The following is a 57,671-nucleotide window of genomic DNA, read 5'->3' as shown; positions in this document are numbered from 1 at the left end:
GGCCGGGTCGCCGGCAACCCGAGTGGCGGCGCCACCTGGTTGGGCAGCCTGACAGCGACCGCGTCGATCCGGTGGGCCAACTCGGCGTACATCGACTCGGCCTGGCCCTCGCGTGTGGGGGCCCGGTCGCCCGCATCGGGTGACCGGTGCCACGGCACATAACGGATCCTCAAGTACCCACCTCACCGAGCCCACGCTGACCGCCGGACGGGCTTGGGCACGCGGCAGGACCCGGCACTACTCACCGTCAGCCGGCCCCGCCCGCATCGCATGCATGCCCCTTGCCTGGTCAGAAGGTAGAAGGGGGTGGAGGCCCGGTACATGTGGCGGCAGGCCGAACAGTTACTGGATTCGGCCAACGGCACCGTTCATGGCGCCGGAGGTGAAGGCGCCGCGCCGCCTTCGGCTGTTGGAGTGACGAGGGCTCGGAGCACGTCATGCAGCGTGGGACCCGCGGCCATGACGCCGCTGTCGAGCCGCGACACGGTGGCACCGGCCTCGCACACGATGAGCGCGCCGGCGACCCAGTCCCAGAGCGCCAGTTCGTCTTCGAAATACGCGTCACACCGGCCGGCCGCGACTCAGCACAGATCAAGGGCGGCGCTTCCACTGCTTCGGATGTCGCGCACCGCGGGTAGCAGCGCGGGCAGGACGGATGCCTGGCGGGCTCGAGCCGAGGCACGGTAGGAGAAGACGGTGGCGACGAGCGCCGAGGGCAGACCGACGGGGTCGCTGACCGACAACGGTTCGCCGTTCAGCCGGGCGCCGGCGCCGCGGACCGCTGTGAACATCTCGTCCCGGGCCGCGTCGTACACGGCACCGGCGATCGTCTCCATGCCGTCCTGGCGGACTACGGCTGTGACCACTCCGGCAGCTACTTCACCACTCCGGGACAGGTCTGGCTCGGCGGTTTGGACCTTGTAGGTGCCAAGAACTACGTCCGTGCTGGTCACGCCACGTGTTGGTACTCGTGGAGGATGCCGCCGAGGCGGTCGCGTCGGTGGACGTCGAGGTGGGTGAGCCGGTCGGGTTCGGTGATCGGTTCGGGCAGGGGACATAGCGGTGCTGCGCTTGCGAGAGTGCGGTGGGGCCTGGGCTGGTTGTAGAACTGCTCGTATTCGCGCAGGGCGTGGAGTAGATGGGCCTGGTTCCAGATAAGGGTGCGGTCGAGGAGTTCGGTTCGGCAGGAGCGGATCCATCGCTCCATGACCGCGTTCATGCGCGGCATCCGGACGCCGGTCTGGACGACCTCGAAACTCTCAGCTTGCAGGACGGCGTCGAAGGCGGCCGGGTAGCGCGCGTCGCGGTCGCGGATCAGGAACCTCACCTCTGCGCTGGCGTCGTGGAGGTCCATGACCAGGTTTCGGGCCAGTTGAGTGACCCAGCCCGCGGTGGGGTGCGCGGTCGCGCCGAGGATCTGCACGCGCCGGGTGGCGTGCTCGATGACAGCGAGGACGTACAGGGTCGCCCCGGTCAGCGTCTTGGTCTCGAAGAAGTCGGCAGCGAGGATGGTGTGAGCTTGGGAGCGCAGGAACGCTGGCCAGGTGGTGTGGTTCCGCTCGGGGGCGGGGGCGATGCCGTGTTCCTTGAGGATGTTCCACACGGTGGAGGCAGCGACGTTGATGCCGAGAGCGGCGAGCTCGGCGTGGATCCGCCTGTACCCCCAGCTCGGGTTCTCTCGTGCAGCCGGAGCACCAAGGCACGGACGGAGCGTACGGTGCGCGGTCGACCGGGACTCTTGGGGCGTGAGGCCGTGGCATGACGGCGGCGGAGCAGATCGCGGTGCCAGCGCAGCAGCGTGTCGGGAGAGACGATCAATTGGAGTCGGCGAAGGTGTACCCGGGGGAGGGGTTGCAGGAGCGCCGCGAGCAGTGCGCGGTCGGGCCAGGTGAGCTGCGGTTTGTCGATCTGCCGCTGCAGCACGGCTAGTTGGTGGCGCAGCGTCACCGGCCACGACGTGCGTGCCGCGGTCTCCATGAGCCAGGTCCACAACATGCTCCGCGGCGTCGCCTGCGGCCGACAGGAACGCCCAACGTCATCCTGCGCCGCTTTGGTCTGGCCCACCACCCCCTGTGCGCCGATAGCCTCGGCATCCCCTCGCTGCGAGGTGGTGTCGAAGGGGCCGAAGTCCAAGGCCGAGCTGTACGGGGCGATCCGTCGGGACTGCCGTGCCGTGCCGGGCCGGCCGTCGAGCCGTGATGCGCAAGCGCGGCGTGGTCCAGGCCGAAGTGCAGAACGCCTTGTCGACGGCCTATGACACGGCGGGCGTGCTCGGGCGGCTCCGACTGTCGGGCGGGCGCCGGGTGCGTGGACGGGGGAGCCGGCCCAGCGGAGCCGGCGGACAGCCAACTCCTTTTGGACACGCAGCGTTTACATGCGTTCGACCCGTCGACCGGCGGGACTTGTTATGGTGTTACTCATTGGTAGCAAGCTGAGTGGGGGGACGCGGGGAGACCTGCGGCCATCTCGCCGCCGGGCGAGTGGCGAGACGGATGACCTGGCAAGGGGGCCCGGTCAACGGCTTCTGCGCGTGCGCATCACGCGGCCGTCGAACTCCAGTTCCCTCACCCGCTGACCCGGACAGGTGGGACTCGTCACATGGCTCGTTCCCTGGTCGAATTACTGACCGTACACGCCCAGCAACAGCCCGACCGTACCGCCTACCGGTACCTCCTCACCGGCGACTGCGACGGGGACATCCAGGACATCTCCTACGGACAACTGGCCCACCGCTCCCGGGCCGTGGCCGCCTGGCTCCAGGACCGCGGCCTGGCCGGCTCGCGCGCCCTGCTGCTCCATCCGCCCGGCCTGGAGTTCGTCTCCGCCTTTCTGGGCTGCCTCGCTGCCGGCGTGGTCGCCGTGCCGGGCGTGCCCCCGCAGGGACGGGCGCAGAACCACCGCGCTCTCATCCGGATGAAGCGTCTGATGACCGACTCCGACGCCAAGGTGATCCTCGGCGGCCGCGAAGTCATCCGCGCCTTGCGCACATGGACCGAGTACCTGCCCGAACCCGACACGGTCCCCCGCGTCGCCACCGAGGACATTCCCGACGACGCGGCCGGCTCCTGGCACGCCCCCGACCTCACGGCCGACTCGGTGGCCTTCCTCCAGTACACCTCCGGCTCCACCTCCGCCCCGCGCGGTGTGGCCGTCACCCACGGCAACCTGCTGGACAACGAGCGGATCATCACCGAGCGGATGGGCCACACCCCGGACGCCCTCGCGGAGCACGGCCGGGAACTGATCCTCAGCTGGCTCCCCGTCTACCACGACATGGGTCTCATGGGCCCGGTGCTGAACACGCTGTACCTGGGCGCCACGGCCACGCTCTTCTCGCCGCTGCACTTCCTGCAGAGCCCCGATCGCTGGCTGACCGCGATCAGCCGTTACCGGCCGCACACCAGCGGCGGCCCCAACTTCGCCTACGAGCTGTGCCTGAAGCACGCCACCGCCGACCTGGTCGACAGCCTCGACCTGAGCGCGTGGAAGGTCGCCTTCAACGGCGCCGAACCGGTGCGCGCGGCCACGCTGCGACGGTTCACCGAGACCTTCCGCGCGGCCGGCTTCCGCCATGAGGCGTTCTACCCCTGCTACGGCCTGGCCGAAGCCACCTTGATGGTCACCGGCGGTGCGGTGGACGCCCCGCCCACCCTGCTGGAGGCCGCCGAGACCGGCCCGCACGCCGGCGAGGCGGACGCGGCCGCCGTGGGCTGCGGCCGGCCCGGGACCGGGATCACCGTGGTGATCGCCGACCCTGACCGGCAGGAGGAACTGCCCGAGGGCGAGGTCGGCGAGATATGGGTCACCGGCGCGAGCGTGGCCAAGGGCTACTGGCGCAACACCCTTGCCACCCGCGAGACCTTCCGCGCCACCCTGATCGGCCGCGAAGGCCGCTTCCTGCGCACGGGCGACCTCGGCTTCCTGCGGGACGGCGAACTGTTCGTCACCGGCCGCCTGAAGGACCTCGTCGTCATCGACGGGCGCAACCACTACCCGCAGGACCTGGAGCTGTCCGCGGAGTTGTCCCACCCGGCACTGCGGCCCGGCTGCACCGCGGCGTTCTCCGTGGACGCCGGCGGTGCGGAGGGCGAACAGGTCGTCGTGGTGGCCGAGGTGGCGCCCGAGGCGGCCGGCGAGGCCGAGAAGATCACCGACCTGGTGCGCAGCGCGATCGGCCAGGCCCATGGCCTGTCGGTGCGGGACGTGGTGCTGGTCCGCCCCGGCACCATCCCGAAGACGTCCAGCGGGAAGATCCAGCGCCGCGCCTCGCGGGCGGCCTACCTCGACGGCACCCTCGCCTTGGTGGACGTGCGCGTCACGGGATGACCCCACCGCCGCCGGCGCGCCCGCCCGCGCCGGCCGCACGTCCGCCCTCCGCGGCCGCAGGTCCGTCGACTTCGGCCGTACGTCACCCGATGTCAGCCGTACGCCGCTGCCGCATGCGGTCGTGCGGAATCCGCCCGCATCACCGTTGCTTGAGGACACCTGCCCAGATGCCTGCGAACGAGCCCCGGAAGCAGTCCACCATCACGCCCCTCACCACTGCCGAGGACGTACGGGCCTGGCTGGGGTCGGCCGTCGCCGAGGCCGCCGGGCTCGACCCGCTGGCCGTCGACCCGGACCGGCCGATCGCGGAATTCGGGCTGGGGTCACGCCAGTTGGTGACGCTGGCCGCGGAACTCTCCGCACGGACCGGCCGACCACTGGAGCCATCGCTCGTCTTCGACCACCCCACGATCGCCGCGCTGGCCGACGCGGTCCTCGGCGAGCCGCCCGCTCCGAGGGCCGGCCCGGTCTCCGCCGAGGCTCCGCCGCGGGCGGTAGACGACGACATCGCCATCGTCTCCATGGCCTGCCGCTTCCCTGGCGGCGCCGACGACCCCGAAGGGCTGTGGCGGCTGCTCGCCGCCGGCGAGGACGCCATCTCCGAGGTGCCGGCGGGCCGTTGGGACACCCAGAACCTCTACGACCCCGACCCCGAGGCCACCGGCAAGGCGTACACGCTGCGTGGCGGCTTCCTCGACGGCATCGACCGCTTCGACGCCGCCTTCTTCGGGATCTCGCCACGAGAGGCCGACGCCATGGACCCGCAGCAGCGGCTGCTGCTGCAGACCAGCTGGGAGGCGATCGAGCGGGCCGGGATCGTCCCCGAGACGCTGCACGGCAGCCTCACGGGCGTCTACATCGGCCTGTACGACAGCGGATACCTCGCCTCCGCCTCGCTGACCCAGCTCGACGGGCACGTCGGCACGGGCTCGGCACCCAGCGTGGCCTCCGGGCGCATCGCCTACACCCTCGGTCTGCAGGGCCCGGCGGTCACCGTCGACACCGCCTGCTCCTCCTCCCTCGTCGCCCTGCACCTGGCGGCCCGCGCGCTGGCGGCAGGTGAGTGCGACCTCGCCCTGGCGGGCGGCGCGAGCCTGCTGGTGACCCCGCGGGGACACGTGGAGTTCAGCAGGCTGCGCGGGCTGTCGCCGTCCGGGCGGTGCAGCCCCTTCTCGGCCGACGCGGACGGCGTGGTGTGGGCCGAGGGCTGCGGTGTGGTGCTGCTCAAGCGGCTCGCCGACGCCCGCCGCGACGGCGACCGGGTGCTCGCCGTGGTCAAGGGCTCGGCCGTCAACCAGGACGGCCGCAGCCAGGGGCTGAGCGCCCCCAACGGCCCGGCGCAGGAACGGGTGCTGCGCGCCACCCTCGACGCCGCCGGACTCGCGCCGGACGACGTGGACCACGTCGAGGCGCACGGCACCGGCACCCGGCTCGGCGACCCCATCGAGGGCCGTGCACTGGCCGCCGTCTTCGGACCGGGTCGCCCCGCCGACCGGCCCCTCGGCCTCGGCTCGCTGAAGTCCAACATCGGTCACACCCAGGCCGCCGCGGGCATCGGCGGCGTGATCAAGACGGTGCTCGCCCTCGGGCACGAGCTCATGCCGCCGTCCCTGCACGCCGAGACCCTCACGGAGCACGTCGACTGGGCGGGCAGCGGCCTGGTCGTGCACGGCAGCGCCCGGGCGTGGCCGCGCGGCGGCGACCGCGTGCGGCGGGCCGGGGTGAGCGCGTTCGGCATCAGCGGCACCAACGCGCACGTCGTGCTGGAGGAGGCACCGCAGGACGCCGTCGCACCGGCCGGGGCGGAGGCGGAGCTGCCCGGCCCGACGCTCTTCCCGCTCTCCGCCCGCACGCTCCCCGCGCTCCAGGCGCAAGCCGACCGACTTCACGCACGTCTCGTCGCGCGGCCGGAGTTGCCCCTGCCCGCCGTGGCCGCGACGCTGGCCCACCACCGCACCCACTTCGAGCACCGTGCCGTCGTCCAGGCGGCCGGCCGGGACGAACTGCTGACCGCGCTGCGGGCCCTCGCGGAGGGCCGGCTCGACCCCGGGCCGACCGCCGGCCCCCGGCGGACGCTGCCCGCGGACAAGGTGGCCTTCGTCTTCCCCGGTCAGGGCGCCCAGTGGGCCGGCATGGCCCGTGACCTGCTCGAACGCGATCCCGTGTTCGCCGACGAGCTCGACCGCTGCGACGCCGCCCTGCGACCGTTCACCGTCTGGTCCGCGGCGGCGGTTCTGCGCGGCGAGGCGGGAGCCCCGTCCCTGGACCGCGTGGATGTCGTCCAGCCGGTGCTCTTCGCGGTGATGGTGTCCCTGGCCGCGGTGTGGCGGGCCCGTGGCGTCCGGCCGGACGCCGTGATCGGGCACAGCCAGGGCGAAGTGGCGGCGGCCTGCGTCGCCGGTGCGCTCAGCCTCAATGACGCGGCCGCGGTGGTCGCCCTGCGCAGCCGGGCCCTGACCGAGCTGTCCGGCACCGGCGCCATGGCCGTCGTCGGCCTGCCGCACACCGAGGTCGTCACCCGCCTCGAGGGTCTCGGCGACCGGGTCTCGGTCGCTGCTGTGAACAGCGGCCGGGCGACCGTGATCGCCGGTGACGTGGAGCCGCTGGAGGGCCTGCTCGCCGACCTCGACCGGGAACAGGTCTTCGTCCGTCGCCTCGACGTCGACTACGCCTCCCACAGCGCCCGGGTCGAGCAGGTGCGCGCGACGATCCTCGACGAGCTCGACGGCGTGACCACGTACCCCACGTCGGTCGTCTGGTACTCCACCGTCACCGGTGAGCCGGTCACCGAGGAGCTGGAGGCCGGCTACTGGTACACCAACCTGCGCGAACCCGTCCGCTTCGCGCCCGCGGTGGAGCGCATGGCGGCCGACGGCTACCGGCACTTCGTCGAACTCAGCTCGCATCCGTCCCTGCTCACCGCCCTGCACACGATCGGCGAGGACTCCGGCCACGAGCTGGTCGCCGTCGGCTCCCTCCGCCGCGACGAGGACGGACCCGCCTGCCTGGACCGCGCAGCCGCCGAACTGCACGTCTGCGGACGGCGGTTGGACTGGCGGCGCCTGGTCGCCGACACCGTCCGGGCGGACCTGCCGACCTACGCCTGGGACACCCGGCGCCACTGGATCGCACCCGAGCCGGCTTCGGGCGGTCCGGGCCTGTTCGACCGCGCCGCGCACCCGTTGCTCGGCGTCCAGTTGCAGTCGGCCGACGAGACCCGCTGGACCTTCCGCAACGAGTGGTCCCCGGCCACCGCCGACTGGCTGTCCGACCACACCGTGTTCGGCCGGACCGTGGTGTCCGGCACGACCCTGCTGGAGCTGTGCCGGGCCGCCCTCGCCGTGGCCCGCCCGGACGATCCGGCCGACGTGACCGACCTGCTGTTGCTCGCACCCCTCGTGCTGCCCGCCTCCGGCACGGTGGAGGTGTCCGTCGAGGTGGTCACCGCCGGCCCGGCACCGGAGATCACCGTGCACAGCCGCCCGCGCGGCCAGGAGGCCACCGGCTGGACCCTGCACGCCACCGCCTCGGCGGCCGCGGCGACCGAGGCGGCGGAGCGGCCGCCGGTGTGGCCTCAGGCGGCGGAGCCCGCCTGGAGCCCGGACACCTACGAGCGGCTGACCGGGCTCGGTCTCGGCTACGGTCCGGCCTTCCAGGGCGTACGGGAGGCGGTGGTGCCCGGCGCCGGCGAGCTGCTGGCCCGGCTGTCGCTGCCGTCCGCGGCCCACGACTTGGCCGACCCCTACCCGGTCCACCCGGCGCTGCTGGACGCCGCGCTGCACGTGGCCGCGGCCCTCGAAGGAGGCGCCGCCCCCGACGGCCCGGTGCTCCTTCCGATCGCGGTGGGCCGCGCCGCGCTGTCGCACGGCGGCGCCGACGACCTCATCGCGCTCGTGCGGCGCACCGGCGCCACCGAAACGGATCTCACGCTGGACGTGATGCTGTGGGACGCCGACGGCTTCCCCGCGGGCCGGCTGGAGGGCGTACGGCTGCGGGCCGCGAGCCCGGCGGATCTCGCCGGCGGTTCGGGCAACGGGCGGCACCTGTACGAGGTGGCCTGGACGGCCGCGCCCGAACCGAGCGTCCAGGCACCGGCCGGTGACTGGACCGTCGTCGGCGACCCGTCCGACCCCGACGTCGCCGCGGCCCTGCGCAGCCTCGAAGCCGCGGGGATCCAATGTCGCGACACGGGTGGCGACGTGCTCGTACGGTTGTGGCCACGGCCGGACGAGGACGCCGAAACGGACGCCGCCGCACGGGAGGTGACGGAAGCCGCGCTGGCCGAGCTGCAGACACTCGCCGCACAGGAGCAGGCACCCGCCCGGACCATCTGGGTGACCCGCGGCGCGGTCGCGGCCGACGACCGGGACACCGTGCCGGGCCTCGCCCAGTCGGCGCTGTGGGGCCTGGCCCGCAGCGCCCGTGCCGAGCATCCGGACCTCGGGCTGACGCTGCTCGACCTCGAGGACACCGATCCCGCGGCTGCCCTGCTCGCCGTCGTCGCGCACCGGGACGAGCCCGAACTCGCCGGGCGCGCGGGCACTTTGCTCGTGCCCCGGCTCGTGCGCGCCCGCGCCGCCGACACGGACCGTGCACGGACACCCGTCGACGGCACCGTACTAATCACCGGAGGCCTCGGCGCCGTCGGACGCCACATCGCCCGGCTCCTCGCCGAACGGGGCGTACCTCGCCTGCTGCTGACGTCCCGGCGCGGAGCCGACGACCCGCGCACGGCCGAGGTCACCGCGGAACTGACAGCGCTCGGCGCCGCGGTCGAGGTGGCGGCATGCGACGTCGCCGATGCTGCGGCCCTGGCCGACATTGTCGGTTCCGTCGCCCGCGAACTCCGCGGCGTCGTGCACTGCGCCGGCGTCCTGGACGACGGGGTGGTCGCCGAGCTGACCCCCGAACGCCTCGCGCGGGTGCTCAGCCCCAAGGTGGACGGCGCCGCCCACCTGCACCGGCTCACCGCGGACGCGCAGCTCGACCTGTTCCTGCTGGTCTCCTCCGCCGCCGGTGTCGTCGGCAACGCGGGCCAGGCCAACTACGCCGCCGCCAACGCCTTCCTCGACCAACTCGCCCACCACCGGCGCGCCTCGGGGCTGCCCGCAGTGTCGGTCTCCTTCGGCGCCTGGGCGGGCGAGGGCCTCGCCGCCGAACACGCCGACCTGGAGCGGATGGCCCGCCTCGGCCACCGCGCCCTGACTCCGGAACAGGGCCGCGACCTCGTCGAACTCGCGCTGCGCCGGGACGCCCCGCACCTGGTCGCCTGTGCGCTTGACCTGCCCCGCCTGCGCGAGACCACGGCCGGCGCGGGCGGCGGTGCGGCCGCGCTGTGGCGCTCCCTGCTGCCCGCGCCCCGCACCGGGCAGGACGGCACGGACGGCCTGGCGGACCGGCTGGCCCGGCTGCCGGAGGCGGAGCGCGCCGACCGCGTCCTGGCCCTGGTCCGCGAGGAGGCCTCCCGCGCCCTCGGTCTGCGCTCGGCGGAGTCCGTCCGTCACGACCAGCCGCTGCGCGACCTCGGCATGGACTCGGTGACGGCGGTGGAGCTCCGTAACCGCATCGGCGCGCGCCTCGGCTCCCGCCTCCCGGCCACCCTGCTGTTCGACCACCCCACCCCGGCCCGCCTCGCCGAGCACCTGCTGGCCACCGTGATCGCGACGAGCGGCCCCACCGCCCGCCGTCCCGCGCCCGCCGCGCCGCACACCCGCACCGCGGCGCACGACGAGCCGGTCGCCCTGGTGGCCATGGCCTGCCGCCTGCCGGGCGGCGTGGGCGACCCGGAGGAGCTGTGGCAGCTGGTCGCCGAGGGCCGTGACGCGGTCGGCCCGTTCCCGGCCGGGCGCTGGGACGTCGAGTCGCTGTACGACCCCGACCCGGAGACGCCGGGCAAGTCGTACGCCCGGGAGGGCGGCTTCCTGGACGACATAGAGTCCTTCGACGCGGGTTTCTTCGGCATCACCCCGAAGGAGGCCGCCGCCATGGACCCGCAGCAGCGGCTGCTGCTGGAGACCGCGTGGGAGGCGCTGGAGCGCGCCGGGATCGTCCCCGCCGAACTGGCGGGCAGCACCGCCGGCGTGTACGTCGGCATGTTCGGCAGCGACTACCTGTCGGGCTCCCGGCTCGACCAGCTGGACGGGTACGTCGGCACCGGGTCGGCGCTCAGCGTGGCCTCGGGCCGGCTGGCGTACGCGCTCGGGCTGCACGGCCCGGCGCTGACGGTGGACACGGCGTGCTCGTCGTCGCTCGTCGCGGTGCACCTGGCGGCGCAGGCGCTGCGGTCGGGCGAGTGCGACCTGGCGCTGGCCGGCGGTGTGACGCTCATGGTGACCCCGCAGACCTTCGTGGAGTTCAGCCGGCTGCGGGGTCTGTCCCCGACGGGCCGCTGCCGCTCCTTCTCCGACGACGCCGACGGCGCCGTCTGGGCCGAGGGCGCCGGGATGCTCGTACTGAAGCGGCTGAGCGACGCGCGGCGGGACGGCGACGAGGTGCTCGCGGTGCTGCGCGGCACGGCCGTCAACCAGGACGGCCGCAGCCAGGGCCTGTCCGCGCCCAACGGCCCGGCGCAGGAACACGTGGTCCGGCGGGCCCTGGAGCTGTCCGGCCTCGAACCCGCCGACATCGACTACGTGGAGGCGCACGGCACCGGCACGACGCTGGGCGACCCGATCGAGGCGAACGCCCTGGCGCAGGTCTTCGGTGCCTCCCGCCCCCGGCACCGCCCGCTGTACCTGGGCTCGCTCAAGTCCAACCTCGGGCACACGCAGGCCGCCTCGGGCATCGCCGGGCTGATCAAGGTGGTGCAGTCGCTGCGCCACGGGATGCTGCCGGCCACCCTGCACGCCGGCACACCCAGCCGGTACGTCGAGTGGGACGGCAGCGGTCTGCACCTGCTGCAGGAGGCCCTGCCGTGGCCGGCGGCGAAGGAGCGCGTCCGGCGGGCCGGGGTCAGCGCCTTCGGGATCAACGGGACCAACGCGCATGTGATCGTGGAGGAGGCCCCACCGTCCGCGGCGGAGCCCGGCCTCGCAGGTGAACCTCCGTCCGGCAAGCGGCTGTTCATCCTATCCGGGCGGAGCGAGGCCGCGCTGCGCGGGCAGGCCGCACGGCTGGCCCGACACCTGACCGGGGACACGCCGCTGCCGGACGTCGCCTACACCCTGGCCCGGCACCGCAGCCACTTCCCCTGGCGGGCGGCGGTCACGGCGGGCGACGCGGACGAACTGCGCGCCGCACTCGATGCGTTGGGCAGCGGACGGGCGCAGCCGGCCACGCCGCGCGAGGGGGAGACGGGCAGGGTGGCCTTCGTCTTCTCCGGGCACGGCAGCCAATGGCCCGGTATGGGCCTGGAGTTGCTGGCCGGTTCCCAGGCCTTCCGCGAGGAGCTGACCCGGATCGACGAGGCGGTGCAGCGGCACGTCGGCTGGTCGGTGCTCAACGCGCTGCGGGCACCGGAGGAGTTCTCCCCGCTGCACCGGACCGAGTGCCTGCAACCGGTGCTCTTCGCGGTCAACGCGGCGCTGGCCGCCGCGTGGCGGGCCCTCGGCGTGGTCCCGGACGCCGTGGTCGGACACAGCCTGGGCGAGATCGCCGCCGCCTACAGCGTGGGCGCCCTCGGCCTGGACGACGCCGTGGCCGTGGTGACCGGTCGGGCCGAGGCCGTCGTCCCGCTGGTCGGGCAGGGCGGCATGGTCGCGGTGGAACTGCCGCGGGCGCAGGTCGAGGAACTGCTCGCCCCCTACGCGGACCGGCTCTTCGTCGCCGCGGTCAACAGCGCGGGCTCCACGGCCGTCTCCGGCGCCGCCGACGCACTGGCCGAGCTGCGCCGCCACCTCGAAGAGGGGGGGATCACCGTACGACGGCTGTCGACACCGTTCGCCTCGCACACCCCGCTGATGGAACCTCTGCGCACGGAGTTGCTCGACCGCTTTTCCGGTATCCGGGGCGCACAGGCGTCGACCCCGCTGTACTCGACGGTGCTGGCCGAACCCGTCTCCGGCGACCGGCTGGACGCCGACTACTGGTACGCCAACCTCAGGCAGCCCGTCCGTTTCGCCGACACCGTCCGGCGGATGCTGGACGACGGCTACCGCTACTTCGTCGAGCTCAGCCCGCATCCCTCGCTGCTGTCCTCCATCGAGGCGGTGGCGGCGGAGGCCGGGATCGACGTGGCCGGCGTCGGCTCGCTGCGCCGTCAGCAGGACGGGCCCGATGTCCTGCTGCGCGGCGTCGGCGAGTTGTACCTTGCCGGGCACGCGCCGGACTGGCCGGCGCTGTTCCCGCAAGGCCGCCGCGTCGATCTGCCGACGTACGCCTTCGCCCGCGAACGCCACTGGCTCACGCCCGCCCCGGCCACAGCCACGGGCTCCTCACCGCTCCTCGGCACCCACGTCGAGTCCAGCGACGAGCCGGACCGGCACCTCTTCCAGAGCGACATCGACCTGCGGGACAGCCGCTTCGCCTATCTGAGCGACCACCGGGTGGACGGCGAGGTCTGGCTGCCCGGCGCCGCCTTCCTCGACATGGTGCTGGAGGCCGCCTCCGCGGTGCAGGACGGGCGCCAAGTCCACCTGAGCGAGATCGAGTTCGTGCAGCCGTTGCGGATGGATCCCGAACGGCCCGTACGGGTGCAGCTGGTGCTGCGGCCCGCCCGGGACGGCTTCCGGTCCTTCACCGTCGTCTCCGCGGGCGCCGGTGAGCGGCGCCCGCGGTGGGTGCGGCACGTCGGCGGACGCGTCGCGGTGACCGGCGAGCAGCCCTCGCCCGACGTACGGCTCGACGACGTGCGGCTCACCGCCGTGCGTGAGCAGTGCACGCAGGACGCGGACCTGCCGGCGGTGTACGCCGGGCTGAGCGCCCTCGGCATCGACTACGGCCCCGCCTTCCGGGGCCTGGAACAGGGCCGCCGCGGCCACTCGGCGGCCCTGGGCCGGCTGGCCGCCAGGCCCGCCGCGGGCTATCTGCTGCATCCCGCGGTCCTCGACGCCGCGTTCCACACGGTCGCCCTGCCCCAGGATGCCCCCGAGGGCCGGGCGTTCGTGCCCGCCGGGGCGGGACGGCTGCGGTTCACCGGCCTGCGCACCACGCCTGCCTGGGCCGGCTGCGAACTGCGCTCCGTGTCCGGCGACACCGCCACCCTGGACCTCAGGATCTGGGACGAGGACGGGCAACTCGTCCTGGAGATGGAGGGGTTCCGGCTGGCCGCGCTCTCGCCGCTGGACGGCGCCCTCTTCGAGACCCGCTGGCACCCGCGCCCGGTGGCGCAGGAACCGCCGGTGAAGGGCAGCTGGCTGATCCTGGCCGACGACACCGGGGTGGCGGACGCGCTCGGCGAGCGGTTCGGCTCCTCGGTGCCGCATGTCGTCGCCCGCAGCGGCAACGCCTTCGCCGTCGAGGGACCGGGACGCTACGTCCTCGATCCGGCCGACCCGCACCACCTGGCCCGGCTGCTGGAGGAGGCCTTCGCGGGCGGACAGCCCGAGCAGGTGGTGCAGCTGACCGCCCTCGACGCCCCGGCGATCGGCGACGCCGGATCGGCCGAGCAGGCGGCGCGGCTGTGCTGCCTGAGCACCCTGCACCTGGTGCGCGCCCTCGCCGGCCGTCCGCAGGGCCGGGCTCCGCGCCTGTTCGTGGTCGTACGCGGCAGCCAGGCAGCCGGCCACAGCACCGGGGTGACCAACCCGCAGCAGGCGCTCGCCTGGGGCTTCGGGCTCGCGGTGGCGCAGGAGTACCCGGAGCTGTCGACCACGCTGATCGACCTGCCGCCCACCGACGGCGTCGACGCCCTGTGGACCCAGCTCAGGCACGCCGACGACGAACGGCTCGTCGCGCTGCGCGGCACCGGCCGCCTGGTGCCGCGCCTGGCCCACACCCGCCCGGACGACGGCGGTCACGGCGAGACCTCCGTGGACGGTGTGCACCTGATCACCGGCGGTCTGGGCGGCCTCGGCCGCGTCGTCGCCGAGCGGCTGGTCCGCCGCGGGGCCCGCCGACTGGCTCTCATGAGCCGGGGCACGCCCGACGCGGAGGCCGGCAACTGGATCACGGGTCTGGAAGAGCGAGGCGTCACCGTGCACCTGGCCCGCGCCGACGTCGCCGACCGGGAGAGCCTCACGGCCGCCCTGGACGCCGTACGGCACGCCTGCGGCCCGGTCGCCACGGTCGTGCACACCGCCGGAGTGCTCGACGACGCCACGGTGGCGAACCTGACCGACGAACGCGTCCTGCGCGTCCTCGCCCCCAAGGTCCTGGGCACCGCCCTCCTCACCGAGCTGATCCCGGAGACCCGGAACCTGGTCCTGTTCGCCTCCGCGGCAGGACTCCTCGGGTCGGCCGGGCAGAGCCCGTACTCGGCGGCGAACGCCTTCCTCGACGCCTGGGCACACCACCTTTCCCGCACCGACCGCCCTGCGCTGAGCCTGGACTGGGGTGCCTGGGCCGGTGTCGGCATGGTCGCCGGGTCCGGCACCCGGGCCGCCGAGACCAGCCGCTCGGGCCTGGTCGCCTTCTCGCCGCAGGAGGGAGGCGAGCTGTTCGAGCGGGTCCTGGCCACCGCCCGCCGCCAGCTCGCGCCGATCGCCCTGGACCGGGAGATGCTGACGCTCGTCCCCGACGCCGTGCGCACCCGCCCGATCCTGGGCGACCTGGTCACCGTCCAGACCGGCACGGCCACCTCGGACGACCTCGTCAAGAAGGTGTTCGCGGCGACGACCGACCAGGACCGCGCCACCTGGCTCGAGGCGTACGTCCGGGCCCGGGTCGGCGAGGTCTCCGGAGGAGCGGTCGACGTGTCGGCGACCACGGCCCTGAAGGAACTGGGCCTGGACTCCCTGATGCTGGTGCGGTTGCGCAACGCCTTCGTCCGCGAACTGGGCGTGGAGCTGCCGGCCGCGGACGTGTTCGCGGCGTCCGACATCCGCGGCCTCGCCCAGGCCCTGGCCGAGGGCCTTCCGGAGCGGGGCGCCGTGGCGCGGCAGGACTCCGGCGACCTCGCCGGGGAGGTCCCGGAGACCGAACTGCGGCCCGCGACACGGGACGTCGTACGACTGCTGCGCAGCGCCCGGCCGGGCATGCCGGACGCGGCGCACGGCATCGGCCTCGCCGTACGGCTGATCGCGCCGACCACACCGGAGACGCTCACCGGCATCCTCACCCGGCTCGTCGCGCGGCACGCGGCCCTGCGCACCGCGATCATCACCGGGGAGGAAGGCGTACGGCAGCTGCGCGTGGACCGGGAACCGGCGGAGCCGGTGCTGCGCTGCACGGCCGTCGAAGGCCCACTCGACGCCGCCGAGCGCCTGCGCACCCTGCTGGAGCCGCCGTTCGACCTGGCGACGACACCACTGTGGCGGTTCGAGCTGGTGGACGGCGGTGCACACGGCCAGATTCTGGTGTTCGGCGCCCACCACGCGGTCAGCGACCTGCAGTCGCTGCTGCTCGTGGCCGGCGAGATCGACGCGGAACTGTCCGGCACCCCCCTCGACGCCGCCGTCACCAACCGCGACATCGCCCTGCTCATCGAGGCCCAGCAGGGCGGTGAGGGGGCGGGCGCCGAGTGGCGCGAGCACTTCCACGGCAGCGAACGGCTCGACCTGGAGCTGGACCGGCCGCGCCCGGCGACCCGGTCGTACCGGGCCGGCAGCGTGACCGTGACGATTCCCGACGGGCTGATGGAACGGGTTGCGGCGGCCGCGAGCAGGCTGGCCGTCACTCCCGCCGCCTTCTGCCTCGGCACCCTGACGGTGCTGCTGGCCGGAAAGCGGGAACGGGAGCGGTTCGTGCTCGCCGTTCCCGTGGACACCCGCATCCACGCCGACGCGTACGACGCGGTGGGCTTCTTCGGCGTGCCGGTGCCGTTCCCGGCCGAGGCCCGCGCGGGCGAACAGGTGGCCGAGGTGCTGCGCCGCACCGACGCGCGCCTGCAGCGCCTCCTGGCCAAGGGCGCCATGTTCTCCGACGTCCTGGCCACCCTGGCCCGGCAGGGCCTGCACCGGGAGAACGCGCCGCTCGTCGAGGTCTACTTCAACTACGTACGGTCCTCGCGCCACCTCACCCGGCTGGAGGTGCTGCCGGCCGGCACCGGCTACTCCGACCTCGACCTGATGATCACCATGACCCCGGATGCGGCACGCGTCCGGCTCGACCACAACCTGGACATCCTGGACGCCGCGACCACCGCCGAGCTGGGGGAGGAGTTCCTGCGGTTGCTGGGGGAGGCGGCTGAGGACCCTGCGGCACCGGCGCGCGCCGGCACCCGGACTCCCGCGGGTACGGCGCCCGCACCTCGCCGGTCCCTGGCCCTCGCCGCCACCTTCGCCCTCGGCAACCTCCCGCTGATGTGCGAGGCAGCCGTCGAGAACGGGGCCGGGGACGGCGGACCGGCGATCACCGAGGCGCCGTACCACCACGTGCTCGCGAGTCTCCAGGACCCCTCGGGTGTCTTCGCCGACCCCGCGACCGCGGTGGGCGTGGTGCTGCTGCGGGCGGTGGACCTGGAGCGCTTCGGCCCGGTCGACGACGCGCTGCTCGCCGAGCTGCGCACCGCCTACCCGGCCGCGCTCAAGGCGCTGTCGGAACGCACCCGCAAGCCGCTGATCGTCGGCTTCCTGCCCGCCGCCCGTCAGGAGGACCGACTGACGCAGTGGGAGCGCGAGGTCGCCGCCGACCTGGCCGGCCTGCCCGGCATCGCGGTGCTCGGCACCGACGACTGGACCCGGCACCACCCCGGCGGGGAACGCTTCGACGAGCGGACCGAGCGGCTGGCCCACCTGCCCTTCACGCCGCCCTTCCAGGCGGCCGTGGCGCTGCGCCTCGCCGACGTCGTACGGGCGGTGCTGCGCCCCACGCCCAAGGTGATCGCGGTGGACGGCGACGAGACCCTGTGGGGCGGGGTCGCCGGCGAGATCGGCCCCGAGGCCGTCGACCTGGCCGGTCCGCGCGCCCTGCTCGCGCGCAGGCTGCTGCAGTGGCGCGAGGCGGGCGCGCTGCTGGCGCTCGTCAGCAACAACGACGAGGCCACGGTCCGCGCCGTCCTGGACCGCCCGGACAGCCTGCTGAGGGCGGAGCACTTCAGCGTGCTGTCGGCCGCCTGGGGACCGAAGCCGGGCCGCCTGGCCGAGGCCGCACGCACGCTCGACCTCGGCCTGGACAGCTTCCTGTTCCTGGACGACAACCCCGCCGAGATCGCCAAGGTGCGCTCCGCGCTGCCGCAGGTGCTGTCGGTGACCTGCCCGTCCGCGGACGAACTTGAGGAGTTCCTGGGCCGGTTGTGGCCGCTGGTCCCCGCGGCGGTGACCGCCGAGGACGCGCTGCGGGCCCGGTTCTACGCGCAGGAAAGGGAACGGGAGACTGTCCGCGCAGCCGCCGGGTTCGAGGAGTTCCTTGCGCAGCTGCAGCTGGAGGTCGACATCCGGGCGCTGTCCGAGGCCGACGTGCAGCGGGCCGAGCAACTCGTCCGCCGCACCAACCAGTTCACGCTCCACCCCCGGTCGGCCGACGGCGGCGACGTCGCCCGCTGGCGGCAGCGGGGCGAGGTGTGGACGGCGGCGGCCCGGGACCGGTTCGGTGACTACGGGCAGATCGCCCTGCTCGCTCTGTGCGCGGACCGCGACCAACTCGAGGTCACGGGCTGGCTGATGAGCTGCCGGGCGCTCGGCCGAGGGGTCGAGGAACGCCTGTTGCAGTGGCTGGCCGACCGTGCCGAGGAACTGGGCTGCACGAAAGTCCGGCTGACGGCGGAGCGCACGGAGCGCAACGTACCGGCACGGCGACTGGTGGCCGCGCTCGGTGGCGGTGACCAGGACGACGAGCGCCTGGAGGCCGTGGTCACACCGGACCGCCTGAGGGCGTTCCGGTCCTGGGAGCAGCAGTGAGGACGTGCCGCAGCAAGCAGGCGAGGACTTCCTCGGATGTCGGAAGCAAGGGAAAGGACGCGCACATCGTGAAGGGCTCTCATGCGTGACATGACCGAGGAATCCGGGCAGCGGGCGACCGCCGAGGCGATCGAGCGCGGTGGCGGCGGGCTCGGCGTGGACGACCTGCTGGCCAGGGTGATGCAGGCCGCCACCGGTACGGACTCCGGTGCCGCCCCCGCCCCGCCCCGGGACGTGGACGGCGTGGCCGCCGCCATCGCCGCCGCGGCGGGCCGCCATCTGCCCGCGGGACACCTGTCGCCCGACGCCGACTTCTTCGACGCGGGGGGCACGTCCGTGCATGCCGTGGAACTCGTCGCGGAGCTGGAGGGCGAGCTGGGCATCGAGTTCGACCTGGACGAGGTGTTCGCCGACGCCCGTCCGATCAGTCTCGCCCGGCGCTGGCTGCAGGCGACCGGGGCCGAAGCGTCGAGCGAGGCCACCCCGCCGGCCGTGCACGCAGGCACCCCGGCGCCCACCGCCCAGGGCACTCTGCCGGTTCCGGCCGCCGGTGTGCGGGCGGCCTCCGGCGCGGGTGCTGTTGCGGCTCCGGCCCCTGGCACACTGCCGCTCTCCCCGGCGGGCGCTCTTCCGGCCCTCGCCCCGCGCACCCTTCCGATCCCGACTCCGCGCAGCTCACCGGCGTTTCGCCCCCGTGTCGGCAGTGGCGACGAACGGTATACCAGGGCCCGCCGCGAGGACCTCGAGCAGATCCTCGCCGATCTGAGCCTCGCCGACCGCCTGCCGTTCGCCGACGTGCCTGAGCCGCTGCCGCCCCGCCGGATCCTGCTGACCGGCGCCACCGGCTTTCTCGGCAGTCACATGCTGCTCGACCTGCTCCGGCACAGCGACGCGCATGTCCATTGCCTGGTCCGCGCGGTCGACGAGGAGGCGGCCGTCGCCCGGCTCGGCGAGGCGCTGAAGAGTCACCGACTGCCCTGGTCGTCGGAGGTGCGGCGCCGGGTGACCGTGCTGCCCGGCGACATCCGGCGGCCGCGGCTCGGCCTCTCCGACGAACTGTGGCACACGCTCGCCCACGAACTGGACAGCGTCGTGAGCGTGGCCGCGGCCGTGGATTTCCTGCGCGGCTACCAGTCGCTGCGGGCGAGCAACGTCCTCGGCGCGCTCACCCTCGCCGAACTCGCGGCCACCGGGCGGCCCAAGCCGCTGCACCACATATCCTCGATCGCCGTCTTCAACGAGGTCGGCATCACCTCCATGGGCGAGGACGACCCACTCGCCCACGTCGACCGGCTCGTCTCGGGCTACGACCAGTCGAAGTGGGCCGCCGAGGTCGCCCTGCGCCGTGCCCGCGACCACGGCCTGGTCGTCACCGCGCTGCGCCCCGGCGGCATCGGCGGCCACACGAAGACCGGCGCCTACAACCCGCAGGACCTCAGCAGCGGCCTGATCTCGGCCTTCGGCCGCTTCCGCACAGTACCGGCCTTCCGCTACCTGAACGCGGCCCCGGTGGACTGGGTGAGCCGGGTCGCCGTCGCCGCGATCTGCGAGCCCGACGCCTGGGGCTACGACTACAACCTCACCGGTGTGCCCAACACCCTCGACGACGTCGTCCGTGACATGGCGCTCGGAGGAATGCACGTGCGCGTCCAGGACTGGGACGAGTGGCGCACCGACGCTTTGGCCCGCCTGGAGGCCGAACCGGTCCCCGAACTCGCCTTCCTCTCCATGGTGTTGCAGAGTCCTACCGCCCTCAAGCTGTGTGAGGCGACCCTGAAGGGCCCGGCGGCCGAAGGCGCACGCACCGCCGCGCTGGTCGCGGCGCTAGGGCTGCCGCCCGCGGCCCGCTACGACGCGCAGGCCCAGCTGAGCACGTTCGAGCGGCTCGCCCAGGACGGCCTCGCCAGGCTGCCGCACAAGGACGACCAGCCCTACCTGTGGTTCTCGGAGACGACGGAGGGCAGCGTGGGACCGGTCGGCGCCCTCGCCGACAGCCCCTGCTCCATGGCGCTCACCCTCTCCATCGCGAGCATGTACCAGCTGGTGAAGGAGCGCCGGGTGGACGTGACCGGCGAGGTCGTCTGCACCGCCGTACATCCCGAGCCGCTGACCGTCGAGCGCGGCGACGTCTGGATCCGCCCCGAGGAGGGGATCCCGCAGCAGCACGGACTCAGGCACCAACTCCTGTGCTACCGGATGCGGTTGCGCGACGCCGACGGCGGCCACTGGTGGCTGGAGGGTCACAAGTACGCCCGGGCCCGCCGCGACCTGTGGCGGCAGACCCGCGCGCTGACCGTGCGGATCGGCCGCGAGGGCGAGGCGGCGACCCTGGCGGGCGAGGTCGTCGTGCCCGCGGACTCCTACGTCCGCGACCAGATCGACGGCATCAAGGTCGACCCGCGTCTGACCAGCCAGGAGAAGCGGGCAGCCAAGCTGACCTGGCTCGCCTGGTTCGGCCTGGAGATGGGCCGCGGCCTGCTCGGCCCCTTCGCCCGCGCCGCCGCGGACCTGCTCGACCTGCGCCGCACCCCGACCCCCACGGAGCACCACCGATGATCTTCAGGACGACCACCTCCCGCGCCGGCGGTTCGGCGCTGCCCCGGGTCAGGACTACCGCGGCCCTGCGCCCGCTGCACCACCGCCTCGACCCGGCCCGCGTCGAGGAGATCCCCTTCCGGGCGGACGACGGCGTCCGGCTCGGCCTGACCCGTATCCACACCGGCGCCGCGGACCGCCCCGTCGTGCTGCTCCTGCACGGACACACCGCGTCCGCCGACATGTTCCTGCTGCCGGAGACCCGCAATCTGGTCGACGTCCTCCTCGACGACGGCTACGAGCCCTGGCTGCTGGACTGGCGGGGCAGCTGCCGGCTGCCGTACAACGAGACCGGCCAGAGGTACACGTACGACGACGTGGCCCTGTACGACATCCCTGCGGCCGTCAAACACGTCCGCGAGCGTACAGGCGACCGCCCGCTGTTCGTGGTCGCCCACTGCATCGGCTCGCTCACGCTGTCCCTGAGCATGGCGGCGGGACTGGTGCCGGGCCTCGCCGGCGTGGTGTCCCAGGGTGTGTTCCTGACGCCGAAGCTCGCCGGCCGGACATCGCTGCGGATGTCGCTGGCGGGGGAGCTGCTGAAGACGCGGATCGATCACATCCCGGTCGACTTCCGCAAGGTGGGCCTGTGGTCGAGGTACACCCCGTTGTTCGCACTGGCGTCACGGAAGGCGAGCTGCCCGGACCCGACCTGCCAGATCCTGCACAATTCCGCATGGGGCACGGGAGCCTCGCTCTTCGTGCACGAGAACCTGTCCGAGGCCACCCACGACCGCCTCGCCGACCTCCTCGGCCCCGCGCCGCTGTGGATCCTGCCCCACCTGCGCCGCATCGAGCTGGCCCGCAGCGTGGTCCGCTGGCACGAAACCGACCACCGCTACCGTGACCTGCCGCCCAATGCGCTGGACGCGGCCGGCCGTATCGACACCCCCGTGCTGCTGCTCGCCGGCAGCGACAACGGGCTGTGGCTGGACTCCCAGCGGCTCTGCCATGACGTACTCGCCGACCGCCAGCCCCAGTTGGACGTGTCCTACACCGAGATCCCCGGTTACGGCCACCTGGACACATTCCTCGGCCGGGGCGCCGCCCTGGACGTCTTCGGTCACATCCTCGATTTTCTCGGTGGACGGCGGTGACGGACGGCTGGTCGGCCGACCACCGAACCCGCCGGTGACCAAACCACGCTCCAGGAAGCACCGCATGCCGCAGCTCGCCGCCGACGGTGCGCAACGACGTACGACGTGGCTCCCGACCCCATCCCGGTATTGCGGGCCCGAGTCACATCGGCGGCGGGCGGCGTGCGCGCGGTTCTCAAGCAGGTGTTCGCCGACACACCGACGTCCCCGGGCATCCCCGCGGACAACCAGGCCACCATGTTCATGGCTCTCACCTGTGGCGACGCCGAATGTCCGCACGACGTCGACGGCTACGCCTGTCCCGCGTGAAAGCCCTGGTTCGGGCTGCTGATCAGGCCGTTTGTCTGCCTGCCGTCAGGCTGCTTGCTGGTACTCGTTGATGAGGCCGCCGAGTAGTTGAGTGCGGCGGACGCGGCCTCCGAAGGGGATGACAGGTGCCGTCTGGCCGGTCTCCGAGGCTTGGGGAGATCGTTGGTGGAGGGATTGGTGGGGGCGGTGCCGGTTGTAGTGGTCGGTGTAGGTGTTCAGGACGGTGCGCAGGTGCCGTTCGTTCATGATGAGTAGGCGGTCGGTGCACTCGTGGCGGACGGTGCCGACCCAGCGTTCCGCGAAGGCGTTTGCCTTCGGCGATCTCGGCGGGGAAAGTAGCACCTGCATGCCCGCGTCGGCGAGCACGGCGTCGAAGGCGTCGGAGAACTTCCCGTCCCGGTCGCGTAGGAAGAACCGGAACCGGTCCACCCGGTCTTCGAGGTCCATCATCAAGTTCCTCACCTGCTGGGTCACCCAGTCCCGGTTCGGGTGCGCGCTGATGCCGAGGACGTGCACTCGGCGCGTTGCGACTTCCATGACGAACAGCACGTACAGCCGCCGGCAGAACGCGGTATCCACATGGAAGAAGTCGCAGGCCAGCAGTCCGGAAGCCTGGGCGCGTAGGAAGGAGGCCCAGGCGTCGTGAGCCCGCTGGGGCGCGGGCGGAATGTTGCCCTGCCGCAGAACTGACCGGACGGTGGCGGCGCAGACCGTGATGCCCAACCGGGCCAGCTCTCCCTGCACTCTGCGGTGTCCCCACAGCGGATTCTCCCGCGCGAGACGCAGGATCAGCTCCCGCGTCTCCTCCGATATCGGCGGCCGACCGGGGCTCTTGTGGGGGTAGGTCCACTTGCCGGCGATCAGCTCTCGGTGCCAGCGCAGCAGCGTCGCTGGGGTGACGAAGAAGCTGCTCCAGCTCTGTCTGGGCAGCAGACGCGACAGGGCCGCCAGCAGGACCCGGTCGGCCGGTTGCAACTTCGTTTTATCGAGCTGGCGTTGGAGTACAGCGAGCTGGTGCCGCAGCACCAGCAGTTCGACGTCCTTGGCAGCGTTGCCCAGCAGCCGCAGGCCCGCCAGCTCCAGCGACCTGCGCGTCAGCAGATAGATCCATGACCACCGCATGGATCTCGATCATGCCCCGGTCCACCACCGTCCCGCAGCGAAACGTCCTGATCAGGGGACCGAACCCGGGTTTTCACGCGGGACACCCAGACGATCAGCAAGATCACCCACCTCGACATACGAAGGCGTGAACGTCTGCGTGGCATCCTCCACGAGTACGAACATGCCGCGTGACCTGGGCGGACGAGGTTTCCGGCAAGGGCAACGTGTCACCTTTCGGTCTGCTGCCAGACGGAGGTGAGCGCCGTGACGGGGTCGGGGTCGGCCGGCGCTGCTGGCCACCATTCGCCGTCGTCGTCCCGGGTGTAGGGGTACCAGCGGGTGTCGGGGCCCAGGCGCAGCTGGATGCGGTGGTCGGTGAGGGTGAGGCGGTTGCGCCAGGCTCTGAGGGTGACCGGGGTGGTGGTCATTTCGGCGAGGGCTTCGGTCAGGGCGGTGCGGGCGGCTGTCATCGCCGTCGGATCGGGGGCGTGGGGGTGTTCGGCGACGGTGATGCCGGCTGGGCCGCCATACCGCCAGGCGCGGGTGAGGCGGGCGAACGCGGTCGGTTTGGCACCGGTGTTCTGGATGAGGTGATGGAACCACTCGGCGCCGCAGTTGCTCGCGGCGATCCGTGCTGCGTCCTCGTGCTGGGACAGGCGCAGGCTCGTGGTGTCGCCCGTGAGCAGCCGTGCGGCGCGTGCGGCGGTGTCTGCCATAAGACGTTCGAGGTCCGCGGTGGACAGTCCGGTGCCGGATGGCGGGGCGGTGGGCAGTGCGGTGGTGTGGGGGGCCGGTTCGGGAGGTTCGGGAAGGGGTGCGGCGTGGTCGGCCAGGGCGGCCCAAGCTGCGTAGGCGCCGGCGGCCGGGAGGCCGGCTGGGGCCGGTGGGGGCGAGGTCGCCTGCGCGGCCGTACGGCGGGCGCGCAGCTGGGCAAGAACCTCCTCCCGCCCGTGGCCGCGCAGGGCGAACACGACGAAGGGGTCGGCGTCGATGGTCACGGCGATGGCGTAGCAGAGCGCGGCGGCGTGTTTGCAGGGGTAACCCCAGTCGGGGCAGGAGCATTCGGGACCGAGTTCGGTGGGCTGCGGGAGCAGGGGGGCGCCGGCCTCGCGGGCGTCGTCCACGAGTTCGGCGGGCATCTCGCCGTCGAGGAGTGCGGCGAGATGCCCGGCCCGGGCCGCGATGGTGTCGAGGAGGGTGTCCCACTGGGCGTCGGTCAGGACGGGCAGGTGGACCGCGGAGCGGTAGGGGCGGGGCCTGCTGCCCTGAACGGCGGCTTTGACCTGGCCGGGGGCGACGGTGACGGGGCCGACCATGCCCTGGCGGGCGTAGGTGCGTCCGCGGGACAGGCGCCCCGAGTCCAGGGTGGAGCCCTCCAGGGCCGTCACCCATGCCTGGCCCCACCAGGTCACCGCGAAGGCACGCCTGCCGCGGGCGGGCGCCCGGCGCGGGCCGGGGATCGACGGGCTCATGACTGCCTCCCCAGGGCGACGAGTTCGGCGAGATCGGCGTCGGACAGTTCGGTCAGAGCGGCCTCACCGGAGCCGACCACGGCGTCGGCGAGCGCGCGCTTGGATTCGAGAAGCTTCGCCACCTTGTCCTCCACGGTTCCTTCGGCCAGGAGTTTGTGGACCTGTACGGGCCTGTCCTGGCCGATGCGGTAGGCGCGATCGGTGGCCTGGTCCTCGACCGCAGGGTTCCACCAGCGGTCGTAGTGCACGACATGGGTGGCACGGGTGAGGTTCAGGCCGGTGCCCGCGGCTTTCAGGGACAGCAGGAACACCGGCACCTGGCCGCGCTGGAAGCGGTCCACCATCTCCTCGCGCGCGGTGACGGGGGTGCCGCCGTGCAGGAAGAGGCTGGGGACGCCTCGCTCCGAGAGGTGCTTCTCCAGCAGGGTCGCCATCTGCTTGTACTGGGTGAAGACCAACACCGACTCGCCTTCGGCGGTAATGGTGTCGACCAGTTCGTCGAGCAGCGCCAGTTTGCCGGAGCGGCCGTGCAGCGGTGTGGACTGGCGCAGGTACTGGGCGGGGTGGTTGCAGATCTGCTTCAGCGCCGTGAGGAGCTTAAGGACAAGGCCGCGTCGGGCGATGCCCTCGGCTTCGGCGATCTTCGCCATGGTTTCGCGGACCACCGCCTCGTACAGGCTTGCCTGCTCGGCGGTCAGCGGGACGACGCGGTCGGTCTCGGTCTTGGCGGGCAGTTCGGGTGCGATGCCCGGGTCGGACTTCCTGCGGCGCAGCAGGAACGGGCGGACGAGACGGGACAGCCGTTCGGCGGCCCGCGGGTCCTCGCCCGACTCGATCGCGCGGGCGTGGCGGTCGCGGAAGGCGGTGAGCGGTCCGAGGAGTCCGGGGGTGGTCCAGTCGAGGAGCGCCCACAGTTCGGAGAGGTTGTTCTCCACGGGGGTGCCGGTGAGGGCGACGCGGGCGCGGGCGGGCAGGGCGCGCAGCTCGCGCGCGGTGACGGCGTAGGGGTTCTTGACGTGTTGCGCCTCGTCGGCGGCGATCAGCGACCAGGCGTTCTCGGCGAGGGCCTCCCGGTCGCGGCGCAGCACTCCGTAGGTGACCAGGACGATCTCGTCGTCGGCGAGGTCCTTCAGATGACGGTCGCCGCCGTGGTAACGGCGCACCGGCGTGGCCGGCGCGAACCGGGCCGCCTCGCGCTGCCAGTTACCGAGCAGTGAGGCGGGGCAGACGACGAGCGTGGGGCCCGCGGTGGCGGGGTCCCTCTGGCGGTGCAGGTGCAGAGCGAGCAGGGTGATGGTCTTGCCCAGGCCCATGTCGTCGGCGAGGCAGCCGCCGAGACCGAGCTCGCACATCTCGGCCAGCCAGGCCAGGCCCCGCTTCTGGTAGTCGCGCAGCGTGGCTTTCAGGGCGGCGGGCTGGGCGGCGGGGGTACGGGATTCGGGGTCGCGGATACGGGCGACGAGGTCGCCGAGTTCCCCGACCGCCGCGCAGCGAAAAGTCTCCCCGTCCCGCTCCACCTCGCCGGTCAGTGCGGCGCCCAGCGCCTCCATGGGGGTGAGCGGTTCCATCCGGCGGCACCGGGCGCGGGCCACCAGCTTCGGGTCGGCGACCACCCACTGGTCGCGCAGCCGGACGAGGGGGCGGCGCGCCTCGGCCAGGGCGTCCATCTCGGATTCGGTGAGCGGTTCGTCGCCGAGGGAGAGCTGCCAGCGGAAGTCGAGGAGGGTGTCGGCGTCGAGTGTGCCGCCCGAACTGGAGCCGGGCGCGGTGCGTTGCCCGACCTCCGCGGTCGCCGTGAGAGCTTTGACCAGTTCGCGAGGCCAGTGCACGTCGATGCCAGCGGCACGCAGCGTGTCGGTGGCATCGCCCAGCAGGTCGAGGGCCTCGTCGTCGGTCAGCCGCAGCTGGTCCGGAGCGGCGTCCTTCAGCAGCCGGTCGAGCGGTGACCAGACGCGGGCGCCGCGACGCAGGGCAAGCAGCGTCTCGGTCTCGGCGCGCGGGCCGAGCAGGCGTCCGGTCTCGGCTGGCTCGCTCCACAGCCGTGCGGCCTCCACGACGAGCGCCGGATCCGCCGCGGTATGCACCTGCAGCACGGCCCGGAACTGCCGACGCCGTCCCTCGGGTACGTCGACCCGCAGCGAGACCGTGACGTCGGCGGTGAACGCGCCGGCGGTCTCCTCGGCCCATTCGCGCAGGGCGGGCACGGCACGCGTCTCGCGCCAGGCATACGGCAGGGCTCCCATGGCGAGCGGAGCGGCGGGGGTGCGGACCAGCTCGTCGGCGACCGCGTCGCAGAACCGGTGTACCAGCGCTGCTGGTTCGGTGATCCGCAGCGGGGCTGGACCCGGTTCCGGCTGGCAGTGGGCGTGGGGCGGGAAGGCGGCGGCGAGGGCGTCCAGCGTCTGCCGCTGGGCGGCGGTGAAGGGGCCCGCCTGCCAGGTGTCGTAGCCGGTGGGGGTGAGGGCCGGGTGGAGACGGCCGTCGGCGAGCAGCCGGAGCGCGAAGCGGGCGGCGGTCTGCCAGGCGGCGGCGGACGGGTGCGGCGGCTGTGCCCCGGACAACGCGGCGACAGCGAGGGCGACGGGCAGCGCGTAACCCTCCGTCTTGCGCCGTCTGACCGAGCGGCCGTGCGGCAGCACGAGCTCCGCCACCTTGGTCTCGAGGCCTGCGGGTGCCGTGCCCTCAGCGGCGGCTGCCCCGGCGGGCTGCCAGAGCAGCAACCGGCCGAGTCGGGCGGGCTCGCCTGGCAGGAACACCGCCGCCCAGCCGTCGTTGAGCAGACTCCGCGCCCAGGCAGCCGACTCCGGTGCGGCCAATGGCGGCACGCTCCTTGTGCCCATGCCCTGCTCCCGTACGAGGACTCGTGCCACTCTCTTTCGCCTCACCGTCGTCCAGGCGGTCTTCACCGCTGCTTCGTCCACCAGCAGCCTCCGACCCTGCTGTCACCGGCGGGAGCGGGCCTTGCTCGCCGCGGTACGCATGCGTTTGGCCAGCCGCTTGTCGGCGCCACGCAGGCCCTCACCCAGTTCGGCGAGCACTCGGGCGGTGGCTGGGTGCTCCACTCGCCACAGGTCGTCCACCCGCTGTTCGAGTGCCTCCGGCGCCGTGTTCCAGTTCTCCAGGAAGCCCCGGGTCAGCTCCTCGGTGTCCTGAGCACCGGCGAGGATCGACAGTCCGTCGATGAGCAGCCACAGTCCGGCCTCCTCCGCCCGTGCCGGGTCCACGTGTGCTTCTGCCCCAAGGCGTGCGCCCAGGGTCGTAGTGGCCACCTGGCGGCACCCCTCGACGTCGGAGTCCGCTGCCTTGCGCAGCACGCGCAGTGCCCGGGGGTCGTTGAGGTCGGCCAGTACCAGTTGGGCCACGGTGCGCTTCGCCGCGGCCTCGGGGCCAGCTCCCGCGCATGCGTCGAGCAGCCCTACCGTGGCGTCTGCCGCAGAGCGGTGTTCCAGCCACCCTTCGACCTCCCGGCGCATCTCCTCGGGGGAGTAGCTCAGGAGCCCCTGGAGTAGAGCGCCGGCGTCCGCTTCGGCGTACTCACCGAGCAGGGGCGCGGGCACACCGCACTCCATCAGGTAGGCGCGGAGCCCGTAGCGGCCGAGCGGGGTGAGCCGCATGCGGTCCCCGCGCCTGTCGTCCCGCGACCAGTTCGACGCCGCTGACGCGGTTCCCGAACCGCCGCCCAGCTTCTGTCCGCCCATGGCGTTCAGGAGTGTGCGCAGCGCCTCCTCGGCCGGATCGTCGCCGTCACCGGGCTCGTACTCCACCGCGCCCAAGAGGGCGAGCCCTTCCCCGAGTTCCCGGAAAGTCGCCGCGAACAGCGCCTGGAAGAGATCGAACTCCGGCCCGTTCTCGCCCGCGTCACCGGCCTTCGCGCGCAGGTCGTCGACATCCACCCAGGCGTCGTCCGGGGCGTCGTACAGCAGGCCGACCAGTCCGTCGGCGATCTCGGCCGTCAGCTCGCCCAGCTCACCGTGCCACCCGTCCAGCACCCCCGTCTCACCGATCTCCTCCAGCAGATCGCCCATCGTGGCGGCCCAGAATTCCAGAAGGTCCTCACCGGTGAAGTCGGTTGCCGCACCGCCCCACGCGCGGCCCCCGCTGGTCGTGATCATCCCGCCATCCACGGCGAGCCACCACGGATCATTGAGCACGGCCACGTCTTTGGCGCTGCGCAGCGATTTCAACGCACGAGCCCGCGCGACGGCATCGGCATGCGGCGAGGCGTCGCCGGCCAGCTTCCACAGCTGGAGCTCCTCGACGGCCTCACGGGCGAGCGCGGGCCGCAGCACCCGGCCGCCGGTGACCTGCCGTCCCTCGCGGCACCAGGCGGCGAGCCGCAGCGCCGCGTCGAAGAGCGGAACACCCCGCACGGCAGCGACAAGGTCCTCCTGCGGAGCCAGGGTCACCGGGCGAAGCGCAGGCACATCCTCGCCCGGTCCACCGACTCCGGCATCGACCGGATCGCCCACCCGGCACTGCCCGCAGGTACACAACGCCACGTCCTCGGCGGTCAGCCGGCGGACACCGCCGCCCCCGGCCCGATCACCGGTCGGCGGTTTCGCTTCGCCGGACACGGTGTCCGGCGTCAACTGGGCCAGCCGCGCGGTGATCCCGTCCCGGTCGAAGGCCGCCGGATCGTAACCGGCCGCCCGCAGCTCGGTGACAAGCTCACCGTACGGGCTATCCCCGGCCCCGTTCGGGGTGTCGAAGCACTCCAACACCTCGGCCAGCCCCCACACGCCGCCGATGTCCTCGGCCGGTACATCGGCGCGACGCCCGCCGACGCAGCGCACTGTCCGCTCCGCGCCGACCGGGGGCGGCAGTGTCTTCTCCAGTGTGATCGCGTGCTCCCAGTCATCGCCGAAGTCGTAGACGTAGCGCAGCCGTGCGCCCTCCTCGGCCAGCACGTCGCCAAGCGCGGTGGCGTCCTCGTCGTCGACCCCGCTGCCGAAGCCGAGATCGATGTCGGTGAGCCGGGCCGCATCGCCGTACCCCCGGCCGAACTCGTCGGTGAAGAGGTGCAGATGGCCACCGTGCCATCCGAAGGCGACCTGGATGGCGTCGTGCAGCGTCCCGAGCGAGGTGTCGGACGGGAGTACGAGGCGCCGCCACAGGGGTGGTCTCGTGCCGTGCAGCACGATCTTCAGCTGGAGATCGGACGGGGCTGTCTTCCCGTCTCGTCGCATCTGTTGCTCCCACCGCACCGGGGCCACTCGAACGGCCCCATCATGGCGCTGTCGGTGTGCCCAGCTCAAACCCGGTTGCGGCGGCCACCGTCCTTCTGGGCATACATGGTCTCGACGCCGCCCGCATTGGATATCCTGTGTCCCCGCGATCTTTCGCGGGCAGTGCTGGCGCTCGGGAGCCCACGGCCTACCGGGGCCACGGTTGTCGCAGCCCTCGACGTGTAGAGACGCAGCGTGATGCCGGGTTTTGTAGCCCGGCCAGGTGACTGAGAGCTCTTGGAGTTGGCCGGTGTCGTCGGCAGCTCGCAAATGCGGTCCCGTCCGGATTCGATCAGTCGATGTCCGGATCATCGGACTCTTCGAGAAGTCGGGTCGCGAGGTCGTCGCCCCACTCCACGGCCCAGGCGCGAAGGGCGGTGATGGTGGCGTCATCGAGGCCATAGGCGGCAAAGGCTTCGTCGTCGGTCCACTCGGCGCCCGTGAGGTTCGACTGCAGATCCTCGCGCTTGAAGCGGCCACGGGCATGGCGGCGGCCGAACTCCTCGAGCTCGGCATTGGTCCACCGGCGGGAGGCAGCGAACACGTCGATCAGATCACGGGGCGCGCGCCGGGGTCGGCGAGGGCGCGGACCTTGGTCCCGATCACGTCCTCCTCCGCGAGGACGGGCCCGTACGGGCTCTGGGCGACTGGCCGCCAGAAGATCTCCTTGAGGATGTCGACTTCGCAGTCCTGCCCAGTGACCGGGTCGGTCACGGTGAAGCGGGCGGACAGCGGGGCGGTCTCCAGCGGGTGCACCTTCCAGCCGCAGGCTTCCAGGCCGACGCGGAGCGTGGCGGCGATGTCGGCCATGGGCGCCGGGTTCTCGGTGGCGACATCGAGGTCCTGGCTGGGGCGGTTCACGAGGCGGTGCGCCCGCACGGCGTATCCGCCGGTGAGGACCAGTGGATACCGGGATCCGAGAGCGATCACATCCGCCAGGAGCCGCGTGTGCAGCTCCGGCATGTCCGTCACGCGGCTGCCCGGGTACGGGAGGCGAGCTGGGGGAAGGCGTCCTCCCACACGGTGCGCACGGTGCGACCGACCAGAGTGCGCAGCACCGGCCACAGATGGAGGAGCAGGTCGCGGTTGAGGTAGCGGGGCAGGTCGTCGCGCAGACCCTCGTGCAGGACGGTTCGGTACAGGCCCATGCGCTGACGTGGCTTGCCCAGGTCGTACGAGGTCATCCCGGACCAAGCCATGTGCAGCGGCAGCTCCACGAGACCGTGGGGCGGCCCGTGCAGCTCGTCCAGCGACTCCGGCAGACGGCGGCGGAACTTCTCCCGGTACAGCGCGAGATCCTCGGCGTCCACGCCCGAGAGGTCCCTCGGCGCGGGTGCGCGGTGCTGTGGGCTGGAGCGCATACCTCCATTATGGCGACCGGAGAAGCCGCGCGGGTCATGTTGTGCGAGCCCGCCTCCGGAGTGAGCGGGGGCGGATCCCGTCGGGTGAGCTGGTTGTTGCAGTCTGTTCTGGCGCCGAGCGGTCGGGACGGACTGTCGGCCTTGACACTCGTTTGACGCTCTGGGCGCCCGCATACAGAGCGATTAACCGAAAAGGGGCTCTGATCTGGGCTTTTCCGTGACTCGCTCAGGCCGACATCTTTCCGATGTCGCACCTTGTGGAGTGCGTGGTGATCCTTGAAAGCTAATGGTGATCCTTTCTGCCTGGGGCGTGTCCGTGGTCAGGGTTCTCGTCTCGGGGTCGTAGGTCAGGGAGACCTCCTGGCTCCGGAGGTGGGCGATCGCCTGTGCGAGCGTGGGCAGCACCCATTGAGAGATTTTCAACCCGAAGTTGCAGGTTGCGGGGCTGGCGTGGGTCGTGGATGGGGCGCTCGTGCCGGTGAGGGATGTGATCGTCGGCAGGTGATCGTCCGTCAGCGGCTGACTTCCGCGTTCATCGGCACGAGCAGGGCGCGCAGGAGTCTGGTGGCGTGGCGGGCGTTCATGCGGACCTTGGTGAGGATCCGCCAGTTTTTCAGGTCGGCGAAGCCGTGCTCGTTCGCCGCGCGCTCGCGGCTGACCAGCCGGTTCGCCTCCTTCTGGGCGGCGGTGAGCGGATCACCGCGACTCGCCCGGCGGCCGGTGACGATCACTGGGTCGTCCGGGTCGTCATCCAGGCCGATGAAGCCGAGGTCGGCCAGGGCGCCGAGGCCGGCTTCCCGCAGACGAGTGGTGATCTTGTTGTGGCGGGCGGTGGTGATCTCGCTGGAGCGTCCCGGCTTCGCCGCCGAGATCCAGAGCAGGTTGCCGCGCTCGTCGGTCAGGGCGAGGAACAGCAGGCCATGGGCTTTGTGTTTGCCCGAATAGTTCGGCCGGTTCTCGTTCCCGGTGCGCCGACGGGTGCGCACGAGGGTGCCGTCGAGCAGCACGACGACGCCACCCTTCCGGGCGATTTTCTTCAGGGCGCGGTCCAGGCGCGGAGCACGGGCCGACAGCAGCCCGATCCCTTCCAGCAGCCAGCAGCCAGCAGCCAGCAGCCAGCAGCCAGCGGCGCACGGTGGAGGCGGAGACGTCGTTGCCGCCTCCCAAGCGATGCCCAGGGACCTCTTTCGGGTGACGGCGGGGCGCGCGTCGAGCTTCTTCTACGCCGCGTCCTTGTCTCGCTGGGCCTCGTTGATCCACTGGGTGACGACGGCGGCGTCGGCTCCGGCGTCGAGGGCTGCTTGGTAGCGAGCGAGCCGTCGCTCGCATTCCTCGCCGACGAGGAGTCGGAGAGGCCGGCTGGCCCGCCGGCCCCGGGTGTGGCGTGACCCCTGGCGGCGTCCGTCACCTCTTGCGGACAGCCGCCCAAGCCGAGGCGTAGCCGAAGCTGTTGAGGGCGCAGTGTACGACCATGGGCGCGATCAGGCTGCCGGACCGGCGGCGCAGTTCGCACAAGAGCACGCCGGCGATGCCCGTGCCGACGACGGCGGCGGCGACGGACCGGATGACGCCGGCTGTCCCGGTACCGAAGACGCCTTCGGCCGCGCTGTTGGCCTTGGTGAGTCCCCGCGACGGCGGCACATGCCAGAAACCGAACAGAGTGGACGAGACCGCCGTGGCCCACGCGGGGCCATGAAGCCGGGTGATCAGGGCCCACAGGACGCCGCGGAAGCCCACCTCCTCCAGCAGCACCGTGCCGAACGGCACGCGCACCAGAACGCGGAACAACTGCTTCGCGGCAGGAAGACCGGCAGCACGCTTGTCCTTGAAAGCCTCGTGGGTGATCGGCATATGCCACGCGAGGAGGTAGACGGCGAGGACGGCCCCGGCCAGGACGAGGCCCCAGTCCAGCCCACACTGCGCCGATACTGGACCGAGCCCCAGCTCCTCCCAGCTCAGACCGGACCGGCGGGCGATCGTCACGAGCAGCGCGGCCGCGGTGACGCACACCGGGACGTACCAGTCGTCGGCCAGCACAGTGGTCAGCGTGCTCGCAGCCGCGAGCACGCTGACCGCGAGGAGCAGCGAATGCATGGTCTCTCCAGCATCCCTGACGCGCAGGGATCCGGCAGATCACGACGCGCTGAGCAGGCGGGCATACCGGTACGGTTCGCCGCCCTGGACCAGCGCGGCCCGGGCTGGTGCCGACCACTGAGGTTTTCGGTTCGAGGTGACGTCATGGCGGAGCCGGGATGAGTCCGGTCTCGGCGATGAAGCCGTCGAGCAGGGCGGCTGGTACCGCATCCGTTTCAGGCGGGTGCGAGCCAGTGCGGCGAGTTCGTCGAGGCTGCACGGGGCGAGGTTGCCCAGGCTGTTCTTCCGATGCGCCCACACGCCCTCGGCCGGGTTGACGTCGGGTGTGCAGGCGGGAAGCGGAAGCCTGTCAGCCCCTGCCGGGCCTCGATCAGCTCGCGCATCGCGGCGTCGACGTGATGAGTGTAGTTGTCCCACACCAGCACGATGGGCCCGCCGAGCGGCTGGTGAGCTGCGTCCAGCACGCGGCGAAGTCCTTCTCCCGAAAGACCTGCCAGGTCGGGCCAGAGCGGCGCGGTGGCGGGCCGACACCAGGCGCGCTGAGGATCTCCCACACCGTCGAGGCGGCGACCCGGGGAGCAGCGTCGGGTCAACTCCCCTTGAATTCCCCTGTGCCCCCAGCGTGGATTCCCCCGGGCCGACTGCGGTACGAGCTTCCTGATCAGCGTTCGGGTGGGTGGGCGCCCAGTGCGTCGGTGCGCGGAGTGGTCCCGCTTCGCGGCGATGAACCTACGGTGCCACGCCGGCCGGGTAATCGGGGTGACCGGGAAGATCTCCCTCCAGCGCCGACGGGGTATCAACGCGGACAGGGCGGCGAACCAGAACCGATCCGCCGGCTCGTGGCGCACCGGGCTCGCCGGCCGGCGGCGCAGCACCGCGTTCTCGTGTCGCCACACGAGGAGTTCGGCATCCTTTGCGGTGTCGCGGCGCGGCAGCACCGACGGGACGGACAGCAGCGCACGGGTGGCCCGGCACAGCAGCGAGATGATCACCGTGCGGCATCCCAGCCACTGTCGAGGGCTCGGTGTGCGGGCTCCCACCTGCGGCGATGACTTTGCGAGCCCCACACGGGCCCCCGACCCGACGAGGACCGGGAAGGACCAGCAGATCAGGGCCTGTGGAACCCGTCGTACCCCAGCGCCAGCGGCATGCGACGCCCGCATCGCAGGCAACGAGATATCGCGGATAAACCGCGGAACCGATCAGTGGTCGATCGCCACTGACGCATCGAGGCCGACTTGACGGTGCCCCAACCCGCACCTCCGAAGGGCGGGAGTCTCGCAGGACACAGTCGGCCGGGCTGGTTCGTACGGGTGAGCCCCGACCTGCGTCCAGCGGCGGTTCCCTGTCCATGAGTTGCGCTCACCTGCTGGTTTCTCCGTTCCGTGATTTCGACGCGGAAATCCTCCGCAGGAGTGGCTTGCAAGGCGATAAGCACAGCAACTAGCGTCCAACATCGCCGGACAAATCGTCCAATGGTGCTGGACGGGGTTGTGTCCACCCCGAATACGTCTTCCTGCGCCCGTCACGAGATGGAATCACCATGATCGACGTGCAAGAACTCGACAGAGGGTCCGCGGGACTGCTTCCGGACTCGAGGTCCTGGGCAGGGGTCCGAGGAAGTCGCCGGACATGTCTCAGGTCGTTGCGGAGGGCGCCGTCGCAACGAGCCCTCGTGTGCGCTCGCCGTCTGGTTTAGGGGCAAGGGCCCCTTCTGGTTGCATTACCAGGGCAGTTGCAGGCGCGGGGCACTCAAATCCGCTCGGTCTGCGGCGCGGGTGACGTAGCTTGTCGCACCACCACCGGCACACGGTGCAACTTCAGGGGCACCTGGAGTCCCGAGGCGCTCGCCAACCGCTGACGCGGTAGTCAGCGCCGCCCGGACAGATTGCCCATTCCCTTCGCTGCACGTTTCGGATTCCGTCCGATGAACCGGTGTGCCGGGCGGTTCAGCCGCGTACACAGGACCACTTCCGCAGACCAAATCTGCCGTGACGCGCGGATTTCCGTATTTCGCAGGTACGCGTCCTGGGGCCCGCGCATACGCCTGGGATACGAGAGCATGCCCGGATTTCTCGTCGCCGACTCCGCGACCGGCACCAACCCACGAGTTCACAGCTGTGGTGCTCCACAGCCCGTATGAGGAGTTCTACTTGTTTGCCGCGCTCATCACCGCGACGTCACTGGCGCTGTTCTGGACGGCGGCGTTCACACTTTGGTGGCAGATGCATGCCTGGCGTACGCCAGAAACGCTGGCGGCCACCCGTTTCGCGCGACCCGATGGGGACGCGGGCCTTTCCTTCTCTTTGCTGGTTCCTGCGAGGCACGAGCAGGCGGTTCTCGAACACACCGTCAACGGCCTGCTGAAATCCGCGCACGGGGCCTACGAGATCATCGTTATCGTCGGCCACGACGACCCCGGCACCGCAGAAGTGGCCGAGAGGGTAGCGGCGTCTGCGCCCGACAGGGTGCGGGTGGTGGTCGACACCAACGAGTCGAAGAACAAGCCGAAGGCCCTCAACACCGCGCTGCCGTACTGCTCCGGCGAAGTCGTCGGGGTCTTCGACGCCGAGGACCAGGTCCACCCCGACCTCCTGACCCATGTGGACCACGCCTTCCGCTCCTCCGGGGCCGATGTCGTGCAGGGCGGCGTCCAGCTCATCAACTTCCACTCCAGCTGGTACAGCCTGCGCAACTGCCTGGAGTACTTCTTCTGGTTCCGCAGCCGGCTGCACCTGCACGCGCTCAAGGGCTTCATCCCGCTCGGCGGCAACACCGTCTTCGTCCGCACCGACGTGCTGCGGGATGCCGGGGGGTGGGACGAGAACTGCCTCGCCGAGGACTGTGACCTCGGCGTGCGGCTGTCCAGCAAGGGCAAGCGTGTGGTCGTCGCGTACGACTCCGAGATGGTCACCCGCGAGGAGACCCCTGGCAGCCTGGTGAGCCTTCTCAAGCAGCGGACCCGCTGGAACCAGGGCTTCCTGCAGGTCTACCGCAAGGAGGACTGGAAGCAACTGCCCACCCTGGGGCAGCGGATGCTCGCCCGCTACACCCTCATGACGCCGTTCTTCCAGGCCTTCAGCGGGGTGATCATCCCGCTCAACATTTCGGTGGCGATCTTCCTCGACGTCCCGGTCGGCATCACGGTCGTCACCTTCCTGCCCGCGCTGACCGCCGCCATCACCTTCGTCTTCGAGGTCGTGGGCCTGCACGACTTCGGCCGTCAGTACGCCCTGCGAGTGCGCGTGGTGCACTACGTCAAGCTCCTCGCGGGCGGCCCCGTCTACCAGCTCCTCCTGGCCGGAGCCGCCGTCCGCGCGGTGTGGCGCGAGCAGCGTGGCCGCACCGACTGGGAGCTGACCCGTCATGTCGGCGCGCACCTGACCGAGGCGACCCAAGAGAGCGTGAGCCGGTGACGGGCACCAAGCTCACAGCTACTGCGCCGCCGGCTGCGGCTGTGCCCGAGCCGCGTGTCGGCGCCCACCTCGCCGCGAAGAGACCTGCTCCAGGATTCCGCTTCCGCACCTCTGGTCCGGATCTTCTCCTGTGCGGCGCTCTGTTGACGATGATCCTGACCGTCCAGGGCTGGAACATCACGCGCTTCCCGACCTTCAGCGACGACGAGGGCACGTACCTCGCGCAGGCCTGGTCGATCCAGCAGGGCAGGGGCCTGGCCCACTACACGTACTGGTACGACCACCCGCCGGTCGGCTGGATCCAGATCGCGCTCATCACATGGCCGGCCTCGCTGATCGACCCGGGCGCCATGACGGTGGCGACGATGCGTTACGCGATGCTGCTGATCAGCGGGAGTAGCGCGGTACTGCTTTACGTGCTGGCGCGACGGCTCGATCTGAAGCGCTGGGCGGCCGGGCTCGGCATGGCCCTGTTCGGGCTGTCGCCGCTGGCGGTCGTGCTGCAGAGGGAGATCTTCCTCGACAACATCGCGGTGATGTGGATGCTGCTGGCGTTCTGTCTGGCCGCGTCCCCCAGCCGCCATCTGTGGCACCACTTCGGGGCCGGGTTGGCCGCCGCCGTCGGCGTCCTGAGCAAGGAGACGATGCTGGTCGTGCTGCCCGCGCTGCTGGTGACCATGTGGCAGCACAGCCACCGTGACACCCGCAAGTTCGCGGTTACCGGCGCCGTGGCCGCGTGCGGGCTGACCGGCCTGGGGTATCCGCTCTATGCCCTGCTCAACAGCGAGCTGTTTCCGGGCCATGGGCACGTCTCGCTGATCGACGGGATCAGATATCAGATGAGCCGCGAGGGCTCGGGCTTCATCCTCACCAAGGGCACCGGCTCGCACGCTGTCTTGGAGTCGTGGCTCTACTACGACACCGTGTTGCCGCTCGTCGGACTCGTCTGCGCCGTGCTGCTGCTCGGTGTCCTGCGCTGGTCGGTGACGGCCAAGGCGCTGGCCGGTCCCGCGCTCGCGGTGGCGATCCTCGTTCTGGTCGTCATGCGTCCGTCGGGCTATCTGCCCGCCATGTACGTGATCCAGGCGCTGCCCTTCCTCGCGCTGATCGTCGCCGGGACCACCGCGGGCGTCACCCACGCGGTGCTGCGTCGTGGCGCCGGGCACAGCGGCCGGGCCCTTCGGTACGCCCGCGGGACGGCGCTCGCCGCCCTGGGCTCGGCGTCCGCCGTCCTTGTCGTACCGCACTGGTATGGCGGCGACCGCACGGCACTGACCACCGATGCCAACGCGCCCTACCGGGCGGCCGTCGCCTGGATGCGGAACGACGTGGCGGACCCGGGCCGCACGCGGGCCCTGGTCGACGACGCCCTGTGGCTCGACCTCGTCCACGCCGGATACCGCCCCGGTGACGGCGCCATCTGGTTCTACAAGGCCGACCTCGACCCCGCCGTCGCCAAGACGCTGCCCAACGGCTGGCGGGACATCGACTACGTGGTCGCCTCCCCGACGGTGCGCCGGGACGCCGTCGACCTGCCGACCGTCAAGGCGGCACTGCAGCACTCCACCCCGGTCGCGGTCTTCGGCGAGGGCGCCGACCGCATCGAGATCCGTCGCATCACTGGAGGGACCAGGTGACCGTGTTCAGTACGTGTACGGAGGAGATCAACGCCCCCAGTCTGCGCGCCGGAGCGCCCACCGCGCCCGGCACCGTCACCGTGGTCATCCCCACCTTCAACGGGTCCGCCTACGTCCGCGAACTCCTGGCCCGGCCGGCCGACTCCCTCCCAGAGCGGCTGCCCGACCGCGAGGCCGTCTTCGTCGACGACAGCACCGACGACACCCCGGTGACCGCCCAGACGGCGGGCCGCGACGGCCCGTTCCCCGTCACCGTCATCCACCGCGACACCCCGGCCGGTGGACTCGCCGGCGCCGTCGCCGAGGGCTTGAGGGCCGCCCGCACCGAGTGGGTCGTCGTGAGGGACGCCGATCTGCAGCACCCGCCGTCCCTCGTCCACGAGCTCGTCTGGACCGGCGTCCACAAGGGCGCCGACCTGGGCGTCGCCGGCCGCCACACCGGCGGCGGCAGCCGCGCCGGGCTCTCCGGGGCCTACCGGTTCGCGGTCTCGTGCGGCGCGATCTGCCTCGCCAAGGGCTTGTTCCCGCGGGCCCTGCACGGCATCAGCGACCCGATGAGCGGCTTCTTCGCCATCCGCCGCGACGCGGTGCGCAACCATCACGACAGCGCTGCGCTGCGCCCGCTGGGCTACAGGATCTGCTGGAGTCGGCGGTCCGCAGCCGCCCCCGCGCCGTCACCGAGGTGCCCTTCGACTTCCAGGACCGCTTCGCGGGCGAGTCCAAGTCGACCGCCCGCGGGGCAATGCGCTTCGTCGCCCACCTGGTGAGGCTGCGCACCGCCTCTCCGGTCGCGCGAGCGCTGGTCTTCGGCCTGATCGGGCTCACTGACTTCGTGCCCAACCTGGGGGCGCCGGCCGCGCTCACGTCCGCGGGCATGCACTACGTTCCCGCCGAGATCGTGGCGAACCAGTTCGGCGTGCTGTGGAACTCCCAGCTGATCGAGCTGCTGCTGTTCCGGGAACGCCGCTGGACACCGCCACTGGGCCGACCGCGTGGGCCGGTTCGCGGTGCTGGCCGACGCCGGCCAGCTGCTGCGCATCCCGCTGATCACCCTGTTCGTCGGACGGCCAGGGACGGGCGTGCTCCCGGCGACCGCGCTCGCCCTGGTCGTGACGTTTCCCCTGCGGCTCGCGGGCACCGAGATGCTGGTCCACCTGCCGCGCCGCGGCCGCCGGGCAGCCGACGGCCGCAGAACGATCGAGGAGGCATGATGCCGAGAAGAGCACGCGGCCCCTTCGCGGCCGCCACCGCATTCATCCTGGCCGCCGTGGCGGCGCCCTGTGTCCTGCTGTCGAACCCCGAGAAGGCCGAGGCGGCCACCAACCTCGTCATCAACCCGGGCTTCGAGACGGCCGGAACCGGCGACATGCCGGCCTGCTGGGAGAAGTCCGGCTGGGGCGACAACGACTTCACCTTCACCACCACTGCCGACGCGCACTCCGGAAGCAAAGCGGTGACCGTCGCCCTGACCCGCCGCCTGGACGGCGACCGCAAGGCGATGATGACCGAGACCCCCGACTGCGCCCCGCACGTGACGACGGGCCAGCAGTACGACCTGTCGGTCTGGTACAAGTCGACCACCGTGGACACCTCGGTCACCCTCTTCCGGCACGACACCACGGCCGGCTGGCAGTACTGGACCGACCTGATGAACCCGCCGGTCAGCGCAGCCTGGAACAAGGCCGAGGTGCGCACCCCGCCGGTCCCGGCCGGCACCGACCAGCTCACCTGGGGCGTGTCCGTCTACGGCGTCGGCAGCATCACCACCGACGACTACGACGCCGAACTCGTCGGCGGCACACCGCCCGATCCGGTGTGTACCGGTACCGCGGTGGAGTGCCAGGACGGCAGGTGGGATGTCCTGCCCGCGCAGAACCCGGTGCGCTCGATGCACTCCGTGGTCCTGAAGAACGGCAAGGTGCTGCTCATCGCGGGCTCCGGCAACAACATGGACAACTTCGCGGCCGGCAGCTTCACCTCCGCCGTCTACGACCCCGAGACCGGCACCTACAAGGTCATCCCCACCCCCGACGACATGTTCTGCTCGGGTCACATCCAGCTGTCCGACGGCCGCGTCCTGGTCATGAGTGGCAACAAGGCCTACCCCGCCGCCGACGGCTCGCACGGCTACGAGGGTTACCGGCACAGCTATGTCTTCGATCCGGACACAGAGACCTACACGCAGACCAACGACCTCAACGACGGCCACTGGTATCCCTCGGCGACCGAGCTGGGCAACGGGGACGTGCTGTCCTTCGGCGGCCTGCGGGAGGACTCCACGGGCTCGGTGACGGCCGAGAAGTGGTCGGCCGAGCAGAACGAGTGGCTGCCGCTGTCGCAGGTCAACCAGACCTGGTCGTACTGGGGTCTGTACCCGTCGATGATCCTGATGCAGGACGGCCGGCTCTTCTACTCCGGCAGCCATGTCTTCGGCAACGGCACGCCCGGCACCGGCTCGGCGGTTTACGACTACGACGCCAACACCGTCACGCCCATCAACGGCCTGCAGAACAAGGACCAGCGCGACCAGTCGGCCAGCGTGCTGCTGCCCCCGGCGCAGGACCAGCGGGTGCTGACCATCGGAGGCGGCAACATCGAGAGCAACCCCGACGCCAACCGGCTCACCGACCTCATCGACCTGAAGCAGCCGAACCCGGCGTACTCCGCGGGACCGCTGCTGCCCCAGGGCACGGTCGACCTGCCGATGGGCACCGGCCCGGAGACCGGCGGCCAGGGCAAGATGTACGTCTCGGCCGTCCTCCTGCCCGACGGCAAGGTCCTGGAGACCGGCGGCGGACTGCACAACCGGGCCGACCCCGTCCACGAGGCCTCGATGTTCGTCCCGGAGACCGAGACCTTCGACCCCGTGGCCGCCGACCCCGAGGCCCGCGGCTACCACTCCTCGGCCTTCCTGCTGCCGGACGGCCGCGTGATGGCCACCGGCGACAACCCCGGCAACGGCACGTGGAACCACAATGTGTCGATCTACACGCCGGCCTACCTCTTCAAGGGCCCCCGGCCGCAGATCACCTCGGTCGCCGACAGCCACTGGACCTACGGCAGCACCCAGCGGATCACCGTCGACCGCACGATCGCCAGGGCCGAACTGATCCGCCCGGCCGCGGTCACCCACTCCTCCGACCCCAACCAGCGCTTCGTCGACCTGCCGTTGACCGTCAACGGCACCACGATCGACCTCAACGTCACCAGCAACCCGAATCTGGCCCCGCCCGGCTGGTACATGCTCTTCGCGGTCGACGCGGGCGGTGTGCCCTCGGTGGCGAAGTGGGTCCACCTGGACGCCCAGGGGAGTGCCACCGCACTTCACTCCGCCACCTCGGCCGGCACGGACACCCCGTCCCCGCACATCCACGACTTCGCCAGGGACCTGGCGAACAAGCCCCAAAAGCCCGGGAAGAAGCGCACCTCAGCCCCGGTCGGCGTCCGTGTCTCCGGCTGCGACAACCACTACGGCACCCGCGACCTCTGCATCCCGGCCGTCTTCCCGAACACCGTCAAGGCCACCACGGCCGCTCGCTGCACGTGGCTGAGCAGACACGATTTCAAGCTGCCGTTGAAGACCGACGGTGTAGACGACCCGCTGCGACTCGACCCGAACCGCAACGGCCTGGCTTGCGACCGTACCGACGGCGGGTCACTCAGATGACAGCTGTACGGCGGCAGCTCGGCGTCGGGCGCTTCGCCGTCTTGCCCGGCCGCCACACTCGTAGGGAGTGTCAAATTGACGGCCGTGGCGCACTTTCGGTGGTGACAGAGCGTCGCGGGGTGTCGTTGCCACTGGCGTGAGAGATGCCGACGAGCTTGTGAATACGGCGTTTTCGGGGCTGGCTCCGCGCCTGCCGAGAATGTCATCCATACAGCTCAGGGGCTTGTTCGGTGCTGCGGCAGGATGAGCACTCGGGTTGCTTCGTCTCGCCTACCTGACCGTCACCAACGCGTTCGCCGCACTGTGACTACTAACGATGAGCGACCGCGACAAGGACGCGGAGTTTCTCGCCCTACGTCACCTGATCATGGTCCTTGAGCGGCAGCTCGCTGCGGACCGGGTGAAGTTCGCCTCGGAAGACCGAGCCTTCCTCGCCGCTCTGCAGGTGCCGCTGCCGCGCCGGGTTCTGCGCGGGCTCCGGTTGCTGGTCCAGCCCGACACCGTGCTGCGATGGCACCGCGACCTGATCAAGCGGCGCCACGCCCGCACCTGCCGACCGAAGAGGCCGGGCCGCCCGCCCACCGTTCGCTCGATCCGCATCCTGATCCTGCGCCTGGTCCGGGAGAACCCGTCGTGGGGCTACCGCAGGGTGCACGGCGAACTCGCCACCCTCGGCACCAGGGTCGCCGCCTCCACTGTCTGGGGAGATCCTCAAGAACGAGGGGATCGACCCCGCGCCCGACCGAGCCGCCACGACCTGGTCCGACTTCCTGCGCTCCCAGGCCGACGCAATCCTGGCCTGCGACTTCATCGAGACCGTCACCTTGACCGGCCGAAGCCAGTACATCCTCGCGGTCATCGAGCACGTCACCCGCCGCATCCGGATCCTCGGCGCCACGGCGCACCCCACCGCGCACTGGGTGAGCCGGGCCGCAGGAAACCTCGTCATGGACCTCGAAGACGCCTCAGCCACCGTCACTTACCTCATCCGGGCCCGGGATGCGAAGTTCCCTCATCTGGAACGAGCGCCACCTGCGCCACGCCCTCCGCCAGTTCGAGGTGCACCACAACACCCACCGAACCCATCAAGCGATGAACCAGGCAGCACCACCGCGCGCGGTCCCCGAACCAATCACCGATCCGGGGCGCATCTCCTGTCTGGGCATACGCCGCAGGGACCGGCTCGCCGGAGTGATCCACGAGTACCGGCACGCCGCCTGACCTGGCCGGACGAAATATTTTCGGCAGCCGCAAGGCCAAGCGGTGGACGCCAGGCGGGGGAAGAAGAAGCGAACGGGCAGCAGCAGCCCGGCGAGCGACAGAACGATGAACACCACTTGGTGGACATGGTCCTTGCCCGGCGGCAGCCCTCCCATCAAGTGGGCGATCCAGAAGGCCGGGTAGTACCACTGCGCATACCACGCCCACCGTTCCCCGGCATGAGTTGCTCGTCGCCGGCCCCCGGTGCGACCGCGGCGGCGACACCGAAGACGAGGAGGCCGGCACCGACGATGAGAAGGCAGATCCACGCTGCCTTCAGGCGCCTGTCGTGCTGCATGAGCGATTACCCGCTTCCAGCGAAGGGGACGCAGCGCGTCTGCCGTGACCGGGGGTGAGGAGGAGGCCCAGCCGCTTGTCGCCGTGCGCTCAAAGAGGTCTGCGGCGGTGCGCGGACTGCCGGCGGATGGGTGTGCATCGTCCACAAAGGGGGACGAGCATCGATCTCAACAGCCACTGTCGTCCGCTTACCCGCCAGAGCTGTGATCAGACGCGTTCCAGTTCGAGGTGAGGCCCACAGTCGACCGAAGGCGGCCTGGGGGTATCCGAAGCCATGAAGGCCCTCAAGACGTTCATTGCCATTTGACAACTATGACCCTAGGGCAACAAAGTAGCCGTGTCGTACAGCATGGGGAAGGACGTGGAATGTTCCGGTGGGCGGAGACCGCTCCGCGCGCTGGCCACCGACGCCCCGTCGTGTCGGGAACTCTGGTCGCGCGACGTGGCGTTCAGGCCGTGCGGTCGCCGGGCTGCGCCCCTTTGTCGTGTATCTGGAGCGCCGCCGCGTCGCAGAACGCCTCCAACCCCTCCAACAGCGCCGCTCGTTTGCCGGTGGGCATCAGCCTCAGCACCGCCTGCAGCTCCTCCTCCCTGCGTGCGCGCAGCTCGTCCAGGAAGGCGCGGCCTCGGATGCTGAGGTGCAGCCGGACCTCGCGCCGGTCGGCCTTGCCGATCACGCGCTCGACGAACCCGGCTGCGACCAGCCGGTCGCAGAGCCGGCTGGTTGCGGGGGGCGCGGAAGAGAGTGCGTCACACAGCGTGCGCAGGTTGATACCGTCCTGGTGCTCCAGGGTCAACAACACCCGCATCTGCGACGCCGACGCCGGCGCGGTGGAGGCCCGGCCCCACAGGACTTCCAGCAACTCCCCAGCCGTCGCGGTCACTCGGGCGACCTCGACGGGTTCTGGGCGGGGGCGGAAGGCGGCCACTGTCACACTCTCGCAGGCACTGGGACGGTCGCCAGCGTACTAGGCGCCCGCAGCGGCAACAGATGGTTTGGACGGCTTGGCGCGGCTATCGAGCGGCCTCGTCGCGAGCGAGGCCCGTAAGTGTCCGCCGAAGGATTGGTGTGTTTACCACCGTGAACAGATATGTGACCGCTGAGCGGGCTTTGCGCGCAGCGGCACCCCACGAGTTGCTCGACGCCGTACGGCGCGTGCTGGTCGAGCAGTACGGGGCGGAGTCCGCCGACCTGTTGCTGGCCGACTACGGCCTGACGGTGCTTCAGCCCGTGTCGGTGCTACCGCACACCGCGGAGCCGGTGTCCGCGCACAACAGTGTGGCGGGCCGTGCTTTCGGCGCCCAAGAACCAGTCGTCGAACCCGCCTGCGACGGCCGCGTGCGGGTGCACCTTCCGGTCAGCGTGCGCGGGGACCGGCTGGGCGTGCTGTCCGTGACCCTGCCGCACAAGAGCGGCGTCCGGGAACTGCTGGGTGAGCTCTCCGACATTGCGGAGGTACTCGGCCACGAGGTGGTCGTCGCGGAGCGGGACACGGACATCTACCTGCAGGCACGGCGCAAGGACCGGCTCACGTTGGCCGCCGAGATGCAGTGGCAGCTGCTGCCAGGGCGCTCCTGCTCCCGCGCCGAATACGACTTGGCCGCGCAGTTGGAGCCGGCTTACGCGATCTTCGGTGACAACTTCGACTGGTCCGCCACGGCCGACCACCTGATGCTGTACGTCACCAACGGCATGGGTGAGGGGATAGAAGCCTCCCTGCTGACGAACCTGGCCATCAACGCCCTGCGCAACGCCCGGCGCGCCGGGCTCGCCATCGACGACCAGGCCGCCCTGGCCGACCAGGCGGTGTACGCCCACTACCGGGGCCGCTGCTACCTGTCGGTGCTGATGTTCGACTTCGACCTCGCGACGGGCCGCGCCAAAGTCGTGGACGCCGGTTCGCCGCAGATGCTGCGGCTGCGCGGCGGCACGGTGGAACACGTCACCTTCGAGGCGCAGCTTCCGTTGGGCATGTTCGAGGAGACCGACTATGTGGCTCAGGAGTTCCGGGTCGAGCCCGGCGACCGGCTCGTCTTCGTCAGCGACGGGGTGTACGCGGTGGCCGACCCCAAGGGTGAGGTGTACGGCGATGTCGCGCTCGTCCGGGCGATCCAGGCGACCCGGCTGCTGCCGGCCGCCGAGGTCCCGCGCGCCATCCTGCGGGAGCTGACCGGTCACCGAGGTCGTTCGGTTCCTGACGACGACGCGCTCGTCGTCTGCCTCGACTGGCACGGAATCTGACCGAAGCCCGGATTGCCGGCCGCCCGCCTTGCTGTGTGGCGATCCCGTGTTGTTTGCACCGGACCGACGACGCTAACGTTTGCCATGAGGCAATAATCGCGTCTCGGGTGCGGTCGATCGACGGCCCTGTACAGAGGAGACGATGAAGGTGTCGGAGCAAGAGGCGGTCGAGTCGACGGCGCGCCGGCTGGGATCTTTCCTGAAGCGCCGCCGGGAGCAGATCGCTCAGCGTTGGGCCGATGCGCCGCTCTTCCGGACTGTGTTCACCGTATCGCGCGAAGAAGCGGTCGAGGCGTGCAAGACCGTCGTGGACGCGCTGTCCGACGTCGCCTCGTCCGGACGCCTGGAGGACATCACCTCGTCCGGCTTCGACAGCGTGCGCGACCAGCTGGGACGCATGTCCGGTACACGGACCCGGGCGGGGGCGAGCCCGGCCCAGATCGCGGACGAGGTGGCTGCCTTGCGGGCGCCGGTCGTCGAGTTGCTGCGGGCCGAGTTCTCCGATCCCTCCGCTCCTGAGGCGGCCGAGGGTCTGCTGGCGTTGGCGGCCCTCATGGGAACCCTGCGGCTGGTGGTGATGCAGGCGGCGCTGAGCTCGGGCGAGGAGCTGATCGCACGGCAGCGGCAGCAACTGCTCGAAGTGGCCACGCCGGTCATCAGCCTGTGGGAGGGCGTTGTCGCCGTACCCCTGATCGGCACGCTGGACAGCGCCCGCAGCCAGGTCGTGATGGAGTCCCTGCTGCAGTGCATCGTGGACCAGCGTGCCCGGTACGCCATCCTGGACATCACCGGTGTGCCCACGGTCGACTCGCTTGTCGCGCAGCACCTGATGAAGACGGTCGCCGCGGCGCGGCTGATGGGCGCCGAGTGCATCGTCTCCGGCATCCGCCCGGCCATCGCCCAGACCATTGTGCAACTCGGCATCGATCTCAGTTCCGTCCTCACCCGCGCCTCGCTCGCCGACGCCCTGGCCTACGCCCTCAGCCGGCTGGGTATCGAAGTGTCTCCCCGTGCGAGCATGCGGTGACCGCTCCTCACCCGGTCCACGCGACCGGGGTCCCGGTCTTGACGCTGGGGGAGACCCTGCTGGTCAGCCTTCAGGGGGAGCTGCATGACGGCATGGCCGAGCAACTCCAGCAGGACATCAGCCACCGCATCGCCGACAGCGGGGCGAACGGTGTGATCATCGACATCTCCGGTGTCGAGGTCGTCGACTCCTTTCTGGGACGGAACCTTGCCGAGATCGCGGCGAGCGCCAGTTTGCTGGCGGCCCGCACGGTCGTCGCCGGCATGCAGCCGGCTGTGGCGATCACGCTGGTCGAGCTCGGCCTCACCCTGCCCGGACTGACCACCGCGCTTGACGTCGACCGCGCACTGGAACTCCTCACCCGGAGGTCCACGCCGAGCGCCTCGGACGGTCGCGAGAAGGGGACGTGATGCCGGCCTCCGACCCCGCCGTCGAAACGAGCCTGCCGATCCGCTCGGACGCGGACCTCGCGTGGGTCCGCCAGCAGGTACGCCAGAGCGCAGCCAACCTCGGCTTCGGACTGGTGCAGCAGACGAAGCTGGTCACCGCCGCCAGCGAACTGGCCCGCAACACCCTGGTCCACGGCGGCGGCGGGCACGTGGAAGTCACGCCACTGACTCGGGGTGTGTCTCGGGGGCTGCGGTTGTCCTTCGTCGACAGCGGTCCCGGTATCCGCGACGTCGAGCTGGCCATGACCGACGGATACAGCAGTGGCAGCGGTCTGGGACTCGGTCTCAGCGGTGCCAGACGCCTCGTCGACGAGTTCGAGATCGACACCGAACCCGGCCGGGGCACGACCGTCACCGTCATCGCCTGGACCACAGGCGTACCCGCGGCCCGATCGGAGGTGTGATGGCGCGCGTCTGGGACATCCCGGTGTACGACTCCACCCGCGTACGGGACGTCCGGGTGGCGGTCGAGGCGGCCAGCGCCCATGTCCGTCTCGACCCGCACCGCACCGCGGTCGCCGCCCTGGTCGCCACCGAGCTGGCCACCAACCTGGTCAAGCACGCCGGCGGCGGTCGGGTCGTGATCGACATCGTCGACCGGCCCGGCGCCACGCGCGCCCCCGGGGTGCAGGTGACAGCCATCGACTACGGTCCAGGCATCCACGACATCACCGTGGCCCTCCGCGACGGGTACACCACCAGCGAGGCGTCGCTCGGCGCCGGTCTGGGCACCTGCATGCGTATATCTGATGATTTCGACCTGTATAGCACCCCTCGCGGGACCGTCGCGGTCGCCCGCGTCGACCAGGGGCCCGCACCGTGTCGGGACCAGAGGGGGCAGGGCCCGAGGGCGGGAGGGATCAACGTCCCCCTCGGCCGGAACGAGCACTCGGGAGACGCCTGGAGCTGCGCCCGGTCGGGCAGCCGCGTGACCCTGATGCTCGCCGACGGCCTCGGCCACGGCACCCAGGCAGCGCACGCGTCCAGCGCCGCCGTCGATGAGCTGCACCGCTCGGCACACCTGCCACCTGAGGAGATCCTGCGCCACATGCACCTGGCCCTGCGGCCCACCCGCGGCGCGGCAGTCGCCGTCGCACAAGTCGACACCGACTCCGGGGAACTGGCGTTCGCCGGCGTCGGTAACATCGGCGCCCGCCTGCACGCCGGCGACTCATGGGAGCATCTGATCTCCCACCCCGGCATCGTCGGCGCCCAGTACCCGGCGACCGTGCCCGCACGTCGCCTGCCGTGGCGGCCGGGCGGCCCGCTCGTCCTGCACAGCGACGGTCTGCCCAGTCGATGGGCACCGCCCGACGATCCCGACCTCCTCACCCGTGACCCGGCGGTGGTCGCGGCGACCATCCTGCGTGATGCCAGCAGCGCCGCCAGCCCCGTGCGCGACGACACCAGCGTGGCCGTCCTGGCCTCCGACCCCGTGGACCGACGCCATGATCCCGCCTGACGTCCGGAAGATCACCACAGCCGGCGAGGTCGCCCGAGCCCGAACATTCCTGGCGCAGCTCGCAGCCTCCCTGGGGGCGCCCAAGATCGAACGAGCACGCTTCCTCACCGCACTCACCGCACAGTTGCGACGGTCTCTCGGCCAAGGCGGCGCCCAGCTCACCCTCACCGTCCAGCAGACAGGCCCGGACAGGTCCGTGCGCGTACGGGCTGTCGTACAGCCGGCCACGCGGGCCCCGGGGCAGGCCTCGCCGTGGCACCGCGCCCTCTCCTGCCCCGGCCCCATGACACAGGACTCGCATCTCCCGGCGCACCCGGACGACACCGCGCCGGCCGAAGCCCTGCTGGCGGCGGACGAGGAGACGGCGGCGGTTCTGCAGAGGCTGGACGAGTCGGAGAACTTGGTCAGGCTCCACCGTGAGGAACTGCACCAGACCAACCAGGGCGTGCTGGCCTTGCACGCCGAACTGGACGCCGCCGCGCTGACCCAACAGAAACTGCTCGATGCGGAACGGGCCGCGCGCGGCGAGGCGGAGAAGGCACGACGCCTGCTGACCTTCCTCGCCAACGCCAGCGCGGTCGTCACCGCGTCACTCGATCACGAGGACATCGTGCGCCGTCTGCCCGACCTGCTCATTCCGGAGTACGCCAGCCATGTCGACGTCTGGCTCTTCGACGAGGACGAGCAGGCGGCCCGCAACGGCCGCCACTCCGCCGCGGCGGTCACCGCTGCCCGCACCGACCGCCCGCAGCACGCCGGACCGCATCCCGGTGACCTGCCCGGCACCGACGACCTCCCGCCCTCTGCGCTGTCGCCGGATCGGCCTCTGCTGTGCATCCCCCTCACCGTGCGGCGATCCCTGGGCGTACTGACACTCACGGCCCCCGGGGACCACTTCGACGCCGACACCAGCGTCATGCTGCTCGAACTGGCCCGCCGTATCGCCATCGCCCTGGACAACGCCCTGCGCTACGAACACCACCGGGACACCGCCGAGGAACTGCAGCGGGCCCAGCTCACCGACCTACCCGCTGCCGACGGCCTGCACCTGGCCGCCCGGTACCTGCCCGCCACCCGCGGCCTCAACATCGGCGGCGACTGGTACGACGCCTTCTTCCAGCCCGACGGCAGCCTGCTGGCCGTCATAGGAGACGTCACCGGACACGGACTGCGCGCCGCCGTCATCATGGGCCAGCTGCGCACGGCACTGCGCGCGTACGCGATCGAGGAGACCAGCCCCGCCCAGATCCTCACACGGCTGCACCGCATGCTCTGCCACCAGCAGCCCAACCTCTACGCCACTGCCATGATCGCGCGCTTCAAGCCCGGCGACCTCCAGGTGACGTGGGCCGCCGCCGGCCACCCGCCGGCCGTGGTCCGTGCTCCCGGCGGCGCCGTGCGTGTCCTGGACGACAAGCCCGGGGTCATGCTGGGCGTGCCGATTCCCTTCGAGTACGAGGATCACACGACCGAGATCGAACCGGGTTCGACACTCGTGCTCTACACCGACGGCCTGGTCGAGCGGCGTGCCCAAGGGATCGACACCGGAATCGAGTTGCTCGCCCAGACCCTGGCAGGACTGCACGAACCCGATCTGAAAGACCTGGACGCGAGCGCCGAGTCCCTCCTCAAACCCCTTGTCCACGAGTCCGAACGCGACGACGACGTCTGCCTTCTGCTGTGCCGCACCGCTCCGTTCCCGAGGTCCTGAGGGCGACACGGACAGGCCTGCAGCCGATGCCGGTTCCGGGCCGCAGCGGTCCTTCGTTCCGCCGCGCTCCGTCCTCGGGCCTTCGCCGCGATAGCGTGGAGGTCCAATGGGGGAGAGGGTGGACGCCGTGAATGCCTCTGAACCGTTCCCGTCCGTGGAAAGCCGACTCCGGGCCGTTCCGCCCCATGCGCTGGTCGCCACCGCCGAGGCGCTGCTGGCCGAACTCTTCGGCGCCCAGGAGGTCACCCTTCTCCTGGGCGACTACAGCCTCACCGTCCTGCAACCGGTCACCGACCTGCCGCACACCGGCGACCCGGTCTCCGCCCACGACGGCCCTGCAGGCACCGCCTTCACCATCCAGAAGCCGGTCGTGCAGGCCACCGCCGACCCGGCCGTCGAGCTGATCCACCTGCCCCTCACCGTCCGCGGCGACCGGCTCGGCATCCTCTCCGTGCGCCTGCCCACCACCTCGGCGGACCCGGCCACCGTGCTCAGCCTCGGCGAGTTCGCCACGGCCCTCGGACACGAGGTCGCCACCGCGAGCCGGGACACCGACCTCTATCTGCAGGCCCGCCGTACCCGCCGCCTCACCCTCGCCGCCGAGATGCAGTGGCAGCTCCTGCCCGGGCGCGGCTGCGCCCGCCGGGAGTACGTCATCGGCGCCCATCTGGAGCCCGCCTACGCCACCGGCGGCGACAACTTCGACTGGTCCACCAGCGCCGACCACCTCACCCTCACCGTGACCGACGGCATGGGCCAGGGCATCGACGCCTCCCTGCTCACCCATCTCGCCGTCAGCGCCCTGCGCAACGCCCGCCGCGCCGGCATCGGCCTCGCCGACCAGGCCGCCCTGGCGGACCAGGCCGTCTACGCCCAGTACGGCGGCAAGGCGTACGCCTCGACACTCCTGCTCCGCTTCGACCTGGAGACCGGGACTGTGCGTGCGGTCGACGCCGGCTCCCCTCGGCTGTACCGCCTCCGCGAAAACGGGATCGATCTGGTCGAGCTGGAAGCGCAGCTTCCCCTGGGGATGTTCGAAGAGACCCTCTACGAGGAACAGACCTTTCACGTGGAGCCCGGCGACCGCCTGGTCGCCCTGAGCACCGGCGTGCACGGCACCCGCTCGGCGACCGGAGACCTCTTCGGGGAACACGGGCTGCGCCAGATCCTGAGCGCGACCCGCCAGGCCTCACCGCACGAGACCGCGCGCGCGGTCGTCGCCGGGCTGATCGAGCACTTCGGCAGCAAGGACCTCACCTCGGACGCCGCGGTCGTCTGCCTCGACTGGACCGGCAGGGCCGTCGACACGGCGCGGCTCACTCCCGAGCCCCACTGACCCAGCCCCTTCACCGCTCGCCAGGCGGCTCTCCCGGAGCAGGCGACCCCCCGCTGTGAGCGGCGAGGAAGGCCTTCATCCCGCGGCTCAGTGCCGACCGCTCCGCCGGTTCCATGGCCGCCAACGCGACCCTCAGCGCCTCGGCCCGGCGCGATGCCACATCATCCAGTACGCGGCGTCCCTGTGGGGTGAGGCCCAGCCGGACCTCGCGGCGTCTTTGCGGGTGCAGAGTGCGTTCCAGCATTCCCGCCGCCTCCAGCCGGTCACACAGCCTGCTGGCCGTGGGCAGCCCAATGTCCAGCCGCTCGGCGAGAGTGGTGAGGTTCAGTCCAGGTGCCGCCTCCAGCGTCCGCAGTGCCCGCAGCTGGTGCGGGGACAGACGCAAGGTCGCCTCCTGAGCGGCCAGCGACCACAGATTCGTGAGACTCTCCACAGCGTCGGCGATCTCCAGCGCGACGGCGTCCGGGCCATCGCCCGGCCTCTCCACACGGTCGTCGCCTGGGCCGTCGAGACGGGTCACGAACACATCGCTTTCACTGGGTTTCGAACGCTGCAGAGTCAATCCTCATTCAATCGCTGTACCCGACGGCAAAGGGCGCAAGCCGCTCCTGGGTCGGCCGGACGTCGCCCGGACAGCGCCGACGCCAGGCCGGAAACCGGGGCCGACCGAAGGGAGCCGCCTGGGCGTCGCTCCATGGTAGGAGTTGCCGGTGGCCTTACGGGCCGAGCCGCAGAACCAAGGGCAGACCGGGCCGGGCAAGGGCGCGTTGCGAGTGGTGGCTCTCGCGCTTCGTCGAGATGCGCGGCGAGCGACGTCTCATCGGCTCCTCAACCTGGGCTCGATGGCCAACGCCATGCCACCTCATGACCCTGAAGGCGTACCGCCTTCCCGTCACGCTCGTCGTCTTCGGCAACCGCCGGCCGGGCATGGTGAAACTCGAACAGGAGCAGGCCGGTCTGCCCGACTTCGGCACCGTGCTCGACAATCCCGACTTCGCAAGGGGGCCGAGTCCATGGGCATCGTCGGCATCCGCGTGACGGATCCGGGAGAGGTGGAGAGCGCCGTGCGAAGCGCCTTCCGCAGTCCGGGGCCGGTGCTGCTCTGCGTCCTCACCCACCCCGACGAGATCGCAGTGCCGGCCAAGCCGACCGTCGAGCAGGGCTGGGGGGTTCGTCGTGGCCAAGTTGAAGGCTCCCCTCCCTGAAGGGAGGGGATGCGTCGCCCTCCAGGGCTGTGCGGGGATTTACGGCTCAGGCCGCCACCGGAGCCGGCGGCTCGGGTGGTCTTACGCCCTCGGCACCGTCCGGGTTCCAACCTGCCCGGACCAGCATCACGCGGGCGGAGTTCTTGTCCCTGGGGGACACCGCTCCACACACGGTGCAGGCATACGTTCTCATCGACAGAGGCAGTGCGTGCTTGGTTCTCGCTCCGCACGTGGCACAGTCCATCGTGGTGTGCGCCGGGTGCACGAGACGGACGTCCCGTGCGTGCTTGCGGCCCATCTCGACCAGGGCACGCTTCGTCGCGGCGATGGCGGCATCGGCCGCCTTGCGGGCCATGGTGGTCTTCGCCAGGAACCTCGGCCTGAAGTCCTCCACCGCGACCCCGTCGTGGCCGCGCATCACGGACTTGGCCCACGTGCGGGCGGTGTCCTCGCGCTGCCGCGCGATCTTCTTGTGCAGCTTCGCCGCCTGGGCTTGCGCCTTGCGGTAGCCGGCGGATGCGGGCTGTCCCTTGGGAGGCCGGCGCCGGGCCATCATCCGCTGGTACCTCGCCAGCCGCTGCGCGGCCCGCTTGCCGTGCCCGGCATGGGGGAGGTCGTAGGCGTCGTCGGTGGTGGTGGCGGTCTCCCTCACACCCCAGTCCACGCCCAGGACGCGGCCGCTCTCACAGAGCGGCTCAACCTGAGCCGGGACGACGAAGGACGCATACCAGTGTCCGAGGCTGTCCTGGTACACCCGCACACTCGACGGGTCCGCGGGCAGCTCCCGCGACCACACCACCGTCAGGACGATCCCGCCCGCTAGTCGCAGGCGGCCGTCATCAAGCCGGAAGCCGCGCCGGGTGTAGTTCAGGCTGGGCCGCGCCTCCCGCTTCTTCTTCCACCTGGGCATCCCGGCCCGGCGGTGCGCCGGAAGCCGGTCCTTGATGTCCTTCAAGGCCTTCGCGCGGGACGCGGCGAAGTCGCGTATCACCTGCTGCTGAGGCACGCTCGCGCCTTCAGCGAGCCAGGGCGTCGCCCCGCGGGCCTCGGTCAGCATCCTGTCGAGCTGAGCCGGACCACACGTCAGCTTCTCGCCACCCGCTTTGCCCCGCACGTGGACCTGCCGGGACTTGGCCACGCACTCGTTCCAGATCCACCGGCAGCGATCCCACTCGGCTTCGAGCCGGCGCCTGGCCGTGTTCGACAGGCGCACACGGAAGGTGTACCGGGCATGCCCGGTGTCCTTCGCGGTCGCCTCCGTCGTCATGCATCCGAACCTACCTGAGAGCACTGACAGTTGAGAGTTCTTGATCATGGTGGGCGACGTCACCGCCGTGCGGGGCGGGACACCGGATCGCCCTGACGGCGATCCGGCTATCCCTGCCCTGCTCCGCAGGAGTCCGATTCCTCCCCGGCCTGAAGGCCGGGGCATCCTCGGAGGAACCCGGTGAAGGGAGTCTGCGGCCTTAGAGAGGAGAGCGGGAACCGACGGACGTTCGAGGAATGCCGGTCGGCGGCCGGGGTAGGCGGGTGCTTGCCGGACGATGGACCGGTGAGGACAAGACCGATCGACTGGGAGGGGCGCACGATGCCGACGACGACCACGCAGACTGCCGAGCAGACGGTGGACGTTCCGGAGATCGCGGACCCTTCCGAGGTCGCGCCGAGGGACGCGCGGCAATTGTCGAAGCTGTTCTTCGAGCAGCTGACGGTGCTGGAGGAGGGCACGCCCGACTACAGCTACGCCCGCAACACGCTGATCGAGATGAACATGTCCCTCGTGCGCTACGCGGCCGGCCGGTTCCGCAGCCGCGGGCCGGAGGAGATGGAGGACATCGTCCAGGTCGGCATGATCGGCCTGATCAAGGCCATCGACCGGTTCGAACTGTCCCGTGAGGTGGAGTTCACCTCCTTCGCCGTCCCCTACATCGTCGGCGAGATCAAGCGGTTCTTCCGCGACACCTCCTGGGCCGTGCACGTGCCGCGACGGCTTCAGGAAGCCCGCGTCCAGCTCGCCCGAGCCAACGAGGAACTGTGCACCCGACTGGGGCGGACACCGACGACCAAAGAGCTGTCCGAGCTGATGAGCCTTTCCGGAGGAAGAGGTAGCCGAGGCCCAGCTGGCCTCCAATGGCTACAAGTCCGCCTCACTGGACGCGGCGATCAACGGCAGCGAGGACGGCGAGGCCGTCCTGGCGGACTTCATCGGTGACGAGGACGAGGCACTGGAACTGGTCGAGGACTTCCACGCCCTCGCACCGATGATCGCAGAACTCGACGAACGGGACCGCAAGATCATCCACTGGCGCTTCGTCGAGGAACTCACCCAGGCCCAGATCGGCGAACGCCTCGGCGTCTCCCAGATGCACGTCTCCCGCCTCATCGCGCGTCTCCTGGCACGCCTGCGTGAAGGCATGCTCAGCACGGAATGACGGCCGGACAACCGGCACTCGGGGACGGTTGTCGCCGTCCTCGCGCAGACAACGGGCGCAGGGCCTGCCCACGCGGGAGCCTGTCGGTCGGCAGGGTCAGGGTCCCCGCTGCGCAGGGTGGTTCGCGGGGAGGGAGTCCTTGCGCCGGACGTCGTCCGAGGTCGGCACCATGCGGTGACGGCCTCGAAGGAGCGGCGGGACATACGGTCCCTTCCGCGATCGAGGTGCATGGGGTGCCGCCGCGTGACCGGCACGGCTCTCGGCAAGCGCTTCGCCTTCTTCCTCCGCGATGTGTGCGGCACGGGAGCGCAGACAGCCGCGCTCACCTCTCTGACCCGCTACACCCCGCGCGCCGCGGCCCTGCACGACCCCGATCACGTCTCTGGCCTGTCGACCCTGAACAAGGTGCTTCACGAGCGCTACGCCGGCGGCGACCCGCGCTACTGCACGGCGATCCTCGGTACGGTCGAACCGGCCCCGTTGCCGGTCAGATCGCCGTACACCTTGCCTCGCGGGGGCATCCTCCGGCCGTCGTCCTGCCTGCCGACGGCACGGCCGGCTACCTGCCGCCCCCGGAGGTCTCCTGGTCGCAGTCCTGCCGTCCGCGAGTTTCGCCACCGCCACGACCGCCCCGACCCGGGCGACACCCTCGTGCTCTACGCCGGACAACTCCTTGGGGTACGCAGACTCGATCCCGTCCAGGCCGATCAGATCGATGGGCCACCGGGTGGCCTCGGCGCTCGACGGCGAGGCTCCCTTGGCCTCCAGGCCGAGGCCGACGTTCTGCTGCAGGTGGCCAGGGCAGCAGCGCGAAGGTCTGGAACACCGCCATGGCTGGCTCCAGCTACATGCTTCAGGAGGAACGTTCCGGGAGTAGCGCCACTGGGAACTGCAGTGCACATGGCGGGGGCTCCACCCCGACGAGGTGGAGCCCTCAATCCGTGACGAATACGGGAGCGTCAGCGCTTGAAGACGTCCTTGACGTCTTCCTTGGCCTGCCGTGCATGGCCGGTGGACTTCTCGGCCTGTCCCTCGGCGGTGACGCGCTCGTTGCCGACCGCCTGCCCCATCGCCTTCGTGGCCTTGCCTTCGGCCTGCTCGGCCAGCGCCTTGGCCTTCTCGCCGGCAGTCATGATCGATCTACCTCCTCTAACGGGGGGGCGTCTTCGGGGGTAAGCACCGTTTGCCCCCCGCCACCCTTGATAAACAAGGGACTTGGGGCGCATACCTGAGGGATCGGAGGGCAAGCGGGCGTCAGGAGGTTGAGACTATGGTTCCCTTGCTGCTCGTTCTGCTTCTCGCACTGCTTCTGTTCGGTGCCGGTTTCGCGCTGAAGATCCTCTGGTGGGTCGCGGTCGTGGTGCTGGTGGTGTGGCTGCTCGGCTTCGTGATGCGCTCGGCCAGTCCCGGAGGCGGCCGGAGCCGCTGGTACCGATGGTGACCTGACCGCGCTGACTGCCTGAGCGAGGGCCTGGCCGGACACACACCGGCCGGGCTCTTTCTTCGAATTCCGTCGCGCCCTCCCCGTCCGTGCCGGCGCGACGCCGGAGTTGCGTTCCCGAGTGCGGTGGCCGGCAGCTCCAGGAGCAGTCCCAGCGCTGCCGGAGTCAGACGCACTTCGGCGAACCGGCCCGAGCCGCTGCGTAGTTCGTCCGCCGCCGCTGCCCTGGCCGCGGCCCGCTCACGGGCGGCCTCGCGCAGTCGCCGCTTATGGGGAGCGCGGCCAGGTTCGGGCTGAGTGGCACGGGTGTGGCTCGGGGCCACCCGCGGCCGGGAGTCGGCCGGCGCCGTGCGCTCCTCGGACGGCGGGGTGAAGTCCAGGACACGGACACCGTGGAAGCCACCCGCGGGTCCGGTCTCGCTCGTGGCGATCCTGCCCAGGGTGCTGCGCGACGTGGGGCGCGGGCCAGGGTTGGGAAGAACGGGAGATCTCCGGGCGGGAGCCCGACCCGACCGTACTCGTCACCCCTTGTCCCCCTGAAGTTCCCCCCGCGAACTGGACAGCGGGTGTTTACGCTGCCGGGACGAGGTTCTGCCTGAGCAAGGATCTCGTTTCGAGCGGGGTGACGTACC

The 57,671-nt window shown here is 71.3% G+C and carries 29 protein-coding genes and 9 pseudogenes (1 of these 38 running past the window's edge); 21 read left to right on the top strand and 17 right to left on the bottom strand.

Annotated elements, in window-relative coordinates:
* From ACIBJF_RS31480 to ACIBJF_RS31470, 3 genes and pseudogenes are all read right to left on the bottom strand, one after another.
* Positions 1 to 173, bottom strand: partial view of a hypothetical protein gene (locus ACIBJF_RS31480; RefSeq protein ID WP_399178781.1) — the 5' portion only. 67 nt of this gene lie to the left of the window's left edge; 173 of the gene's 240 nt are visible here — the first part of the coding sequence; it begins with the start codon at positions 171 to 173; the stop codon falls past the left edge of the window.
* A gap of 195 nt (positions 174 to 368) precedes the next feature.
* Positions 369 to 836, bottom strand: a pseudogene (locus tag ACIBJF_RS31475) (inositol monophosphatase family protein).
* 113 nt (positions 837 to 949) lie between these two features.
* Positions 950 to 1,995, bottom strand: a pseudogene (locus tag ACIBJF_RS31470) (integrase core domain-containing protein).
* Positions 1,996 to 2,598: 603 nt separating this feature from the next.
* Between ACIBJF_RS31470 and ACIBJF_RS31465 the strand changes: the two are divergent.
* From ACIBJF_RS31465 to ACIBJF_RS31445, 5 genes are all read left to right on the top strand, one after another.
* On the top strand, positions 2,599 to 4,326 hold the full coding sequence (locus ACIBJF_RS31465) for a fatty acyl-AMP ligase (RefSeq protein WP_399178779.1): 1,728 nt from the start codon (positions 2,599 to 2,601) through the stop codon (positions 4,324 to 4,326).
* A 167-nt stretch (positions 4,327 to 4,493) separates the two neighbouring features.
* Positions 4,494 to 18,200 carry an SDR family NAD(P)-dependent oxidoreductase gene (locus ACIBJF_RS31460; RefSeq protein WP_399178777.1) on the top strand — a complete coding sequence of 4,569 codons (13,707 nt, stop codon included), beginning with the start codon at positions 4,494 to 4,496 and terminating at the stop codon, positions 18,198 to 18,200.
* Positions 18,201 to 18,290: 90 nt separating this feature from the next.
* Positions 18,291 to 20,756, top strand: coding sequence for a thioester reductase domain-containing protein (locus ACIBJF_RS31455; RefSeq protein ID WP_399178775.1), 2,466 nt, complete (start codon positions 18,291 to 18,293; stop codon positions 20,754 to 20,756).
* Entirely contained in the window at positions 20,753 to 21,892 is a 1,140-nt protein-coding gene (locus ACIBJF_RS31450; protein ID WP_399178773.1) for an alpha/beta hydrolase, read from the top strand. Before ACIBJF_RS31455 ends, ACIBJF_RS31450 begins: the two co-directional genes overlap by 4 nt.
* A 105-nt stretch (positions 21,893 to 21,997) precedes the next feature.
* Positions 21,998 to 22,201 carry a hypothetical protein gene (locus ACIBJF_RS31445; RefSeq protein WP_399178771.1) on the top strand — a complete coding sequence of 68 codons (204 nt, stop codon included), beginning with the start codon at positions 21,998 to 22,000 and terminating at the stop codon, positions 22,199 to 22,201.
* Between the two features lie 45 nt (positions 22,202 to 22,246).
* On the opposite strand, the gene ACIBJF_RS31440 is transcribed toward ACIBJF_RS31445, so the two are convergent.
* From ACIBJF_RS31440 to ACIBJF_RS31405, 8 genes and pseudogenes are all read right to left on the bottom strand, one after another.
* Positions 22,247 to 23,323: a transposase gene (locus ACIBJF_RS31440; protein ID WP_399178769.1), complete on the bottom strand. Its 1,077-nt coding sequence runs from the start codon at positions 23,321 to 23,323 to the stop codon at positions 22,247 to 22,249.
* Between the two features lie 209 nt (positions 23,324 to 23,532).
* Positions 23,533 to 24,777 (bottom strand): SWIM zinc finger family protein, encoded by a 1,245-nt coding sequence (locus tag ACIBJF_RS31435; RefSeq protein ID WP_399178767.1) that lies wholly within the window; start codon positions 24,775 to 24,777, stop codon positions 23,533 to 23,535.
* Positions 24,774 to 27,617 carry a DEAD/DEAH box helicase gene (locus ACIBJF_RS31430; RefSeq protein ID WP_399178765.1) on the bottom strand — a complete coding sequence of 948 codons (2,844 nt, stop codon included), beginning with the start codon at positions 27,615 to 27,617 and terminating at the stop codon, positions 24,774 to 24,776. Before ACIBJF_RS31430 ends, ACIBJF_RS31435 begins: the two co-directional genes overlap by 4 nt.
* A gap of 102 nt (positions 27,618 to 27,719) precedes the next feature.
* Complete coding sequence (locus tag ACIBJF_RS31425; protein ID WP_399178764.1) at positions 27,720 to 29,963, bottom strand: plasmid pRiA4b ORF-3 family protein; 2,244 nt, start codon at positions 29,961 to 29,963, stop codon at positions 27,720 to 27,722.
* Positions 29,964 to 30,294: 331 nt separating this feature from the next.
* Positions 30,295 to 30,965, bottom strand: a pseudogene (locus tag ACIBJF_RS31420) (nucleotidyl transferase AbiEii/AbiGii toxin family protein).
* 5 nt (positions 30,966 to 30,970) lie between these two features.
* Entirely contained in the window at positions 30,971 to 31,363 is a 393-nt protein-coding gene (locus ACIBJF_RS31415; RefSeq protein WP_399178763.1) for a hypothetical protein, read from the bottom strand.
* 512 nt (positions 31,364 to 31,875) lie between these two features.
* Positions 31,876 to 32,370 carry a transposase family protein gene (locus ACIBJF_RS31410; RefSeq protein WP_399178761.1) on the bottom strand — a complete coding sequence of 165 codons (495 nt, stop codon included), beginning with the start codon at positions 32,368 to 32,370 and terminating at the stop codon, positions 31,876 to 31,878.
* Positions 32,371 to 32,767: 397 nt separating this feature from the next.
* Positions 32,768 to 33,457, bottom strand: a complete 690-nt coding sequence (locus tag ACIBJF_RS31405; RefSeq protein ID WP_399178760.1) for a lysostaphin resistance A-like protein — start codon at positions 33,455 to 33,457, stop codon at positions 32,768 to 32,770.
* 2,153 nt (positions 33,458 to 35,610) lie between these two features.
* On the opposite strand from ACIBJF_RS31405, the gene ACIBJF_RS31400 reads away from it, so the two are divergent.
* From ACIBJF_RS31400 to ACIBJF_RS31385, 4 genes and pseudogenes are all read left to right on the top strand, one after another.
* Positions 35,611 to 36,873: a glycosyltransferase gene (locus tag ACIBJF_RS31400; RefSeq protein WP_399178758.1), complete on the top strand. Its 1,263-nt coding sequence runs from the start codon at positions 35,611 to 35,613 to the stop codon at positions 36,871 to 36,873.
* Positions 36,870 to 38,510 carry an ArnT family glycosyltransferase gene (locus tag ACIBJF_RS31395; RefSeq protein WP_399178757.1) on the top strand — a complete coding sequence of 547 codons (1,641 nt, stop codon included), beginning with the start codon at positions 36,870 to 36,872 and terminating at the stop codon, positions 38,508 to 38,510. Before ACIBJF_RS31400 ends, ACIBJF_RS31395 begins: the two co-directional genes overlap by 4 nt.
* 26 nt (positions 38,511 to 38,536) lie before the next feature.
* Positions 38,537 to 39,721: pseudogene (locus tag ACIBJF_RS31390) on the top strand (glycosyltransferase).
* The gene (locus tag ACIBJF_RS31385; RefSeq protein ID WP_399178755.1) at positions 39,718 to 42,177 is read left to right on the top strand and encodes a galactose oxidase-like domain-containing protein; all 2,460 of its coding nucleotides are present in this window, start codon (positions 39,718 to 39,720) and stop codon (positions 42,175 to 42,177) included. The pseudogene ACIBJF_RS31390 and the gene ACIBJF_RS31385 overlap by 4 nt, the downstream one beginning before the upstream one ends.
* Before the next feature lie 352 nt (positions 42,178 to 42,529).
* Here the strand turns inward: ACIBJF_RS31385 and ACIBJF_RS31380 are convergent, their stop codons facing one another.
* Positions 42,530 to 42,718: a hypothetical protein gene (locus ACIBJF_RS31380; RefSeq protein WP_399178808.1), complete on the bottom strand. Its 189-nt coding sequence runs from the start codon at positions 42,716 to 42,718 to the stop codon at positions 42,530 to 42,532.
* Between ACIBJF_RS31380 and ACIBJF_RS31375 the strand changes: the two are divergent.
* Positions 42,659 to 43,398, top strand: a pseudogene (locus ACIBJF_RS31375) (integrase). The gene ACIBJF_RS31380 and the pseudogene ACIBJF_RS31375 sit on opposite strands and share 60 nt — an antisense overlap.
* Positions 43,399 to 44,183: 785 nt before the next feature.
* Here ACIBJF_RS31375 and ACIBJF_RS31370 read toward each other — a convergent pair.
* Positions 44,184 to 44,669 carry a MarR family winged helix-turn-helix transcriptional regulator gene (locus tag ACIBJF_RS31370; RefSeq protein ID WP_399178754.1) on the bottom strand — a complete coding sequence of 162 codons (486 nt, stop codon included), beginning with the start codon at positions 44,667 to 44,669 and terminating at the stop codon, positions 44,184 to 44,186.
* A 158-nt stretch (positions 44,670 to 44,827) separates the two neighbouring features.
* On the opposite strand from ACIBJF_RS31370, the gene ACIBJF_RS31365 reads away from it, so the two are divergent.
* The 7 genes from ACIBJF_RS31365 to ACIBJF_RS31335 all read left to right on the top strand — a co-directional run bounded on the left by ACIBJF_RS31365 (position 44,828) and on the right by ACIBJF_RS31335 (position 51,961).
* Complete coding sequence (locus ACIBJF_RS31365) at positions 44,828 to 45,976, top strand: PP2C family protein-serine/threonine phosphatase (protein ID WP_399178806.1); 1,149 nt, start codon at positions 44,828 to 44,830, stop codon at positions 45,974 to 45,976.
* 142 nt (positions 45,977 to 46,118) lie between these two features.
* Positions 46,119 to 47,003, top strand: a complete 885-nt coding sequence (locus ACIBJF_RS31360; protein ID WP_399178752.1) for an STAS domain-containing protein — start codon at positions 46,119 to 46,121, stop codon at positions 47,001 to 47,003.
* Positions 47,000 to 47,413, top strand: a complete 414-nt coding sequence (locus ACIBJF_RS31355; RefSeq protein WP_399178750.1) for an STAS domain-containing protein — start codon at positions 47,000 to 47,002, stop codon at positions 47,411 to 47,413. Before ACIBJF_RS31360 ends, ACIBJF_RS31355 begins: the two co-directional genes overlap by 4 nt.
* Positions 47,413 to 47,856 carry an anti-sigma regulatory factor gene (locus ACIBJF_RS31350; RefSeq protein WP_399178748.1) on the top strand — a complete coding sequence of 148 codons (444 nt, stop codon included), beginning with the start codon at positions 47,413 to 47,415 and terminating at the stop codon, positions 47,854 to 47,856. Before ACIBJF_RS31355 ends, ACIBJF_RS31350 begins: the two co-directional genes overlap by 1 nt.
* Entirely contained in the window at positions 47,856 to 48,914 is a 1,059-nt protein-coding gene (locus ACIBJF_RS31345) for a SpoIIE family protein phosphatase (protein ID WP_399178747.1), read from the top strand. Before ACIBJF_RS31350 ends, ACIBJF_RS31345 begins: the two co-directional genes overlap by 1 nt.
* On the top strand, positions 48,901 to 50,625 hold the full coding sequence (locus tag ACIBJF_RS31340) for a PP2C family protein-serine/threonine phosphatase (protein ID WP_399178745.1): 1,725 nt from the start codon (positions 48,901 to 48,903) through the stop codon (positions 50,623 to 50,625). Before ACIBJF_RS31345 ends, ACIBJF_RS31340 begins: the two co-directional genes overlap by 14 nt.
* Before the next feature lie 118 nt (positions 50,626 to 50,743).
* Complete coding sequence (locus tag ACIBJF_RS31335; protein ID WP_399178744.1) at positions 50,744 to 51,961, top strand: PP2C family protein-serine/threonine phosphatase; 1,218 nt, start codon at positions 50,744 to 50,746, stop codon at positions 51,959 to 51,961.
* A gap of 10 nt (positions 51,962 to 51,971) precedes the next feature.
* On the opposite strand, the gene ACIBJF_RS31330 is transcribed toward ACIBJF_RS31335, so the two are convergent.
* Positions 51,972 to 52,481, bottom strand: coding sequence for a MarR family winged helix-turn-helix transcriptional regulator (locus ACIBJF_RS31330; RefSeq protein WP_399178742.1), 510 nt, complete (start codon positions 52,479 to 52,481; stop codon positions 51,972 to 51,974).
* 257 nt (positions 52,482 to 52,738) lie between these two features.
* Between ACIBJF_RS31330 and ACIBJF_RS31325 the strand changes: the two are divergent.
* A pseudogene (locus ACIBJF_RS31325) lies at positions 52,739 to 53,152 on the top strand (thiamine pyrophosphate-dependent enzyme); the annotation flags it as partial.
* Between the two features lie 60 nt (positions 53,153 to 53,212).
* Here the strand turns inward: ACIBJF_RS31325 and ACIBJF_RS31320 are convergent.
* Positions 53,213 to 54,433: an RNA-guided endonuclease InsQ/TnpB family protein gene (locus ACIBJF_RS31320; RefSeq protein ID WP_399178740.1), complete on the bottom strand. Its 1,221-nt coding sequence runs from the start codon at positions 54,431 to 54,433 to the stop codon at positions 53,213 to 53,215.
* 321 nt (positions 54,434 to 54,754) lie between these two features.
* Here ACIBJF_RS31320 and ACIBJF_RS31315 point away from each other — a divergent pair.
* Both ACIBJF_RS31315 and ACIBJF_RS31310 read left to right on the top strand, forming a co-directional pair.
* Positions 54,755 to 55,598: pseudogene (locus tag ACIBJF_RS31315) on the top strand (RNA polymerase sigma factor SigF).
* 261 nt (positions 55,599 to 55,859) lie between these two features.
* Positions 55,860 to 56,543 (top strand): annotated as a pseudogene (locus tag ACIBJF_RS31310) (PP2C family protein-serine/threonine phosphatase); the annotation flags it as partial.
* A gap of 14 nt (positions 56,544 to 56,557) precedes the next feature.
* On the opposite strand, the gene ACIBJF_RS31305 reads toward ACIBJF_RS31310, so the two are convergent.
* Positions 56,558 to 56,731 carry a CsbD family protein gene (locus tag ACIBJF_RS31305; protein WP_399178738.1) on the bottom strand — a complete coding sequence of 58 codons (174 nt, stop codon included), beginning with the start codon at positions 56,729 to 56,731 and terminating at the stop codon, positions 56,558 to 56,560.
* 137 nt (positions 56,732 to 56,868) lie between these two features.
* Between ACIBJF_RS31305 and ACIBJF_RS31300 the strand changes: the two genes are divergently transcribed.
* Positions 56,869 to 57,039: a hydrophobic protein gene (locus ACIBJF_RS31300; RefSeq protein WP_071377864.1), complete on the top strand. Its 171-nt coding sequence runs from the start codon at positions 56,869 to 56,871 to the stop codon at positions 57,037 to 57,039.
* Between the two features lie 80 nt (positions 57,040 to 57,119).
* Here ACIBJF_RS31300 and ACIBJF_RS31295 read toward each other — a convergent pair.
* Positions 57,120 to 57,419 (bottom strand): annotated as a pseudogene (locus ACIBJF_RS31295) (DUF2397 family protein); the annotation flags it as partial.
* Positions 57,420 to 57,671 lie beyond the last annotated feature (252 nt).

The sequence above is a fragment of the Streptomyces sp. NPDC050743 genome (assembly GCF_044456925.1).
In the GTDB taxonomy this organism is placed as follows: Bacteria; Actinomycetota; Actinomycetes; order Streptomycetales; family Streptomycetaceae; genus Streptomyces.
This window is presented reverse-complemented; position numbering and strand designations above follow the sequence as displayed.

What these genes read in the sequence shown, in the direction of transcription:
- ACIBJF_RS31320 (WP_399178740.1), bottom strand. Translation starts at nt 54,433, where the DNA reads ATGACGACGGAGGCGACCGCGAAGGACACCGGGCATGCCCGGTACACC.
- ACIBJF_RS31415 (WP_399178763.1), bottom strand. Translation starts at nt 31,363, where the DNA reads ATGCGCTCCAGCCCACAGCACCGCGCACCCGCGCCGAGGGACCTCTCG.
- ACIBJF_RS31360 (WP_399178752.1), top strand. Translation starts at nt 46,119, where the DNA reads ATGAAGGTGTCGGAGCAAGAGGCGGTCGAGTCGACGGCGCGCCGGCTG.
- ACIBJF_RS31440 (WP_399178769.1), bottom strand. Translation starts at nt 23,323, where the DNA reads ATGCGGTGGTCATGGATCTATCTGCTGACGCGCAGGTCGCTGGAGCTG.
- ACIBJF_RS31460 (WP_399178777.1), top strand. Translation starts at nt 4,494, where the DNA reads ATGCCTGCGAACGAGCCCCGGAAGCAGTCCACCATCACGCCCCTCACC.
- ACIBJF_RS31465 (WP_399178779.1), top strand. Translation starts at nt 2,599, where the DNA reads ATGGCTCGTTCCCTGGTCGAATTACTGACCGTACACGCCCAGCAACAG.
- ACIBJF_RS31455 (WP_399178775.1), top strand. Translation starts at nt 18,291, where the DNA reads ATGACCGAGGAATCCGGGCAGCGGGCGACCGCCGAGGCGATCGAGCGC.
- ACIBJF_RS31305 (WP_399178738.1), bottom strand. Translation starts at nt 56,731, where the DNA reads ATGACTGCCGGCGAGAAGGCCAAGGCGCTGGCCGAGCAGGCCGAAGGC.
- ACIBJF_RS31340 (WP_399178745.1), top strand. Translation starts at nt 48,901, where the DNA reads ATGATCCCGCCTGACGTCCGGAAGATCACCACAGCCGGCGAGGTCGCC.
- ACIBJF_RS31435 (WP_399178767.1), bottom strand. Translation starts at nt 24,777, where the DNA reads ATGAGCCCGTCGATCCCCGGCCCGCGCCGGGCGCCCGCCCGCGGCAGG.
- ACIBJF_RS31450 (WP_399178773.1), top strand. Translation starts at nt 20,753, where the DNA reads ATGATCTTCAGGACGACCACCTCCCGCGCCGGCGGTTCGGCGCTGCCC.
- ACIBJF_RS31345 (WP_399178747.1), top strand. Translation starts at nt 47,856, where the DNA reads ATGGCGCGCGTCTGGGACATCCCGGTGTACGACTCCACCCGCGTACGG.
- ACIBJF_RS31425 (WP_399178764.1), bottom strand. Translation starts at nt 29,963, where the DNA reads ATGCGACGAGACGGGAAGACAGCCCCGTCCGATCTCCAGCTGAAGATC.
- ACIBJF_RS31350 (WP_399178748.1), top strand. Translation starts at nt 47,413, where the DNA reads ATGCCGGCCTCCGACCCCGCCGTCGAAACGAGCCTGCCGATCCGCTCG.
- ACIBJF_RS31385 (WP_399178755.1), top strand. Translation starts at nt 39,718, where the DNA reads ATGATGCCGAGAAGAGCACGCGGCCCCTTCGCGGCCGCCACCGCATTC.
- ACIBJF_RS31405 (WP_399178760.1), bottom strand. Translation starts at nt 33,457, where the DNA reads ATGCATTCGCTGCTCCTCGCGGTCAGCGTGCTCGCGGCTGCGAGCACG.
- ACIBJF_RS31300 (WP_071377864.1), top strand. Translation starts at nt 56,869, where the DNA reads ATGGTTCCCTTGCTGCTCGTTCTGCTTCTCGCACTGCTTCTGTTCGGT.
- ACIBJF_RS31430 (WP_399178765.1), bottom strand. Translation starts at nt 27,617, where the DNA reads ATGGGCACAAGGAGCGTGCCGCCATTGGCCGCACCGGAGTCGGCTGCC.